Genomic DNA, 56,261 nt, shown 5'->3' with positions numbered 1-56,261 from the left:
ATCTCGACCATCCGTTTATGAATTGGGCAAGATGGCGGCGCGTTGGGGGACCAACTTGTCCTAATTCAAACGCCGCATCAGTATCTTCGCACTCCGTAATTCCGCTATTACATATATTCTACAGATAGTTACGGGAAGTTTATGTAGCGTTCACAATTGCCGTTATGATTGTCAGAAACTTTCTTAAATTGATTGCAAATCGTCAAATCATGGCCGCAAATTCCAGTCATAGTCGGATCAACGAAATTTTGAACGGCCGAAAAGGTCGATGTTGATAAGAGGGCTATAAGAGATGAAACAGCGTTGGTTGAAATCAGTTATCAAGAACAGCAAGACTCAGGAAACCGCCTTGCCATTTCAGCGAACGATGCGCCGCGCCCGCAAGAATGCAGCGAGTGCTACAGTCGTAAAGGAATTAAAGACCGCCTGAGCAAGACGGCCTTTAACGAAGAGTTCACCAGTGCTTTTCGTACCAGTTTTCAAGGGTGGGTCGTCCCTGAAACGGGACGATCCATTTTTGACCAAACATGCCATGCCTCTGCCAACATGGTTAACGGCTCAATCGGCAGGAAACAAACTCTGGCTTGTGGCCCAATTGGTCGAAGCTGGGATACAATGTCGTCAAAAACTTGACTGAATTTAGGCAAATCTGTCATGTTTGACGTGTAACGAGTAAATGGAAACAGTCTTTCTGTGGTTGTCGGTGGGGGCCGGCGCAGTAAGGACGTTAAGAGTAAAAGGTTAATCTGTATGCCCCCCATTTCATTGCACCACCCTTTTCCGACTATTGCACGCCCGCAAGCACCACACCCAAGCCCGCAACCTTTTGCGCGCGATGACGTTAGCGCTCGCAAACCGCTGGTGATGCGGAAGTTCCAGATTTCCAGCCTGACACGTAGCGGGGCCATTTATGCCACTGACCAGATTGGCCCGGCGATCCCTGCGTTCGAATCGGCGTTTTCAGCCTTCGCGCATGGCACCCTGATCAAGACGACCGACGGGCTTGTCGCAATCGAAGATCTGCAACCCGGGGCCGAGGTCATCACGTCAGAGCACGGCCCCATGCCGCTTTTATGGATCGGATCGATGAGCCTGATACCGCGGCGTGATGAACTGGCACATACCGAAACCCGACTGACGCGCTTCATGGCAGACAGTTATGGCCTTGCCCGTCCCGCCGGTGATTTGATGACCGGCCCCGGCGCGCGCATCCTGACACCCAGAACAGATCTGCACGATGTTGTGGGCAGCGATCAGATCCTGACACCAGCACGGAACTTGGTGGATGGGGTCAACATCATCGAAATCACACCGCCCCGCCCGGTACGCGTGTATCATCTTTGCCTGCATCGCCATACAACTATTAACGCAGCGGGGCTTGATGTCGAAACCTTCCACCCCGGATTGAACTTCGAGCGTAACATGGGTCAGAATATGCTGTCTTTGTTCCTGTCTTTCTTCCCGCATATTCACGTGCCGTCGGATTTCGGCCCGCTGGCGCATCCACGCGAAGAATTGACCTGGCAAGGTGAACTGGCAGTGGCGTGAAGATCAGGCTGACCTGTTCAGCCGCTCTTCCAACACATCGAACGGCACGCCGGGCTCGTCCTTCGCGCCCCGGATCACAAGCGACGTCTTGACGCTGCCGACGTTATCGGCGGCGGTCAGTTCCTCGGTCAGAAAGCGCTGGAAGGTGGACAGATCAGGCGCCACGCATTTAAGGATGAAATCAACCTCACCGTTCAACATGTGACATTCGCGGACAAGCGGCCAGTTGCGGCAACGTTCCTCAAAAGCGCTGAGGTCGGCCTCGGCCTGGCTTTGCAGCCCGACCATGGCATAGACCTGCACCTCGAAACCCAGCTCGCGGGCATCCACATCAGCGTGATAGCCGCGAATATATCCTTGTTCTTCCAATGTGCGGACCCGCCGCAAACAGGGCGGGGCCGAAATACCCACGCGACTTGCCAATTCGACATTGGTCATCCGGCCATCGGCCTGCAGCTCGGCCAGAATCTTGCGGTCAATCTCGTCAAGCCGACTGGACGGCATATCTCGCACTCCTGAATTTTTGCAATTGTTATATCATTTCCGCTAGCTTGCGCAATAATATTTCGTCATCACGCAAGATCGTTAAAGACTCTCAATTGAATTCGACGTGACAGCAAAGCTGATCAGCAGGGGTTTCATGCCCGTTGCTGCGTCGCTATATCAGGTAAATAAACCTCCGCAAGCCAGTCCGAAAGGTGCCCCATCAATGGCCGAAAACCGTCACACCAAAACGCTGATCATAGGCTCCGGCCCCGCCGGTTATACCGCCGGTGTCTATGCCAGCAGGGCAATGCTGTCACCGATTCTGGTGCAGGGTATTGAACCGGGTGGGCAGCTCACAACAACCACCGAGGTCGAGAACTGGCCTGGCGATACCGAGGTTCAGGGCCCGGATCTGATGGTCCGGATGGAGGCACATGCCAAGGCCATGGGATGCGAGATCATCGGCGACATCATCACCGACCTGGACATCTCCAAACGCCCCTTCACCGCCAAGGGTGACAGCGGCGCGACTTACACCGCCGATGCAGTCATTCTGGCCACCGGCGCGCGGGCAAAATGGCTGGGGCTGGAGAGCGAAGAGGCCTTCAAGGGCTTTGGCGTAAGTGCCTGCGCCACCTGTGACGGGTTTTTCTATCGTGGCGAGGAAATCGTAGTGGTCGGCGGCGGCAATACTGCGGTTGAAGAAGCACTCTTTCTCACCAACTTCGCCTCCAAGGTCACGCTGATTCACCGCCGTGACGAGTTACGCGCCGAAAAGATCCTGCAGGACCGCCTGCTTAAGCACCCCAAGATCAAACCGCTCTGGTTCCATGAGCTTGAAGAAGTCATCGGCGACGACAATCCCAAGGGTGTCACCGGCGTGCGCGTGCTCAATAATCAATCCGGTGAGGTTGTAACGATTCCCTGCAAAGGTGTCTTCATCGCCATCGGCCACGCGCCCGCAACAGAACTGGTGAAGGACACGCTTGAGCTGCACAATGGCGGCTATGTCAAGGTCGAGCCTGGCAGCACCCGCACCTCGGTGCCAGGCGTTTTCGCGGCGGGCGATCTGACCGATCACATCTACCGCCAAGCCGTGACCAGCGCTGGCATGGGCTGCATGGCAGCATTGGACGCCGAAAAATTCCTGGCCGAGCACGACGGTTGATGGGAACGGAACTATACAGGTTTCCGGCAAGCGCGGTTACATGACCTCCATCAAGGTCTGGTTGGTGTTGACCGTACCTTAAACGCGCAGGCGCCCAGCCCGTGATAAGCGGCCATTGCATGCTTTGGTGATGGCCCTTTAAACGCCCTAACGCCACCTTTGGAGGGCGCCGCAAGGAGCCGCTTCTCGCATGTTCAAACCTTGCACAGCAAACGGGAAACCTAAAGTCGGTTGGGATCGAAGTGGTCGAAGGATCTACCTATTTCGCCGAGTGAACCATCCATTTCACAGCTGACGGCGCGCCTGATGGAACACCATAAATCAATAACTGTCCTCATAGGCGGCACACTTTTCCGCGATCTCCATATTGGCGACATGTGCCATCTCCGACGCTTTGTGCGCCCGGTAGACCGAAGCAAAGGACGCAGGGAACCAACCTTTGGCTGTCTCGCAGGCGTCAAACCTATCAAGGGCTGCGTCGAGCGAGGTTGGCAAACGAACAAAACCGCGCGCGGCAAGATCCTCGGGTGATAGAAGTGATAGGTCTTCTTCTGTAGGCGGCGGTGGGGTTAAACCGTCCTCGATACCCTGTACCCCGGCATGGATTATGGCAGCCAGCGCAAGATGCGGGCAGGCCGCAGCATCGGCGGCGCGATATTCGATGTTGAACTGGCGGGAGATGGCGGCGGGATCCTTGGCAGTCACCGGGCAGACGCGCAGCGAGGCCTCACGGTCACGGAAGCCCAGATTGTTATAAGCCGCCGACCAGCGATGCGGCGTGAGCCGCTCATAGGAAATCACCGAGGGCGCGGTCAGGGCGATGATGTTTTCAAGGTACTTGAGCACACCGGCAGAGAAGGCGGCGGTCAGATTGGACATGCCGCAGGGGCCGTTTTCATCATAGGTGGCGGGCTGGCCGCCCTCATCGACAAAACTCATGTGGATATGCACGCCATTGCCCACGCTCGACACGTCGCGAATGGGGGTGAAAGTCGCCGCTTCGCCCAGATGGCGAGCGGTGGAGCGGGTCAGTTCGCGCAAGATCACGGCGGCATCGGCGGCACGAACGCCCTGATCGGGACCGACCACAACCTCGTATTGGTTGGGGCCGTATTCCTTCATGATACTGTCGGGTTCCATGCCCGCCTGTTTCAGCGCACCCATCAACGTTTCACACAGGCGGCGCTGAACCTCGAACGCCTCCCGCCCATAGCCCTGATTACGAATCGCCGGCTCCCCCCTGAGTTGGAATTCGTGTTCGAATGCCGCGATCAGACGCACGCCCGCCACCCTGTGCAGCCGGTCGAGCGCCGATTGCAAAAGCGACCGGGTACAGAACTCCCACGGGGTTCCATCGAGCGCGGTGATATTGCCCAGCATGAAATGTTCACGTGTGTCGGCATCGAAACCGACATTCACCTCGGTCGCCGGGTCGGGGATCAGCAGCAGATCGCCCAGGGCGCCAAACGGGCTGTCGCCGATCCCGTCGAAACAGTTGATCTGAACATTGGTGGGTGTCCAACCGACACCGCGTAACAGGCGTTTTTCCAGCTGATCGGCGGGAAATGCCTTGCCGCGGGCCTTGCCGGCAAGGTCACAGGTGGCTACGAAAATAAGAGGCATGGGCGTCATGACGGAACATCCTGATCAGTAAGGCGGAGCGCGTCCCAGGCTTTTATCCGGGCGCGTGTCTGGTCGAAATTGTCTTCTGCAATCTTGGTCACCAGCGCTTCGATCACCGCTAGCGCCGGGGCGTAGGTGTCCCAAAGTGTGCCGCTTTCGATTGGCACGGGCAACACTTCGGCCGCGTATTTCGCAATCGGTGACAGCCACTTGTCGGTCATCAGGATGATCTTAGCCCCCTTGTCGTGGGCAGTCTGGCACAGGCCAAGCAGGTTCGGCTGATAGCGGCGAAAATCCACGACGAAGAGCAGATCGCCCTGTTTCATGCGCAACAGGTACTCCGGCCAGGCCTCGTTATTGGCAGGTAAATGATAGACACCCTGGCGCATCTGCCGCAGGTGAAACGAAAGCAGGAAGGCGATTGAATCGCTGACCCGACCGCCGATCACATGGACCTCGCTTTTTGGCGTGGCCAGCAGCGTGCAGATGCGGGCGAACTGATCTTCGGTGATCGCCGCCGACGACACCGCCATCTGCCGTGTGGTGCGCTGAATGAAATCGCTGAGAAACCCGCCTTCGATCGGGCGGTTTTCCATGTGCAGATCGACCGGCGACCGCTGCCCTTCCTTCAGTTCCGCAATTAGATCACGCTGAAACTCCTGATAACCCGCCAGTCCGATCTTGGTGACAAAGCGTGAAATAGAAGGCGGCGACACCTCGGCGTGTTTTGCCAGATCCTGGATAGAAACAAGGCCGGCATAGGGATAATCCGACAAGATCGCCGCGGCGAGTTTACGTTCGCTCGGGGTAAGGATTCCGGCGGCATCTTTGATACGATCTTTGATCAGCATGTGGCCCGGCAGCTTGTTTGGCTGGATCAAAGCATGATTGGAAATAATTTTTCAGTCAATACAAAATATATTGACTTTGAAAATATTCATTCGAATACTCACGCGAGATTCACAAGGATTCCCGATGGAGCTTACCGCACCACGATCGCAACTTGCTGCCGCCGTTCTGGCGGTGCCTGGCTTCGTCGTGCTGCTGGCCCTGGCAGGCGACGCGATCGGCACCTCGGTCGAGAGGACGATCATCGTGTTCCTGATCTCGCTTACCGCAATTGCCGCGATGGGGCTTTATTCCGGCAATTCGGGCATCCTGAGCTTCGGACATCTGTCCTTCATGGGGATCGGAGCCTATGCCGCGGCACTACTTACGCTTCCGGCCCAGATCAAGGGCGCGACCCTGCCCGCTCTGCCGGAATGGCTGGCCGTGATAGAGCTGGGATTGTTACCGGCCACGCTGACAGCGGTGATCCTGACCATGACGGTTGCGGGTTTGGTCGGCCTCGCGATCTGGCGGCTGGACGGGTCCGCCGCAACAATTTCGACCCTGGCGCTTTTGATCATCACTCACGGAATACTGATCGGTTGGCGCGACGTAACGCGCGGGGCGCAGACATTTTTCGGCGTACCGCGCGACACGACAATCTGGGTCGCGGCGGCCGGGTGCGTCATCTCCCTTGTCGTGGCTCGGCTTTATCGCGACTCCGCCTGCGGGCTGCGTCTGCGGGCGGGCCGCGAAAACGCGATTGCGGCGGCGGCAATCGGCATCAGCGTGCCGCGCGAAAGGTTCATCGCCTTCGTACTTAGTGCCGGTCTGATGGCGCTGTCCGGGGCGCTGATCGCACATTTCCTTGGCGCGTTCAGCCCTAAGAAGTTCTATTTTACCGACACGTTCTTCCTGCTGGCGATGCTGATCGTAGGCGGCATGACCACCGTGACGGGCGCGGTTCTGGGCGCGGTTGTGGTCACCCTGCTGACCGAGCTTTTGCGCCGCCTCGAAGGCGGGCTTGATCTTGGTTTTGTGGAAATCCCTCAGGTCTTTGGCACCACGCAGATCGGAATCGGTATGCTGATCCTGCTTGCACTGATGCGCCGCCCTGAAGGCCTGGCGGGGCTCAGGGAATGGGAGGAATGGCTGATCCCGCCGCGCCGCACCGCGGTTGACCCTAAACCGCTTTCCCCTGCGGAAAGCGATCCGCTGGACGCCATAAGCCTGACCAAGCGTTTCGGTGGCGTTGTCGCGACCGAGGAGGTAAGCGTGACGGTGACACCCGGCGAAATCGTCGGACTGATCGGCCCGAACGGATCAGGAAAGACGACGCTTCTCAACCAACTTTCAGGCGTTTTGCGTCCAAGTGAAGGCGCAATCACCAAAGGCGGCAAAGATCTTGTGCACCTGCCGCCGCACAAGTTCGTCGACGCCGGAATTGCGCGCACTTTCCAGAACATCCGCCTGTTTCCGACACTGTCGGTCTATCAGAACGTACAGGCCGCAGCCCTCGCGACTAAGGGCGGACGCGATGCCGGAGCGCGCGTGGCGGCGGCGCTGGAACGGCTGGGCCTGAGCGGCGTGACGGAGACCATGGCGGGCAACCTGTCCTATGGCGATCAACGCCGGGTCGAGATTGCGCGTGCGCTGGTCTGTCAGCCCTCGCTCATATTCCTCGACGAACCAGCGGCGGGCATGAACCGCGAGGAAACCGACGCGCTGATGGAAATTCTGCGCAAACTGAACAGCGACCTGGGAATTGGCATCCTTCTGGTCGATCACGACCTTGGGCTGATCAATGCCCTGTGTCACCGCATCATCGTTCTGAACGAAGGCAAGCTTATTGCCGAAGGCAGCCCGGAAGAGGTGCGCCGGAACCCCGCGGTGATCGAGGCCTATTTGGGCACATCCAAGAAAGAAACCCGATAAACAACAAGGGAGATCCTTATGAAACATATTCTGATTGCAACAACGGCCCTGAGTATCGCGGCGCTCGACGCCCAGGCTGATGAGCTGAAACTCGGCCTTGCCACCGCGCAAACCGGCGGGCTGGCCCCCTATGACGCCCCCGTGGTTGAAGGCATACGTATTGCTGTCGACGAGATAAACGCCGCGGGCGGTATCGGCGGCAAGATTATGATCGAAATGACCGAGAAGGACGTGCGCTCGGACACGGCCCAAACCTCGATCTCGGTGCAGGAGTTGGTGGATGCAGGGTCCGAAGCCATCGTTCTGCCCTGCGATGCCGATCCTTCAATTGCGGCAGCGGCGATCGTCGCCTCCGCGCAGATTCCGGCGATTTCCACCTGTGCCTCCTCGCCAACCTTGCCGCTTATTGGCGGTGACTACGTCTTTGCCAACTTCCCGGGCGACAATGTGCAGGCTACGGTATCGGCCTCCTGGGCGTTCGAGCAGGGAATGAAGACGGTCTTTATCCTCTATTCGCCGGACAGCCAGTATACCACCATGCCGCTTTACTTTGCCGACGTGATGAAATCGCTGGGCGGAGAGGTTCTGGGCGAGGCGACGTATAACATTGGCCAGCCTGATTTCTCGGCTATCGCCACGCAGATCGCGGCGCTTGATCCGGCACCCGATGTGGTAATGACATCCGCGTACGAACCTGATTTCCCAACCTTCATCAAGGCTTTGCGCGCGGCGGGATATGAGGGTCAGGTGATCGGTTCGGACGGCATCGACAGCCCCACGACCTTTGGTCTGGGCGATGCGGCCGAGGGCGTGGTCTTTTCCACGGCAGGTCATGCCACCGAAGGCAGCCCGCTGGAAGGCTTCAACACGCTTTACGAAGAGACCACCGGCAGCAAATCCGAGACCGTGTTCAACGCGGTGGGCTATGACCTTGTGAAAGTGCTGGAAGCCGCAGTTGTGGCCGCCGGTTCCACCGAACCACAGGCGATCCGTGACGCAATGGCGAATCTGGAAGACGTTCAGGGCGCCACCAGCCTGATCACCTACAAGGGCACCACGGGCATGCCGGTCCGGCAGGTCTCGCTGGTCCGCGTCAAGAGTGGCGAGCGTGAACTTGTCGGGCAGCCCTCGCCCAGAGCCGACCTGATTCCTGCGCCGCGGATGCAGTAGGGGAAAGGGTCGCGCATGTCCCCGCTTCTGAAGCTGGAAGGGTTCAAGCTGCGCTACGGCGCGGTGGAGGCCGTGCGCGGTATCGACCTTGAAATCGGGACGGGCGAGATTGTCGCCCTTCTCGGCGCCAACGGGGCAGGTAAATCCTCTACCATGAACGGCATCGCCGGGCTGGCGCCAGTGACCGAGGGGAAGGTCTATTTCGATGGCAACGACATCACCGAGCTACCCTCCGAAGAAATCCCGATTTCGGGCCTGACGCTGGCGCCCGAGGGGCGGCGGGTCTTTGGCACGCTGACCGTCGATGACAATCTGCGGATGGGCGCCTACGCGGTGCGCGACAACACGTCGATCGACGCATCGCGCCAGCATGTGTTTGATCTTTTTCCCATCCTTGCCGAGAGACACAACCAATATGCCGGCACGCTTTCGGGGGGGCAGCAGCAGATGCTGGCCATCGGGCGTGCGCTGATGTGCAACCCGCGGCTCTTGCTGCTTGACGAGCCATCGCTCGGCCTTGCCCCGCGCATTGTCGAGCAGGTGTTTGACCTGATCTCGACCCTGCGTGATCAGGGTGTCACCATATTCCTTGTGGAACAGAACGTGGCAGGTGCGCTTGAGATTGCCGACCGGGCCTACATGATGGCCTCGGGCCAGATCATCCGCGAGGGCAGCGCCGCCGCGATGCGTGCATCGGATGACATGAGCGCCGCCTATCTGGGAGAGCACTGAGCATGGATCTGATCCTCCAGCAGACCGTCAATGCCCTGGCCCTGGGCGGCACCTATGCGCTTCTGGCGCTGGGGCTGGCGGTGGTGTTTTCGATCATGGGCCTGATCAATTTTGCCCATGGCGAGCTGATGACCATCGCCGGGTATGTGCTGATGTATTGCGGCCTTGCCGGTATCCCCTTCGCGGTCAGCGTGCCGCTGGCGGTGCTGGCCCCGATGCTGGCGGCGATGGCGATGGAGCGGGTGGCGTTCCGGCCCGTCCGCAACGCCTCAGGCGCCACAATGTTGGTCACCAGTTTCGCGGTGGCGATGATCCTGCAGGTGTTGTTTCAGAACCTGATTTCGGCCCGCTCGCAGCCGGTGATCCTTCCCGATGCCCTGAGCCAGAGCGTCACCATCGGTGGGCTGATCATCGGGGTGAACAAGCTTTTTGCCATTCTGGCCACGATCGTGATGCTGATCGCGCTCGAACTGTTCATGAAAAAACAGAAACACGGTATCGCCATGCGCGCAGCCGCCGAGGATTTCGCCATTGCCCGCCTCATGGGCATTCGCGCCAACACCGTGATCTCGGCCGCCTTTGCCCTGTCGGGCCTGCTGGCCGGGGTCGCGGCGGTGCTCTGGGTCTCGCAGCGTGCCTCGGTTGATCCGCTGATGGGGTTCACGCCGGTGCTCAAGGCCTTCATCGCGGCCATTCTGGGCGGGCTCGGATCGCTCAGGGGGGCGGTGGCAGGCGGTTTTGTGCTTGGCTTCATCGAGGTCTTTCTCGCCGCTTTCCTGCCCTCTGCCTGGCAGGAATTCCGCGAGCCCATCGGGCTGAGCCTTGTCGTGCTGATTCTGATCCTCAGGCCCAACGGGCTGATCCCGGCGGCAACATTACAGGCGCAGAAAGTATGAGTACCTCCGTCCGCGCCACCGGCCTGCTGTGCCAAAGCGATCCTGAGCCCGTCGAATGGGTCAACCCGGGCAGCACGTCACCGGTCCTTTTGGTATGTGAACATGCCGGTCAGGCGGTGCCCCGGGCGTTGGGCGATTTGGGATTGCCCGACGGGGCCATCGACACCCATATCGGCTGGGACATCGGCGCCGAGGCGTTGGCGCGGGGCATTGCCGCACGGCTTGACGCCCCCCTGATCCTTCAGCGCTACAGCCGGTTGGTCATCGACTGCAACCGCCCACCCGATTCAGACAGCGCCATTCCTGCGGTCAGCGATACGCAGCCCGTCCCTGGCAATACCGGCCTTGGTGCCGACGCCCGCACCGCCCGTATTCACGGGGTGTTCGATCCTCTGGATGCCGCCGTGACGGCCGGTTTCGAACGTCACCCCCGCCGCGCGGCATTTGCCATCCATTCCTTTACACCGGCCTTGGCAGGCGGCCCGCACCGGCCATGGCACGCGGGGTTCCTGACGCGCCGCGACATGGCAACTGCAGAAGCCCTGATTGCCCATATCGGACGGACAGAACCTACATTTGAACTGATCGCGAACCAGCCCTACCAGATCGACGATGACACCGACTGGTTCATCCCCACGCATGCCGAACCGCGAGGAATGCGGCACGCGCTTGTCGAGATCCGCAATGACCAACTGCGGAATGCCGCCGGGGTCGAAGTCTGGGCCGATCTGCTTTCAAATGCCATCAGCGCCCTTCTGGAGACCGCCCCATGACCTTGACCCGCAATGTCCCGCTTGATCCGGCGCATTCCGCGCTTCTTTTCATCGACGTGCAGAATTTCGCCGCCCATCGCGACGGCGGAGAATTCAAGGATATACCCGAGGCCGAGTTCGACGCGAAATACGGCTGGTTCTTCTCAGAGCTTGAGACCCGGGTGATCCCCAACATGCAGGCCATCCAGGCGGCATGCAGGGGCATGGGCGTCGAGCTTATGTATACCACGATCGAGAGCCTTACGCTGGATGGCCGCGACCGGTCGCTCGACTACAAGATCACCGGCTTTCACGTGCCCAAAGGCTCGTGGGACGGCAAGGTCATCGACCAGATCGCCCCTGTGGGCGATGAGATTATTCTGCCCAAAACCTCGTCCTCAGTCTTTGTCTCGACCCATATCGATTACATCCTGCGCAACCTCGGGGTCCGGCAGCTTGTGCTTTCGGGACTGATCACCGACCAATGCGTCGAAAGCGCCATCCGTGATGCCTGCGATCTGGGTTACCTTGTTACTCAGGTGACCGACGCCTGCCTCACCTACAGCCAGGAGCGCCACGATCACAGCCTTCAGACCATCAAAGGGTATTGCCGCCAACTTACAACCCGCGAACTGGTGGCGGAGCTGAGCGCGGGCAAATAGAAAACGCAGCCGTCTTGGTGGCGCGTTACCCGGCACAGACCGGATGCCTTATCAGCGGTCACAAGTGGCGACGCTTGCCGAAAGTCGATCAGGTTTAGCCGGAACCACAACGGGTCAGGATTGACCTCGAGCCGCCACGCATCTTTAGGGCCACAATCATCCTCGTTGCTTTCGTCAAACACCGAATGCCTCTATCCGTGACCTACCGGCCACACTGCCGAAACAGTCTGTTGCCTATCCGATTTGGGGTTTTTCATTTTTGCGGAATGTGGCATGTGTTCACCCGTGAACATACTTTTTTGAGTCGCGACGATGAATTCGATCGACCCCAAACCCAACTTGCCGGAAGACGATCAGCTCTTTCGCCTCCTACGCCAGCTGGATCTGGCGCCGGACGCGTCTCAGCGTGCGATCGCCAAGGCGCTTGGGGTTTCGTTGGGCGGCCTGAATGCGCAGCTGCGAGCGGCAGCCGATGCGGGATTGATCCGGATCAGCGATCGCAAAGGTGACGACCGTCGACAGCGCTATGCCTACGCGCTGACAGCGCGCGGCGCCGCAAGAAAAGTGCAGCTCACAGATCAATTTCTCGCGCGGAAACTTGCAGAATACGACGCCCTGCATGCCGAGTTGACCGGCACCGCCAGTAATCTTGTTCCCCTAAAACACAGGACCAGTCTCGTGCAAAACAATCTTGCCCCTATCCCCGAACTCTACGTTTCTTATGAAAGCGCCCAGAAACTGAAGGTCGAAGCTGCCGATCTGATCAGCTGGGACCTTACACCGCGCCAGATCTGCGATCTGGAGCTTCTGATGAATGGCGGGTTCAACCCGCTCAAGGGCTTCATGTCTGAAGATGACTACAATGGCGTTGTCGACAACATGCGCCTGGCCGACGGTACACTCTGGCCGATGCCAATCACGCTGGACGTGTCGGAAAAGTTCGCCGAGGGGCTGGAAGAAGGCCAGGACATCGCGCTGCGCGATCAGGAAGGTGTGATCCTGGCGACGATGACCATCACCGACAACTGGACCCCGAACAAGGCACATGAGGCCGAGAAAGTATTCGGCGCCGATGACAGTGCCCACCCGGCGGTGAACTACCTGCACAACACCGCAGGCAAGGTCTATCTGGGTGGCCCGGTCGTAGGCATCCAGCAGCCGGTACATTACGATTTCCGCGGCCGCCGTGACACGCCGAACGAGCTGCGCGCCTATTTCCGCAAGCTGGGCTGGCGCAAGGTTGTCGCCTTTCAGACCCGCAACCCGCTGCACCGCGCGCATCAGGAACTAACTTTCCGCGCCGCGAAAGAGGCGCAGGCCAACCTGCTCATTCATCCAGTCGTCGGCATGACCAAGCCGGGCGATGTTGATCACTTCACCCGCGTGCGCTGCTACGAGGCCGTGCTGGATAAATACCCGGGATCGACCACAACCATGTCGCTACTGAACCTGGCGATGCGCATGGCTGGCCCGCGCGAGGCCGTCTGGCACGGGCTGATCCGGAAGAACCACGGCTGCACCCATTTCATCGTCGGCCGCGATCACGCAGGCCCCGGTAGCAATTCGGCCGGTGAGGATTTCTACGGCCCCTATGACGCGCAGGATCTGTTCCGCACCCATCAGGAAGAAATGGGCATCGAAATGGTCGATTTCAAACACATGGTCTATGTTCAGGAACGCGCCCAGTACGAACCCATGGACGAAATCAAGGACAAAGACAAAGTGACCGTCCTGAACATTTCGGGCACGGAGCTGCGCCGCCGTCTGGCCGAAGGTCTGGAAATTCCGGAATGGTTCAGCTTTCCGGAGGTGGTGAAGGAATTGCGTCGCACCCGTCCACCACGGTCAAAACAGGGCTTTACCGTCTTCTTCACCGGCTTTTCAGGCTCGGGCAAGTCGACCATCGCCAACGCGCTGATGGTCAAGCTGATGGAAATGGGCGGACGTCCGGTCACGCTTCTGGATGGCGATATCGTACGGAAAAACCTCAGCTCGGAACTGGGCTTCTCGAAAGAACACCGTGACCTGAACATTCGCCGCATCGGCTATGTCGCCTCGGAAATCACCAAGAATGGAGGGATTGCCATCTGTGCGCCTATTGCGCCCTATGCAACGACCCGCCGCGCCGTGCGCGAAGACATTGAATCGTTTGGCGCCTTTGTCGAAGTGCATGTCGCCACCTCGATCGAAGAATGCGAACGCCGCGACCGCAAGGGCCTTTACAAGCTGGCGCGTGAGGGTAAGATCAAGGAATTTACCGGTATTTCAGATCCTTATGACGTCCCAGAAAGCCCTGAGCTGAGCGTTGAGACCGAAAATGTCGATGTCGACAACTGCGCGCATCAGGTCATCCTCAAGTTGGAACAGATGGGCCTGATCGCCGGTTAAGCGGCGTCACCGCTGAGGCATTCAAACGGGCCGCCCTTTGCCGGGTGGCCCGTTTCTCTATATGCAAGGCTGATGTACGCGATTTCGCTGACCTCGATCCCGCCCCGCTTCGACCGCCTTCGCCCGATATTGGAGCGCTTGCTGAGGCAAGAGCCTGCACCAAGTCAGGTACTTCTCTGCTTGCCGCGGCACTATCGCCGATTTCCAGAACCGTTCATCGCGCCGGATCTGCCCAAGGGCGTGCGTGTGATCTGGTCTGAGAGTGATCTGGGCCCTGCAACCAAGGTGCTGCCGGCGGCCCGGGTTCTTACAGGCTCGGGCAAGCACCTGATCTATTGCGACGATGATTGGCTGATGCCACCCCATTGGGCAAAGAGTTTGCTATCAGTGCAGCGGCCTGGGGAAGCGGTTGCAGGATCGGGTTACAGCGTGTCCCGGTTGGGACGTGTGTCTGGATGCCCTGCCGGGATGGTCGATATCGCGCAAGGGTTCTCCGGAGTGTTGATTGACCCGGCGTGGCTATCTGGCACCGCGTTTGAACCGCCCGAACCTGCTTGGCCAGTGGATGATATCTGGCTGTCCGGGCTATTGTCGCGTCAGGGCATTCGCGTTCGGATTGCACCTGAAGCCCGCACCGGTCTGAGCCTGCATCTCGAGGACACGCACGGTTTGCAGGATGCTATGATCGCCGGGCAAGACCGGGACAGCGCCAACCGTGCCTGCGTTGATTATCTCTATGAAAAATACGGGATCTGGCCACCAATCAGCTGACAGGTTTCAGGATCATCCCTTCTGGCGTTCACTCAATTGCCGGGCACCACGTTCAGCCAACGGTCCGGTGCCATCTTTCCACCGTCGGTGAATCCAGAACCATTGCTCCATCCGTTCGCGCACCTGACGTTCAAGCCGGTCGTTGACCTCTTGCGTCATGACCACCGGGTCCGACGGCTCCACCGGTTCTTCGACCAGAATGTTGAAATCCAATCCATTTTCGGCCCGAATACCCCAGACAGGCACCAGTGGCGCATCGAATTTCAACGCCAGTTCGGCGGTGGCCAGCGGCGACATGGCCGGTTTGCCAAAGAAGTTCAGCGGCACGCCGTCATGAGCGTTGAGGTCCGTCAGGATGGCCAGAACCCCACCGCCGCGCAGATGTTTGACCATCTGCATCATGCCGCGTCTGCCCTGTTCGAACATCGGCTGGGATAGGGCGCCCATGGCTGCGGTGTAACGCTCGTTGAACCAGCTATTATGCATCGGGCGGTAGAACACGCCCATCTCGAAACCCTGCTCGATCATCGCGACACGCGCGGCGTTGAAACTACCGAAATGGCCGGTGACGAAAATGATCGGACGGCCATCGGCCTGCGCCTCTTTTATCGTTTCCATACCTGGGCCGAACACGTTGGAATGGCGCGTGCGCTCGGAAAATTCACGGTGCGAGAAAAGCTCGATCATATTGCGCCCGGCATTGTCAGGCACGGCGCGCATCAGCCGACGAACCTCGGTCTCGGGCAGGTCGGGCAGCACATGGGCAAGGTTTTCGCGCACCCGCTTGTCATAGCCCGCGATCGGCGCCACCAGACGCGAGGTCAGCCACCCTACAAACGGAAGACGCAGCCGGTAGGGAAGCATCCGTGCGCATGCAATGGGCGCATACATCGCGAAGCCGATCAACGTGTCGCGCATGCGGCTAGCAAAAGGGGTGGATTTATCGCTCATCGGCTGGCAATCATGTACAAGGGTCGCAGCAGACATAAGCCCGCCACCGTTCAATCACAAGGAATATCCGGGGACGACGGCAGGCGAGGCTTTACAATCGCACCTCGCCCGACATCAGCACCCAACCCTGCCCGGCGACCTTCACACCGGTGATGGCATCTGGCGTGCCAAGGACCGTCACCGATGCCTCGCCCGGACGACCCAACCAATGGCCTTGTTCCGCGACATATGACGGATTTGCTATCAAGCCATTTGCCCACAGAAACGCCGCAGCTGCGCCGGTGGCAGAACCCGTGAACGGATCTTCCGCCGGGCTGGGCGGCGCCATGAGCAGCCGCCCAAAGGTATCCCCGGCTTCACTGACACCGCCAAGCGTAATCCAGTAAGGCTCCATCATGTCAGTGCCATCATACCCCAGATGTGCGGCCATCCGGGTGAAGGCATCGACGTTCAGACGCGCACGGCGCAGCGTATCCTTGTCGCGCAACACCGTGATACAGAAGGGCAATCCGGTTGAGACAACCTGAGGCTGCGCGATGATGTCATCCGGCGCCAGGCCACCGACGGCGGCCACCAATTCAGCCCGCACTTCCGGGCCGAACTCGGGCGCGACCTGGGTCATGGTGATCCGGGCTGGGCCGGCACCCCCACGATCAATCTCGATCGAAACAACGCCGGCCAGCGTTTCCAGCGTTAGGCTGTCGCCCCTGGCCAGCCCACGATCAACAAGTGAGGCGACGGTTGCGATCGTCGGATGGCCCGCAAAGGGGATTTCACGGCTGGCCAAAAAATAACGCACTTTGATGTCCGCCACCTCAGACGGCTCCAGAAAAGTACATTCAACCAGCGATGTTTCTTGCACGAAACGACAGCAGTTCTCCGCGCTCAGAGAACCCGCGTCATGCACAACGGCGCAGCCATTGCCGCCAAAGGGCCGATCCGTAAAGGCATCCACCCAGTCAAATGTGTACTTCATCGTTTCCACCCTCCCTAGCCCGCTTACATCAACAATATCCGGCGCTTCCTGCAATTCTGCTAGAGCCAGTCGCTCGCGTCTTGCCGGACCAGATAGTCAGTCCTGCAGCGCAGTCAGTCAGGTGCGTGGCGGTAGGTTTTCCGGCCTGTATTCATCCCGCGCGGCAAGACGAGTGAGGACACTTGGGTGTATCGCGGCGTCCGGGTCGATGCGACGCGGCTCGGAACGGGGGACGAAAAACCCGAAAAAGGAACGTCGGTCGAGCCACTCTTTGTGGTGTGCGCGTTTCGGCAGGTATTCGAGTATCCGCCACGCCCAAGTCATGGAATTGTGCAATTCCGCTGTGGCGTCGGGAGCGGCGTATTCAAAGGTATTTTCCTTCGGATTTTCGCCCATTACCAGCATGTCCGGTAGCTTTTCGCGGAACCTCAGCCCCTGTTCGGCTGCTTCATCCATCATCCATTTCAGAACGATTTTCGCAACGCCGCTTTCATCCTCGGGATACCCGCCACCAATATCCGAATGCACCCCCACAAACCAGACCTGCTTGACGTCCTGATCTGGCAGATCGGTGCTTTTTTCAAACGGATTTGATTTGAATTTCTGCCGCTCTTTCCACGGTTTGAGGCGAAACATCCGGCGCCGTTCATCTATCGCCATCGCATGGCGGAAACACTGCACGCCGGGATTTGATATTGTGTAGGGCAGGGTTTGCAGCGAGGGGATGTAAAACCGGTCCCGACGCGGGGTGATCACCGAACCGACCGTATCCCAGCACCCCATGAAACGAATCGGGACATAGGTTGTCTGAAGCACGCGATGAAAACGCCAGGCGATCTTGAAATCGTCTTTCTCGCTGGCGCGTTTATACGCAGTCAGAGCATAGCCGCACAGGTTTTCCTGTTCCTTTGGCAGCAGACCGACAAGGCGCATGAATCCCGCCAGAACGCGCACCGTGTAAGCGCCCCGGCTGAAGCCCAGCAGGTAGATCTGATCGCCTTCCTGATAGGTGTTGAGGATGAACCGGTAGGCTTCAAGCACGTTCTCATCCAGCCCGTATCCGGTCAGCAAGCCAAGCACACCCTTGGTTCTGGATTTGAATTCCGACCAGGTGCCGCTATCGCTGATCGTGCCGACGCCGGGATCGTAGTAGACGACCTGCCCGGCGTCTTTTTTCAGGATACGGAAGAACTTGAGGACATTGGATTGATGTTCTTTGATCTCGTTGCCGGTTCCGTCACAGCATATCACAATTGATTTTGACATTCTTTTTGACCCTTTCAGACCTGAATGCCAAACATGCTAGTAGGAGAGTTAACGCAACTCAAACGGGGCGGTTGCCCGCCCGCCGCAGATCACACTTTGAATGTCGGATTGGTGCCTCAGTGAACCGTAACCGGCTCCATGTCGTTTTGCCGGGCCAACACAAAAGCAAGCGCCCGGTCGCGCACCAGCGCAAGGCGTTCACCCTCGGCCGAATGGACCGCATAGAGCGTGTCATGGCCCATTGCCTGCTCACGCAGTTCTTCCGGCAGATCGGCAACATTTACCGCACGTACGTAGACGATCGGTTGATCCGCCTCGGCACCAAAATCGTATTTTACATCCATTCTGCTTACCCCTTCTTGATCTTTATTGTCTGCACCACGGTTTCCGGCTGCGCGCGCGTCAGGTCGACATGCAACAGGCCGTTTTCTATCAGCGCCTCGCCCACTTCGACCCCATCAGCCAGGACGAAGGACCGTTGAAACTGTCGCCCTGCGATGCCGCGATGCAGAAATACGCGATGTTCGCTGTCGTCATTCTGACGGCCCCGGATCACCAGTTGCCGGTCTTCGACCGTGATCGACAGGTCATCCTCGCCAAATCCGGCAACGGCGAGAGTGATGCGATAAGAACCTTGCGAGGTTTGCTCGATATTGAAAGGCGGATAGCCTTCGTTGCCGGATTTGGCGCTGCGTTCCAACAGGCGCTCAAGCTGCTCAAATCCCAGCATATAAGGGTGCGACCCCAGTGTAAGCTTTGTCATCGACACGTCCTTGGCGTTAAGCGACAGTCCAGTGGAGGGTCCCGTTTCGGCAACCCTGCCCCATAAATATGGGTGTACGACCTCTCCGGCGCAAGGGCTTTGCGAGGAACTGGTTAAGCATTATGCTATAGTCAGCAGGCTCCCCGAGGAATCGCCCAGAATGAACGCCTATCGTGATCTTTCGATGAAATCCGAAGAAGTGCTGCGCGTGGAACTGGAAGAGTTTCGCCGCCAACACCGCGATCTCGACGAAGCGATCTGCGCCTTGGAAGAGAAAGGCGCACGCGATCCGCTGACTATCAAACGGCTGAAACAGCAGAAACTGCGCCTGAAGGATGTCATCGCCAGGATCGAAGACCGGCTGATCCCTGACATCATTGCCTGAACCGCAAATCATGCACCTTTACGCGTCACAACCCAGGAGTTCATCCTCTGAGATGGCGCCTTTCAGGAATGCTGATAAGGCGAATCTTAGTTGTAGAACTCTGCGTTAGGATCAGTATAGTGCGCGCTTCATTGCTAAAGGGCGTGACATGGCAGAGCTTAAGGTTGGCATCATCATGGGCAGTCAATCCGACTGGGCAACGATGCGGGAGGCTGCGGAAATTCTTGATCAGCTGGGCGTGGCCTATGAGACAAAGATCGTCTCGGCCCATCGCACGCCAGACCGGCTGTGGGACTACGGTAAAACCGCCGCCGAACGCGGCCTCAAAGTTATCGTTGCCGGTGCCGGCGGCGCTGCGCATTTGCCAGGCATGATGGCCTCGAAAACCCGGCTACCGGTCATCGGCGTACCGGTGCAGACCAAAGCGCTCTCGGGTGTCGACAGCCTCTATTCGATTGTTCAGATGCCCAAGGGTTTCCCGGTCGCAACCATGGCCATCGGGGCCGCCGGGGCCGCCAACGCCGGGCTGATGGCGGCGGCAATTCTTGCCACGTCGGATGATGCGCTTGGTCAACGACTTGACAACTGGCGCAATGCCCTTTCCGCCTCGATCCCGGATGCCCCGCAAGATGACTGACCCACTGACCACTGGGGCCACGATCGGCATCCTCGGCGGCGGTCAACTGGGCCGTATGCTGTCGGTTGCGGCTTCGCGCCTCGGCTTCAGGACCTGCATTTTTGAACCCGGTGCGGACTGCCCCGCCAGCCATGTCGCAAATCGCCACATCCAGGCACCTTATGAGGACGAAAGAGCGTTGCGCGATTTTGCCGCGAGCGTTGATGTCATCACCTACGAGTTTGAAAATATCCCCACCTCCGCACTCGACATCCTTGAGGCGCTGAAACCTGTACATCCCGACCGCATCGCCCTGCGCGTCAGTCAGGACCGGATGGTCGAAAAGGCGTTCCTAAACGATCTTGGGTTGCAAACAGCGCCTTTTGCTGCTGTGGACGATCCCGCTGACCTAGCGCGCGCGATGTCGGAAATCGGCCTGCCCGCGATCCTTAAGACCCGCCGTTTTGGCTATGACGGCAAAGGCCAGGCCCGGATCATAAACCCGGAGGACACTGATCAGGCGCTGATGGACATGGCGGGCGCGCCTGCTATCCTCGAAGGCTTTGTTGATTTCACCCACGAGGTTTCGGTCATCGGTGCGCGCAACACCGCGGGCGATGTATCCTGTTTCGATCCGGGCGAGAATGTCCATGAAGGTGGCATTCTGCGCACCACTACAATCCCTGCCCGCCTTAGCGCCGCGCAACGGACCGATGCGGTGCTGCTGGCTGGCAAGATCCTCAACAAGCTCGATTATGTCGGCGTCATGGGGGTTGAACTTTTCGTCACAACAGACGGCCTTATCGTCAATGAAATCGCGCCCCGTGTGCACAATTCCGGCCACTGGACGCAGCAGGGATGCTCGGTCGACCAGTTCGAGCAGCATATTCGCGCGGTCGCCGGCTGGCCGTTGGGCGATGGTAGCCGACACACGGACGTGGTGATGGAAAACCTCATCGGTGACGATATGGACCGCGTTCCCGATCTTGCCAGGGACCCCGCCGTCTCTTTGCATCTCTATGGCAAGGCTGAGGTCAAAGAGGGCCGCAAAATGGGCCATGCGAACCGCGTCATCACCAAACCCTGACCCCGTCAGCCAAGCAACGCAACGCCAGTTAAGCATGTCACGTCAGCCACGGACGCTGAGGACGACGGCGCCAGTCGGAGGACGAGGGGAAACAGCGCGCGTGCAACGCGCTCCTTTTAATCACCCGACGAAACGCGCCGCCACGTCGCCAGCCATATAACTGATCCGCCCGCCCGAGATCGTTGCCGCCACGCGGCGCGTTGCAGCCTCCAAAATCACCAGATCAGCGCGTTTTCCGGGGGTAAGCGTACCCCGGTCGGACAATCCCAGCACGCGCGCCGGCCCGCCCGAGATCAACGCCCAAGCTCCGGCCAGATCGACGACGCCACTATCGGCCAGCAGGAACGCAGCGCGACGCAGTGACGGGTAGTGATAATCCGAGGCAAGGGCATCCACCAATCCCATCATCACCATCTCAATCGCGCTGACATTGCCGTTATGCGACCCGCCGCGCACCACATTGGGCGCCCCCATGATGATCGCATCCCCGCCCGCCCGCGCGACCTCGGCCGCCTCCAGCGTTTCAGGAAATTCCGCGATACCGACCCCGCGCGCACGCCAATCACCGCGTTCGGCAGCGCTGCGGTCATCATGGCTGCCCATAAGAACGCCCCGCCGTGCCAGATCGGCGCAAAGACGGTCCACGGCGGGGCCAACCTCGGCGCGGCGGGCGTGCATGGCTTGCATCATCTCAAGATGCTTTTCCGGATTGCGTCCAATACGCAGCGCCTGACCGGTCAGGCGTGGCGGGCGTTTGCCCTTTTCCAGTGCCTCATGCGGCAGATGATCGTTGAAAACCACATAGCCAATTCCGTGCTCGGCAATCAATTGGGCAACGGCGTCGTAATCCTCCAGCATCGGTGTCTCAAAGCGTAGCTGCACCTGCATATCGGTCTCAACCTGACCCCTTATCTTGGCCAAACCGTCCAGCACCCGCCCGGCAAATTCCGGCCCGCGCATGCCGCCTTCCCAACTATAGAACTGCGCCAGAGTCGCCGTGGTGATCCCGTTTGCGGCCAGTTCCGCCTCGGCGGCAATCAGCCCCTGATCAAGGTTTTTCATCGCGCCGCGCCGTGGGGCGAGGTGACGCTCGAACCCGTCGCCATGGGCATCAACGATTCCCGGCAGGATTATATACCCGGTCAGATCGACCTCGCGCACCAGGGTCTCGTCCACCACCAAACCCTCGGCTAAAGACACCGGTTGCGTCATCAACCCATCCGGCATCAACACCTGTGCGCCCGCCAGGCACATCTCAAGCGTTTTCATTCGCTGCCACCCCAGAAAAGCTCTCCAATGCCGAGATCATGATCAAACATCCCGTTTTCCAGAAACGCCTGTACCTGCGCCATTACAATGGGGTTGTTCATCATGAACGTATGCGTCACCGGCAGTTCGATATGATCGACCATCCCCTCGACCCGCGTCGAGGCGACCGAGACCTTACCGTCATCGGGCCCCTCCAGCAGGGTCGAGAAATAGGGGTTCAGTGACCGGGTCCCGGCGATCACGCCCAGCTCGAAATCGACCGGTGGCAGGCGCTCCGGCAACCCTTCCGGCCCGGTTTCCAACTGCATGGAAGCTGGTCCGTTGATCCACTCAAAAAGCTCCAGCGTGCCCAGCTCGTCCACCACTTCCGAACCGTGGTTGGGGGGTGCCAGCATCACCACGCGACCGAGGTTTTCGGGGCGATGATCCCTGAACCAGGCGCGCAACAGGATGCCACCCATCGAATGGGTCACGAAATGTACCCGTTCGTCACCACATTCCCGCACCGCCTTTGGCAGGGTATCATCGGCCAGCGTCGCTATACGCTTTTCGGTCGATGGATAGCCGGGTGCGACGGTTTTGTATCCCTCAAACTCCAGAACTTCCTGCAACACCAGAAAAGACACCTCGGTGCGCGCCAGCCCATGTAGCAGCACAACACAATCCGCCCGCGCCGACAGGGGCAGTAAAAACAGCAGAGGGAGCAGAAATCGCATCATCTCCTTGAGATACGCGCAATTCCCCCGTTACAAAAGGGTCTGTCACGCAACGGAAGAAGCCTTTATGCCCATTCGCCTTGCCACCCGCGCGATCATCTTGCAGGAAAACCGCCTGTTGTTGGTCAATGCGTTTCCCGATGGCGAAAGCGATCTCTGGTGCGCGCCCGGTGGCGGGGCGGAAATGGGGTCATCGCTTCCCGATAACCTGATCCGTGAAGTCCACGAGGAAACCGGCCTGATAGTTGCGGTTGGGGCGCCGTGCTTAATCAATGAATTCCACAACCCTGAAGACGAGTTCCACCAGGTCGATATCTTCTTTCGCTGTCAGGTCACCGCCGGACAACTTCGCGACGACTGGTGCGATCCGGAGGCGGTTGTTTCACAGCGCCGGTTCGTGACACGCGATGAAATGGCCGGCCTTCGTTTTAAGCCGGACAGCCTTGCTGACATCGCCTTTTCCGACGGCTTCAGATATGATCCTCTTGAGCGGCTGATCTGGTAGGAACTGCAATGAACAAGGCCTTTACCAAGGAGGAAGACGGCAGCACGCCTGAGCGCCTGCCCGATCTGCCAATTTCCGAGCACCCCAACCACGTCACCCCACGCGGGCTTGCGCAATTGCGCGAGCGGCAGTCCGTTCTTGAAGCCGAGGTTGCCCGGCTGCGCAACAATCGCGAGTTTCTTGACGACCTCTACCCCCTTGCCGTGGCCGAACGGGATCTGCGCTACATCGAGGCACGGCTCTCCAGCGCCATCCTTGTCACCCCGCCCGATAGTGCCAGCCAGGTCAGTTTCGGCACGACAGTGACCGTCGAAGATGAGAATGGTAAACGCGCGCGCTATACAATAGTCGGCGAAGACGAAGCAGCGCCTGAAAACGGCCTGATTGCCGCGTTCTCGCCACTGGCCCGCGCGCTGATGGAGGCCGTGATTGGCGATATTGTCGAATGGCCAAAGCCTGCCGGGACTGTCGAGCTGGAAATCCTAAAGATCGAGGTCTGAGCGCCGGGTCTTCCGTGCATAATGCCTCACCGCCGTTTCGGCCACCGGATGACGGACAAGGCCACGCCGCCCAGCACCAGCAACGAGGCCAGCGCGAATTGCAGCGTGAGCACCTCACCCAGAAAGATCATGCCACCCGCCATCGCGATCACAGGCACGGTCAGTTGCGCCACCGCCGCCACCGACGACGCCAGCGAAGGCAGGACGGAATACCAAAGCGCATAGCCCATGCCCGAGGTGACCGCGCCACAGACGATCGCCAGTACCACGCCCTGCGTAGTCAACACCGTCGGCTCTACCGCGGGCAAGACGTAACCCACCAATGCGCCGATGGGCGCAGCAAGGATGAAATTGGCGGCGGTACCCTGCAGCGCGTCGCGGCTAAGCTTGCCAGCCAGCGAATAAACACCCCAGCCAACACCGGCCAGCGCCATCAGAAGACCGTGCACGAGGCTGACAGAGGTACTCCCGCCGGGCCAGAGAAGCCACGCCAGCCCGCTGAATGCCAAAGCGGCACCAAACCATCGTCGAGCGGGCATCGGTTCTGCCTGAACCAAACCCCATGTAAACATGGTGATCTGCACGACACCAAAGAGGATGAGTGCGCCAAGGCCCGCATCCAGCCCCCGGTAAGCCGTTGAAAACCCGTAAAGATAGACCAGCAGCGCGATGACGCCTGCAATCCGGCCAGCGCCGCCAAGCCGCAAGCCGCCACGCAGAACCATGCAGAGCAGCGCAAGCACTGCCGCGCCGGACAAAAGGCGGATCAGACCAAAGCTGACCGCATCAATGCCACCACCCGCCAGCGCCATTCGGTTCAGAACCGAATTGGCGGCAAAGGCGATCATCGTGAGGCTGGTAAGCAGAAAGAGACGCATCAGAGGTTTTCGAACGCTTTGGGATAGATCAATGTCTCTTCTGGCACATCATCACCCGGTCCCACCAGCAACGTGTGCGTGATCGGATAGGGTGAGGTCAGCCGCGCCGCGCGCGCATTGCTGAAACCGCATCTTGAATAGAACTCAGGCTGCCCCAGCACCACCACATAGGTCCCGGTGATCCTTGCCCATGCGGTCAGCAACCCCAACATGCGCTGCCTATTATGCTGGCGTTGCAGCTTCGGGTGAATCGCCACTGGCGCCAGGCAGAGCCATCCTTTCGGCTCAACGAAGGTGGACAGGGCATAATAACCGACAATCTCCCCATCGCTGGGCAAGACCATTTCACCGGCAATCTCGCGGTTTTTGCGCAATGCGTGCACCAGCCGCACCTCGTCATCGCCTTCAAAAGCCAGGCGCAACAGTGCATCCACTGCCGCCTCTTCGCCGCGCCGCATCTCGCGGCTGAAATCCGGACCTCTAACCATGTCGGGGCCGGAGGCGCATCAGGTGAAACTGCCGAAGGGGATGAATTTCACCATATCGCCGGGCGCGATTTCCTGCGCCCCGTCGCCCAGCTCAACCAGCCCTTCGGCCCAGCTCAGCCCGCTGATCCGGCCGGAGCCTTCGGATTGGAATACCTCGGCACGTCCGTCTCGCATGCGTGCGCGCAGATATTCTCGTCGACCGGGTTTCTTGTTTTTTGCAAAACCGGCGGGCACCTGAAACGATTGCGGGTCGTGCCACCCGGCCCCGGCCAGCACGCTCATGGCGGGGCGGGCAAAAATCAACGTGCAGACCAGTGCCGCCACCGGATTACCCGGCAACCCAAAAACCGGCGTGCCTTGCCACATGCCCAGCGCCAAAGGCCGCCCGGGTTTAAGCGCAATCCGCCATTCGGTCATGGCGCCCGCCTCGTTCAGCAGGGCCGAGACATGGTCTTCGTCCCCCGAAGACGCACCGCCGGAGGTCAGGATCACATCGACCTCAGTCGCCGCCTTGTCAAAAGCACGACGGAGTGCCTTGCGATCATCGGGGATACGGCCCAGATCAACGGGCTCATAGCCAAAATTTCGCACCAACGCCGCCAGCATGGGCCGATTGGCGTCGTATATCTGACCTGAAGCGGCCGCTGCGCCGGGTTCGACCAATTCATCGCCGGTCGAGATTACCGCAACCTTGAGCCGCCGATAGACCGGCAGACGCGAAACGCCAACTGCGGCTGCCAGCGCAAGATCAGCGGGGGTCAGTACACGGCTCGCTGTAAGTGCGATCTCACCCTCGCGAATATCCTCTCCGGCCTTCCGGGTATTGGCCCGGGGCTTTATCCCGGCACGAAAGGCAATCTGGTTGTCACGAGCGGTAACATCCTCCTGCAACACCACCGTATCCACGCCTTGCGGTAGCGCCGCGCCGGTGAGAATGCGGATTGCATGACCCGCAGGCACCGTGCCTTCAAAGGCCAGACCAGCTGCCGCACGGCCCTCGACCAGCGGTAAAACCGGATCACCGTCGCCAAGGCTGGCATGGGCAAACCCATACCCGTCGACCGCCGTATTGGACCGCGGCGGGTTCGAACGCAGCGCTTCGACCGGCGCCGCGAGAACCCGGCCCAAGGCGTGGGCAAGCGCGCTATCCTCTCGCGCCACCACCGGGCACAATCGTTCCTGCAACATCGCCAGCGCCCGATCCACCGGTGTCCAGTCCACCCCGGCAGGCAGGGCAAAACAATCATCGCGCAGGGGCGGCGGCTTGAGCGTCACAACCCGACCTCCGCCAGAATGAAATCAGCGATGCCGCCAGTGTCATCCAAATCAAAAACCGGGCAATCAAGCTCCAGCGCCGTATCACTTGCCACCGCCCGGATGGTTTCATCTTCAGGCGCGATCAGAGAATTGGCCGTCACGGCGCGAAAAGCTTCTATCTTGGGGTGATCGTCGCGCTTGTACCCTTCGACCAGCACCAGGTCGACCGGTTCCAGCTTGGTCAGAAGGTCAGCCAGCGGTGGCTCCTCGTGATCATGCAATTCGTGCATCAACGCCCAGCGGTTACGCGACGCCAGCAGCACCTCGCGCGCACCTGCATCCCTGTGGCGATAGCTGTCCTTACCGGGGTGGTCGACGTCGAAACTATGATGGGCATGTTTGATCGTCGAAACGCTGAAGCCGCGCGCGGTAATTTCGGACACAAGCCTTTCCATCAGGCCGGTTTTGCCCGCATTTTTCCAGCCCACGACACCATAGATATTCATGCCTGTGCCCCGTATATTTTGCGTGCCTTCTCAAGATCTTCCGGCGTGTTCACATTGAAAAACGGATCGCCTGCGCCGTCAAACACCGCCTCACGCCCGCCCTGACCATCCGTCCATTGCACGACCTTGCGCAACCCACCACCCAACGCCGCCCGCAGATCGTCACGCAGGGTCACAGGCCAGAGTCCGAAGGTCGGATGCCGCCCGTCCGGCGTTGCCGCCAAAACCAATGGCACGTCTTGCCCTTCGGCGGTCCGCATTAGATGCTCGACCAGATTATCCGGAAAAAACGGCGTGTCGGCGGCCACTGTCACGATTGCCCCAGCGCCCTGCCCCGCCGCCCAATCGAGCCCCGCCAGCACGCCCGCAAGCGGGCCGACAAAGCCATCAATACTGTCAGGTAAGACCGGCAGGTTAAAGCGCGCAAACCGCGCCGCATCGCCGTTGGCATTCAGCGCCAGATCGGTCACTTGTGGCTGCAAACGCTCGATCACCTGATCCAGAAGCGTGACGCCCCCCCCAAGATCGAGCAGAGCCTTGTCTCCACCGCCCATCCGCGTGGCCAACCCGCCAGCAAGGATCACTCCGAGAGGCACCTTCATGCCTGCGCCCCCTTGCGCCTGGATTTGCGCGGTTCGTCCGTAATCTGATCAGGGTCGGCGTCGCGATCAAGCCGATGCTCGCCGCTGAGGCAGACAAATCGCTTGCCGCGCATCCGGCCGATCAGGGTCAGACCGACCTCTTGCGCGATCTCGACGCCCCAGGCGGTGAAACCCGAGCGTGACGCCAGCACCGGGATGCCCATCAAGGCGGTTTTGATCACCATTTCCGAAGTCAGACGCCCTGTCGTATAAAGCAGCTTGTCGGCGGCATTCACGCCTTCGGACAGCATCCACCCGGCTATTTTGTCGACGGCATTGTGGCGCCCGACATCCTCCATATAGACCAGTGGCCGTGATCCCAGACACAAGACCGTGCCGTGGATCGCTCCGGCTTCTAGATAAAGCGACGGCGTACGGTTGATCTTGGCCGCCAGCGTATAAAGATCAGACGTTCTGACCTGCAAGTCGGGCAGAGAGACGTCCTCGAGCCCTTCCATCATGTCGCCGAAAACAGTGCCCACGGCGCAACCGCTGGTGCGGGTCTTTTTCTTCAGTTTTTCCTCGTATGTTGTCTGCCCGTCTGTGCGGACAACAACCGTCTCCAGATCGTCATCGTAATCGACCCGCTCGACGGTCTCGCCATCGCGCAACATGCCCTGATTGCGCAGAAAGCCAAGCGCCAGATACTCGGGATAGTCACCGATCGTCATGGCGGTCACGATCTCTTGCCCGTTTAGAAAGATCGTCAGGGGGCGTTCCTCGACCACGGAAATTCGCGTAATCTGCCCGTCGTGATCCACGCCTTCGACCGCGCGGGTCAGGCGCGCGGCTCCGGGATCGGGCGCAATCAGATAATCACTCAGCTCGTCGGTTTTTGCCACGGGGCGCGGGTCCTGGATGCTACGTGTTCACGGGCAATCTAGGGGCAAGAGCGGGTGACGGAAACCTTCAATCGTCACCGGCCGCGCAATCATTCAGTTTTGCAGGATCGCGCCACGGGCCACAGCATCGGGATTCCACTGGCGCAGAACCTTGCTGTTGTCGTCGCTGTCATACTCGTAAAGTTCCTGTTCTCGCACGCCAGGAATCTTGCCGAACTGATCGGCCAGCTTGACCGGGTACCAGGTGGTTTGAATGTTCTCAAAACCCGGCAGGCTTGCCAGCACCGCCGAGGTACCACGCGCGCACATCGCCGAAGCCACCGGTCCGTTCGACATCACCGCCCGAATTGCCGCCTCGGCAACGGCGGGGGATACATCAAGTTCCTGCACCTTCACATGATAGGTCTTGCGCGCATGATAGCGGGTATAGACATCAGCCACCGGTGGGGTGATGCCGTATACAACATCATTTCGCTCGGGCAGGGTTTCATGTTTGAAAGAGCCTGCCGGGTCAAAAATCACCCGTTGCGAGCCGTTGATCATCAGCGACGTATGCGCGCCCGCGCCGGTGCGATTGTTGATCATGGTGTAAAGCGTCAAGCGTGGCGGGCCATCATGGCGATACGCGGCCCGGGCGACCGCCTCATCCGGCGCCCAGACTCTCTGGCCCGTACAACCGACCAGCATCAAGGCCGAACAAAAGGCCAGCACCAAATTTTGCATTGTGTTCACCTGGGAAAGCGACAGACGCGCCCGCGCCTAGCCGTTTACGAGCGCAAGAAAAACCAGGAAAACGCAGATGAGCACACAGGACCAGCCAACCGTCTTGACGAACCCTTCAAAAGTTTTTTCCTGCACGTCGATATTCATCTCACCGTGTTTATGATCGGCCATCTTTTATCCCTCAAAAGGCGAATTCGGACATTTCCTGCCTCGAATACTTGATTTTGCGTGGGCTGTCACCACCCCAAGCATCAGGTTTCTCAGCCTTTCTCAAGATCCTCGGCCAATCGGAAACCGATGCGGTTCGGCGCAGCCTCGTCAACCTGCTTGGGCAACGCCCGCAGCATCACGTTAAGCTGGCTGACATGCTGCACCAACTGGGTTTTACCACCCGTCGGATCGCTCCCGTAGAAGGTGACGATATCTGGGTCGAAATACCCCATCCCCTCAATTCGAAGCACGCCTGCGTCGCCACCGGTAAACCCCATCGCGACCTCGTGTTCGGCATCCAGTGTCTTTTCAAAGTTCTGGATGTAGAGAATCAGCCGCTCATAAGCCCATTGTGCCGGGCTTTTCTTTTCCACCGATTGCAGCTTGACTCCGGCGGTCACATCGTCGCCGCCCTTGCAGCGTTCCGGGTCCGAATGCACCTCATGACAGCGCGGTATCGCATCCGCCTCAAGCGCTTCAGCCGACGTTTCGATCTTGTCATCCATTATGGGTTCATTCCTTCATCTGCCAAAGCCACGCCCCATCTTCACGAGTGGTGCGGATCACGTCTCCAGCCTGATGCAGATGATTGAGATGCGCAACCGCTTCGACAAGAGCCAACCCATAGGTGCCATGATCAATTTTGCGTTTGAAAAGCGGCGCAAAGCATTCACCAGCGGTGCGTGGGGTGCGCAAATGGTCGCGCAGACGCAAGAGTGCGCCATGATGGTTTTCGGCCAGTTGCCGCATCCGCATGGGCAGGCCGGTGAAGGGTAGCTTGTGCCCGCCCAACACCAGATGATCCTCACGTGCAAGCGTCGCGAAATACGTGCATGACGCCAGCCAGTCACTCAGCGGATCGGCCTCAGGCTCGGTCGGATAGACGCCGATATTGGGGCTGATCGAGGGCAGTATCTGATCCCCCGCCAGCACTAGATTGTCGTCACGGCTCCACAATGTCAGATGTTCGGGCGCATGGCCGTTGCCGGTACGCACGTCCCAGTCACGCCCTGCGGCGCGCAGCACATCGCCATCTTTGACACGGGTATAACCCACCGGCAGCGGGTGGCAGGTATCAGCGAAATTGAAGGGGCGGGCGTTCTTGCGTTCATCGTAAATCGCCTCGTCCATCCCCGCCGCGCGCCAAAGCTTCAACGCCTGCGCGGTTGGCCGTTCTTCTTCGTCAAGGATCAGCATGCGCGCCATCAGCCAGCTTGTTCGCGTCGCGGTCAGCCCGGCGCCGAACCGGTCCATCAGCCATCCGGCCATGCCAATGTGATCAGGATGATGGTGGGTCAGGATCACCCGGCCCACCGGCTTACTTGCCAGTGGCCCGCTCAGAACGCTTTCCCACAACGCCACCGACCGACGTGAATGAATGCCGGTATCAACGATGGTCCAGCTATCACCCTCGTCCAGTGCATAGATATTCACATGATCGAGCGCCATCGGCAGGGGCAGACGAATCCACAGCACGCCCTTGGCCACTTGGGTCGCCTGACCGTGTTCGGGCGGCTCCTCCCACGGATAGCGTATGGTACAGCCCGCTCCGTCCATCATGCGCCCAGATCTTCGACGCTGAGTGCATAGAGATCTTCGGCACCCGCCGTGGCGTGCGCCAGAAGACCCATGTGCTCCGGCAAGAGGCGTTCGATGTAGAATCGCGCCAATTTGCTGTGCGGGCCGCTGCCCTTTTCAGCAATCGCGGCGGACAGGTGAAAATGCCCGCCCAGGACACGGGCAAACGCCTTGAGGAACGGCACCGATCCGGCAAAACGCTGGTTCATATCCGATTGTTCCAGCATCCATTCCACCGCTTCGCGCAGGGTCTCGGACGCCTGCCAGACCGGCTCGGCCAGCTCAGGAAAATCATGGCGCGCTGTTTCGGCCTGAGCTTCGATTTCATCCAGCAGCGCGTTTGCCGCCTCGCCCCCATCCATCAGCTTGCGCGCCACAAGGTCCATAGACTGAATGCCATTGGTCCCCTCATAGATCGCGGTGACACGTACATCGCGGTTATATTGCGCGGCACCGGTTTCTTCGATGAACCCCATGCCGCCATGCACCTGAATGCCCATGTTGCTGACCTCGATCCCGGTCTCGGTGCCAAACGCCTTGGCAATCGGTGTCAAAAAAGCTGCCCGCGCCGCCCAGTCATCGCCGCCGGTCGCATTCTGCATGTCGATGGCCACGGCGCAGGCCAGCGCGATTGACCGGGCCGCGAATATGTCGGCCTTCATGGTGGTCAGCATCCGCCGCACATCGGCGTGGTCAGCGATGGTGCCAGTGCCGCCCTCAACCGGACCGCGGCCCTGTTTGCGCTCCAGCGCATAGGCCAGTGCGTGCTGATAGGCGCCCTCCGCCGCACCGATCCCCTGCCCGCCCACGCCAAGGCGGGCATTGTTCATCATCGTGAACATCGCTCGCATCCCGTCATGTTCATGGCCAATCAGCCAACCGGTTGCGCCATCGAACTGCATCACCGCTGTCGGGCTGCCATGCAAGCCCAGCTTGTGTTCAAGGCTGACCACATTCAGGCTGTTGGCCACGCCTGGGTTGCCCTCGGTATCGGGAATGTATTTCGGCACCAGAAAAAGGCTGATCCCCTTGGTCCCCTCCACCCCGTCCGGCAGCCGCGCCAGAACCAGGTGACAGACGTTCCCGGTAAAATCGTTGTCGCCCCAGCTTATATAGATTTTCTGACCAGTCACGGCATAGGTGCCATCGCCATTAGGTTCCGCCTTACTCCGCAAGGCACCGACATCGCTGCCCGCCTGTGCCTCTGTCAGGTTCATCGTGCCCGACCATTCGCCACTTACCAGTTTGGGCAGATACAGCGCCTTGATCTCATCGCTGGCGTGATGTTCCAGCGCTTCGATCTGGCCCTGGGTCATCAGCGGGTTCAGCTGCAGGCTAAGGCATGCCGCCGCCATCATCTCATTGACCGCAGTCGTGACGGCCATCGGCAGACCCATGCCGCCATGTTCGGGGTCGGCACTGATCGACACCCAGCCGCCATCGGCAATGGCCCTGTACCCGTCGGTAAAACCCGGACTGGTCCGAACAACGCCGTTTTCCAGCCTGGCGGGATGCAGATCACCGTTACGCTGCAATGGATAGAGCACCTCTTCACACATACGCCCGGCCTCAGACAGGATCGCACTGGTCATATCCGGGGTCGCCTCGGCAAAGCGGTCGGTACCGCTGACCTGATCCATCCGGACCACGTGATCGAACAAAAACCTGTATTCCTCAACCGGCGCGCGATACGGCATGAGTAACTCCTGATCTGACATGCGGGGCGGCTTGGCATCGCCCGTCGCAGCCTATATGCATTCCATCCGCGATCTAGCCTATCCGATCGCCCGGGACCATCAACCAAAACGCCGCGTCAGAAAATGGGGCCTGACATGCAAACCAGAGTATTTTCGCCAGATGCAGACGGATATGACGCCGCCGCATCGGCTCTGCGCGACGGCGGGCTTGTCGCCTTCCCGACCGAGACAGTTTACGGGCTTGGGGGCGACGCACGTAACGATATGGCAGTGGCACGTATCTTTGAAGCCAAGGCGCGACCGCGATTCAACCCATTGATTGTACATGTAAATTCAATCTCTGCCGCGCGCGAATTTGTCGAATGGCCGGATCAGGCGGATATCCTTGCGCAAGCGTTCTGGCCGGGCCCGATGACACTGGTGTTGCCGCTGAAACCCGGCACTGGCCTGTCACCACTGGTCACCGCCGATCTGCCCACCCTGGCAATTCGTGTACCGGCGCACCCGGTGGCACAAAATCTGCTGGCCACGTTTGGTGGCCCGGTGGCTGCGCCATCTGCTAACCCGTCAGGCCGGATCAGCCCCACGACGGCAGATCATGTGTTAGCCGGGCTTAACGGCAAGATCGCCGCCGTGCTGGATGGCGGCGCCTGCGAGGTTGGGGTTGAGTCCACCATTCTTGGCCTCGCAGGCACGCCAACGCTGCTGCGCCCAGGCGGCCTGCCCGTTGAAGCGATCGAGGCCGCTTTGCATGACACTTTAGACACGCGTGGCAATTGCGACCCGCTAACAGCACCGGGTCAGCTTGCCTCTCATTACGCGCCCAATGCACAGGTCCGACTGGAAGCCACGGAAAAGCGCACCGGCGAGGTTTTGCTGGGGTTCGGGCCTGTCGATGCCGACCTGAACCTGTCACCCGCCGGCGACCTGACCGAAGCGACCGCAAACCTGTTTCGACACTTACATTCTCTGGATGCGATGGGAGCCGAAACCATCGCCGTATCACCCATTCCCAATCACGGGTTAGGAAGGGCAATCAACGACCGTCTGCGCCGCGCTGCAAGCCCACGATCTTAGGATCGCGCGACTCACCCCTGATCCGCTAGTCAAAAGCGCAATATCGCAATCCGTGCGCGACGAAGATAACAAAACGCTCAAGGGATTAGCTACGGTCATTGATCGTATCTCGTCACACGTCTGAGCCGTTACTGGGCTGCCAAAGAAAAAGCCCCGTTGGTTCCAACGGGGCTTGATCAAGTTGGCTAAAGCGCGAGGCTATTCTTCGCGGCTTTCCTCGGGCGTTTCCACCAGGTTTTCGAACTCGTCGCCTTCCATGATGTCATCCGGGATCGGTGCAGCAAGAGCTGCCGCGGCCTCGGCTTCTTCCCGGCGCGCTTCAATGACGACATTGTCACGCTGTTGCGCGATATGGCGCATTTGCTGCGTCGCACCACCGGTACCGGCAGGGATCAGGCGCCCCACGATCACGTTCTCTTTCAGGCCAACCAGCTTGTCACGTTTGCCCTGCACCGAAGCCTCGGTCAGAACCCGTGTGGTCTCCTGGAACGAAGCCGCCGAGATAAAGCTACGTGTTTGCAGCGACGCCTTGGTGATGCCCAGCAGGATCGGCTCGCCTTTGGCTTCGCGGCCACCTTTGGAAACCGCCTTGGCGTTGGCTTCGTCGAATTCCTGCTTATCCACGTTTTCACCTTTAAGCAGCGTGGTGTCGCCACTGTCCAGGATCTCCCATTTCTGCAGCATCTGACGCACGATGACCTCGATGTGCTTGTCGTTGATCTTCACACCCTGAAGACGATAGACCTCCTGCACCTCGTCGATCATGTAATCTGCCAGCGCCTCGACACCCATGATACTCAGGATGTCATGCGGGGCCGGGTTACCGTCCATGATGTAGTCGCCCTTCTGGACGTAGTCACCTTCCTGCACCGGAATGTGCTTGCCCTTGGGCACCATGTATTCGACGGGCTCCATTGACTCGTCGGCGGGCTCGATGCTGATACGGCGCTTGTTCTTGTAGTCGCGGCCGTAACGAACGTACCCGTCGATCTCGGCGATGATGGCGTGATCCTTGGGGCGGCGCGCCTCGAAAAGCTCGGCCACACGCGGCAGACCACCGGTGATGTCCTTGGTTTTCGCACCTTCACGCGGAATACGCGCGACCACGTCACCGGCCTCAATCTCCTGACCGTCCTCAATCGAGAGAATGGCGTCGACCGACATCGGGTAGGTCACCGGGTTGCCCGCATCGTTGCGCACGGGCTCGCCATCGGCGCCGACCACCAGAACCTCCGGCTTCAGCTCGTTGCCCTTGGGGGCCGCGCGCCAGTCGGTCACGATCTTCTGGGTCATGCCTGTAGCATCGTCGGTCACGTCGCGCACGGCAACGCCGCTGACGAGGTCAACGAATTTCGCTGTACCGGCTTTTTCGGCAATGATCGGCAGGGTGTAGGGGTCCCATTCGAACAATTTGTCACCACGGGAAACCTTGTCGCCTTCCTTGACGTGAAGACGCGTGCCGTAGCCCACTTTATGGCTGGCCAGTTCAACGCCGTTTTCTCCCATGATGCGCAACTTCATGTTGCGGCCCATCACAAGCGTCGCGCCGATGGAGCTTTCCAGTGTCTGAGCGTTCTCGAACTCGATCACACCCTCCTGGCTGGCCTCGAGGAACGATTGCTGGCCACCTTGGGCAACACCGCCGATGTGGAAGGTCCGCATCGTCAGCTGTGTGCCAGGCTCGCCGATGGACTGCGCCGCGATGATGCCGACGGCCTCACCGTTATTGACCATTGTACCGCGTGCAAGGTCACGACCATAGCACATGGCACAAACGCCGTCTTCAGCCTCGCAGGTCAGAGGCGAGCGGATACGGGCGGTCTGCACCGCCGCGTCTTCCACAGCGTCTGCCATGCGCTCGTCGATAAGCGTCCCATTGGCAATCACCACCTCATCGGTGGCCGGGCTCAGGATATCCTCGGCCGCAACACGGCCCAGAATGCGCTCGCCCAGGGTTGCCACAACCTCACCGTCATTGACGGCGGCCTCGGCGGTGATCGCACGGTCGGTGCCACAATCATGCTCGCGAATGATGCAATCCTGCGCCACGTCCACCAGACGACGGGTCAGATAACCCGAGTTCGCGGTCTTGAGCGCCGTATCCGACAGACCTTTCCGCGCCCCGTGGGTCGAGTTGAAGTATTCAAGAACGGTCAGACCTTCCTTGAAGTTCGAGATGATCGGTGTCTCGATGATGTCGCCGTTCGGCTTGGCCATCAGGCCGCGCATGCCGCCCAGCTGTTTCATCTGCGTGACCGAGCCACGCGCACCCGAGTGGGCCATCATATAAACCGAGTTCGGTTCGGCTTCGACACCCTCCTCATCCTTTTGCAGGGCCGAGATGGTGCCCATCATGGCCTCAGTGACCTGATCGTTACATTTCGACCAGGCATCGACCACCTTGTTGTACTTCTCGCCCTGCGTGATCAGGCCATCCATATACTGCTGTTCAAAGCCTTTGACCTGATCGCGGGTCTCTTCAACGATGCCCCATTTGCTGTCGGGGATCACCATGTCGTCCTTACCGAAGGAAATACCGGCCTTGAACGCTTCGCGGAAGCCCATGGTCATGATCTGGTCGCAGAAAATAACCGATTCCTTCTGACCACAATAGCGGTAGACGGTGTCGATCACCTGTTGCACTTCTTTCTTACGCAGAAGCTTGTTGACCAGGCTGAACGGTGCCTTGACGTTCTTCGGCAGAAGCGCGCCCAGACGGACACGGCCCGGAGTGGATTCCACACGGATCATCACCTCGTTGCCTTCTTCGTCGATCTGCGGAACCCGCGCGGTGATCTTGGCGTGCAGATGCACCTCGCCCGCGTCCAGCGCATGCTGAACCTCTTCGATGGACGAGAACGCCATGCCTTCGCCCTTCATGCCTTCGCGTTGAAGCGAGACATAGTAAAGACCCAGAACCATGTCCTGCGACGGAACGATGATCGGCGCGCCGTTGGCAGGGCTGAGAACGTTGTTCGTCGACATCATCAGCACCCGCGCTTCCAGCTGGGCCTCAAGGCTCAGCGGCACGTGCACAGCCATCTGGTCACCGTCAAAGTCGGCGTTGAAGGCCGAACAGACGAGTGGATGCAGCTGAATGGCCTTGCCTTCGATCAACACCGGTTCGAACGCCTGGATGCCCAGGCGGTGCAGCGTCGGCGCACGGTTCAGCATGACGGGGTGTTCGCGGATCACCTCGTCGAGAATGTCCCATACCTCCGGGCGCTCTTTCTCCACCAACTTCTTGGCCTGTTTCACAGTCGAAGACATGCCTTTGGCTTCCAGCCGCGAGTAGATGAACGGCTTGAACAGCTCCAGCGCCATCTTCTTGGGCAGGCCGCATTGATGCAGCTTTAGCTCCGGCCCGGTCACGATCACCGAACGACCCGAGAAGTCGACGCGTTTCCCCAGAAGGTTCTGACGGAAACGGCCCTGCTTGCCTTTCAGCATGTCGGAAAGCGATTTCAGCGGGCGCTTGTTGGCGCCAGTGATCACGCGGCCGCGGCGGCCGTTATCAAAGAGCGCATCAACGGATTCCTGCAGCATCCGCTTTTCGTTGCGCACGATGATATCGGGCGCGCGCAGCTCAATCAGGCGTTTCAGGCGGTTGTTGCGGTTGATCACGCGGCGGTAGAGGTCGTTGAGGTCCGAGGTGGCAAAGCGGCCCCCGTCTAGCGGCACCAGCGGGCGCAGCTCGGGCGGAATGACCGGAATGACGGTCATGACCATCCATTCCGGACGGTTGCCGGACTCGAGGAAAGATTCAACGACTTTCAGACGTTTGATGATCTTTTTGGGCTTCAGCTCACCGGTGGCTTCGGCCAGATCGGCGCGCAGTTGCTCGGCTTCGGCCTCAAGGTCGATGTTTTGCAGCATCTCGCGGATGGCTTCAGCGCCAATATTGGCGGTGAAGGCGTCCATACCATAGGCGTCCTGCGCGTCCATGAACTCTTCTTCGCTGAGCATCTGGCCATAGGTAAGGTCAGTGAGGCCCGGCTCGATCACCACGTAGTTCTCGAAATAGAGCACCCGTTCCAGATCGCGCAAGGTCATATCCAGCATCAGGCCGATGCGGCTTGGCAGCGACTTCAGAAACCAGATATGGGCGCAGGGCGCGGCCAGTTCGATGTGGCCCATGCGCTCGCGGCGGACCTTTTGCAGCGTGACTTCCACACCACATTTCTCGCAGACAACGCCGCGATATTTCATCCGCTTATATTTGCCGCAGAGACATTCGTAATCCTTGATCGGGCCAAAGATCCGCGCGCAGAAAAGGCCATCACGCTCGGGCTTGAAGGTCCGGTAGTTGATGGTCTCGGGCTTTTTGATCTCACCGAACGACCACGACAAGATGCGCTCGGGACTTGCCAGAGACACCTTGATTTCGTCAAACACCTTGACGGGTGCTACGGGGTTGAACGGGTTATTTGTCAGTTCCTGGTTCATTTTCAAATCCTTGAATTCGGGCGTTGGAAGGGAGGTGGGGCTAGCCCCACCGTTATTCCGCATCCTCCGCGTCCAGGAGTTCCATGTTCAGGCCGAGGCCACGGACCTCTTTGACCAGAACGTTGAACGATTCAGGCACACCGGCTTCGAAATTGTCCTCGCCCTTGACGATGCTTTCGTAGACTTTCGTCCGTCCGGCAACGTCGTCCGACTTGACCGTCAGCATCTCCTGCAGGGTGTAGGCGGCGCCGTAAGCTTCCAGAGCCCAGACCTCCATTTCCCCGAAGCGCTGACCACCGAACTGCGCCTTACCACCCAGCGGCTGCTGCGTGACGAGCGAGTACGGACCGGTCGACCGGGCGTGGATCTTGTCGTCGACGAGGTGGTGCAGCTTCAGCAGGTATTTGACGCCTACTGTCACCGGACGGGCAAACTGCTCGCCGGTACGACCGTCAAACAGAACCGACTGACCGCTTTCGTCAAAGCCCGCGCGGCGAAGCGCATCGTTGACGTCGGCTTCTTTCGCACCGTCAAAGACCGGCGTTGCGATCGGCACACCACCGGTGACGTTACCCGCAGCTTCGATCAGCTGATCCTCATCCATGCCGGCGATGCCTTCGTCGTAGACATCATCGCCATAGGCAATTTTCATCGCTTCACGCACCGGGGTCATGTCGCCCGAACGACGGTATTCCTGCAGCGCTTCGTCGATCTTGACACCAAGGCCGCGCGCGGCCCAACCCATATGGGTTTCAAGGATCTGACCGACGTTCATCCGGCTGGGCACGCCCAGCGGGTTGAGGCAGAAATCAACCGGCGTCCCATCGGCAAGGAACGGCATGTCTTCCATCGGCACAACCTTGGAAATCACACCCTTGTTGCCGTGACGGCCAGCCATCTTGTCACCCGGCTGCAGCTTGCGCTTCACCGCGATGAACACCTTGACCATTTTCATCACGCCCGGGGGCAGATCGTCGCCGCGACGCACCTTCTCGACCTTGTCCTCGAAACGCGCGTCCAGAGTACGCTTCTGCGCCTCATATTGCTCGTTCAGGGCTTCAACGATCTGAGCGTCTTTCTCGTCCTTGAGCGCCAGTTGCCACCATTGGCCCTTGGTCAGCATCTCAAGCAACTCTTCGGTGATTTCAGAGTTGGATTTGACACCTTTGGGGCCCTTGACGGCGACCTTGCCCATGATCAGCGATTTCAGACGGGCGTAGATGTTGCGGTCAAGAATGGCCAACTCGTCGTCACGGTCACGCGCCAGGCGCTCGACCTCTTCGCGTTCGATCTGCAAGGCACGTTCGTCTTTTTCCACACCGTGGCGGTTAAAGACACGGACCTCAACAACCGTGCCGAAATCACCCGGTTTCACGCGCAGCGAGGTGTCGCGCACGTCCGAGGCTTTTTCACCGAAGATGGCGCGCAGAAGTTTTTCTTCCGGCGTCATCGGCGATTCACCTTTCGGGGTGATCTTGCCGACCAGAATATCGCCCGGCTCTACATCCGCACCGATATATACGATACCCGCCTCGTCGAGGTTGCGCAGGGCTTCCTCGCCGACGTTCGGGATGTCGCGGGTGATTTCTTCCGGACCCAGCTTGGTGTCGCGGGCGGCCACCTCGAATTCCTCGATATGAACGGAGGTGAACACGTCATCACGCGCCACCCGTTCGGAAATCAGGATCGAGTCCTCGAAGTTATAGCCATTCCACGGCATGAAGGCCGTGACCACGTTTTTACCCAAAGCCAGTTCGCCCAGATCGGTCGAGGGGCCATCGGCAATCACTTCGCCCTTCATCACCGTGTCACCCACTTTCACCAGCGGCTGCTGGTTGATGCAGGTATTCTGGTTCGACCGCTGGAATTTGCGCATGCGGTAGATGTCCACACCCGCATCGCCCAGTTCCAGGTCTTCGGTCGCACGGACAACGATCCGTGTCGCGTCAACCTGGTCGATGATACCCGCACGTTTCGCGAGGATCGAAGCACCCGAGTCGCGCGCCACAACACCTTCGATGCCGGTGCCCACAAGCGGGGCCTCGGAACGCAGGGTTGGGACCGCCTGCCGTTGCATGTTCGATCCCATCAGGGCGCGGTTGGCGTCGTCGTTTTCCAGGAACGGAATGAGCGAGGCCGCGACCGAGACCAACTGCTTGGGCGACACGTCGATCAGGTCCACATTCTCGCGCGGGGCGAGCATGTACTCACCCGATTGGCGGGTCGAGACCAGATCGTTGATGAAGTTGCCCTTGTCATCCAGCGTCGCGTTGGCCTGAGCCACGGTGTGACGCATTTCCTCGGTGGCAGACATGTATTGCACTTCGTCGGTCACATGGCCGTCTTCGACCTTGCGATAAGGCGTTTCGATGAAGCCATATTTGTTCACGCGGGCAAAAGTGGCCAGCGAGTTGATGAGGCCAATGTTCGGCCCTTCCGGCGTTTCAATCGGACACATCCGGCCATAGTGGGTCGGGTGCACGTCGCGCACCTCGAAACCGGCACGTTCGCGGGTCAGACCGCCCGGTCCAAGCGCCGAGAGACGGCGTTTATGGGTCACTTCAGAAAGTGGATTGGTCTGGTCCATAAACTGCGAAAGCTGCGAGGAACCGAAGAATTCACGCACAGCAGCAGCGGCAGGCTTGGCGTTGATCAGGTCCTGCGGCATCACCGTGTCGATCTCGACCGACGACATACGTTCCTTGATCGCACGTTCCATCCGCAGAAGGCCGACGCGATACTGGTTCTCCATCAGCTCCCCGACCGAGCGGACCCGGCGGTTACCCAAATGGTCGATATCGTCGATATCGCCCTTACCGTCGCGCAGCTCGACCAGCGCTTTGATGCAGGCCACGATGTCTTCGCGATCCAGCGTGCGTTGCGTGTCTTCTTTATCAAGATCAAGACGCATGTTCATCTTGACCCGGCCAACGGCAGAAAGATCATAACGTTCGCTGTCGAAGAAGAGCGTGTCAAACAGGGCCGACGCAGCCTCTTCAGTGGGCGGTTCACCCGGACGCATGACGCGGTAAATATCCATAAGCGCGCTGACGCGGCCCATGTTCTTGTCCACCGCCATGGTGTTGCGCATGTACGGGCCGACATTGACGTTGTCGATGTCCAGAACCGGGATGTCGGTGATGCCCGCATCCAGAAGTTCCTGCAGCGACCCGCCGTTGATCTCGCCTTCCTTGTCGTATTCCAGCGTCAATTCATCCCCGGCCTCGACATAAATCGCACCGGTTTCTTCATTGATGATGTCCTTGGCGACGAATTTGCCGACGATCTGCTCGAACGGAACCAGCAGATCGGTCACTTTGCCTTCGTCGATCAGTTTCTTGACCGCGCGCGGCGTGACTTTCTTACTAGCTTCGGCAATCACCTCACCGGTCTTGGCATCCACCAGATCATAGGTCGGGCGAGTGCCGCGCACACGCTCGGGGAAGAACTTGGTGACCCAGCCCTTTTTCTTTTTCAGCTTGTAATCGACAGTGTCGTAATAGGCATCCATGATGCCTTCCTGATCCAGACCAAGCGCATAGAGAAGCGTTGTCACCGGCAGTTTGCGTCGGCGGTCAATGCGCGCGTGCACGATGTCCTTCGCGTCGAATTCAAAGTCCAGCCAGCTGCCGCGATAGGGGATAATGCGGCAGGCAAAAAGCAGTTTGCCCGAGCTGTGGGTCTTGCCCTTGTCATGATCAAAGAACACACCAGGTGAGCGATGCATCTGGCTGACGATCACGCGCTCGGTGCCGTTCACGACAAAGGTACCGTTCGGCGTCATTAGGGGCATGTCGCCCATGAACACGTCTTGCTCTTTGATGTCCTTGACCGATTTCGCACCGGTATCGTCATCGACATCAAACACGATCAGACGCAGAGTAACCTTCAGCGGGGCTGAGTAGGTCATGTCGCGCTGCATGCATTCTTCGACATCGTATTTTGGCTTTTCCAGATCGTAGTTCACGAATTCCAGCACGCTGGTCTCGTTGAAATCCTTGATCGGGAATACCGACTGAAAGACGCCTTTCAGGCCTTCACCATCCTGCGGCTCGGGCTGGTCGCCGGAATCCAGGAAAAGATCATAAGAAGATTTCTGAACCTCGATGAGGTTTGGCATGTCCAGCACTTCGCGGATCTTGCCGAAATATTTGCGTAAACGTTTCTGGCCGAGGTAGGTCTGAGCCATGGTCGATGTCACCTTTCATTTCTCACCGGTCGCGCATGCAGTCGGGCTCCTGCACCGCGTCCTTTCGAGACGATGGGTTACGGTCAATTCCCGGCTCATGTCCCACCACAAGCCTCCCGATCGCGAACCACATCTTAGAAAAGACTCTGGGCGATGCTTACCGCAAAGCCCTTTCTAAGACAGGTTCGGCTGGGCCCGGAAGTTGCCGGACCCAGCCAAATTTTCATCCGGGTTGCCCCGGCAAGACTTACTTCAGTTCGACTTCGGCACCTGCTGCTTCCAGCTTGCCTTTGATCTCTTCTGCTTCGTCTTTCGAGATCTGCTCTTTGACAGCTTTGCCGCCAGCTTCGACCAGGTCTTTTGCTTCTTTCAGGCCCAGGCCGGTGATGGCGCGAACCTCTTTGATGACGTTGATTTTCGACGCACCGGCCGATTTCAGGATAACGTCAAATTCGGTTTGCTCAGCAGCAGCTTCGCCACCAGCATCTGCAGGACCAGCCATCATCACTGCGCCGCCAGCTGCGGGCTCGATGCCGTACTCGTCTTTCAGAATAGTTTTCAGTTCTTGTGCTTCGAGAAGCGTCAGACCAACGATCTCTTCTGCCAGTTTTTTCAGATCAGCCATTTTAGACTCTTTCCGTTTAGATGTGTTCCAACGTCGGGAAATCAACCCTACGCGAATGTTACAAGTTGCTTCAGGCGGCTTCCGCCCGTTCTTCGATCGTCGAAAGGATGCTCGCGATGTTAGAAGCAGGTGCACCAATGGCCCCCGCGATGTTCGAAGCAGGTGCCCCGATCATGCCGGCGATGGTCGCGATCAGTTCGTCGCGCGACGGCAGTTTCGAGGTGGCTTCAACACCGGCACGGTCCAGAGCGGTCTCACCCATTGCCCCGCCAAGGATCTCAAACTTCTTGTTATCCTTGGCAAAGCCCTCGGCGACCTTGGCAGCTGCCACAGGATCTTCCGAGAAGGTCAGAACGGTCATACCCGTCAGATAGTCGGCGATGCTTGCGCATGGCTTTCCGTCAAGGGCGATTTTGGCGAGCCTGTTCTTAGCGACGCGAACGGAGGCTTCGGCGTCGCGGGCGCGAGCACGAAGATCCTGCATCTCTGCAACTGTAAGACCCGTGTAGTGGGCAACCACTACGACGCCAGAGCTTTCGAAGATCTGGCCGAGTTCCTCGACCACTTTCTCTTTCTGGGCTCTATCCACAGTTTCACTCCAGTATTGGAAGGCTTGCGCCCCCCGGCTCAGATTTACCGAAACCAAAGTTCCGGCGTTTAAGTCCGAATTACGGGGCAGCACCAAATCACCCGAGGTCATCCCACGGCCAATTATGTTTCTTTCCCGTCTCAGGCAGGAGATTAAGAGGCGAACCCCACCCACCGTCTTGGACGAATCAACAGATCGCCACGCGAACGCGACGATCCATCGGGGGTGCCAATAGGCCGAAATGAACCGGATGTGAAGGGCAAAATCACGAAACGTCCAATTTTCCCGGGCAAATCCACGCTCATTGCCGGATTGAAACGTTGACTGGCTCGAATTGGTCAGCGTGGCCCGTCTGCGCTCATGTCTGAAATGCGGACTTAGCCGCCTTTTGCCCGCGCAGCTATTACTAACGCAAAAACTGTTCACGCCCGCCGCGGCGGAATTTCGGCAATGCAGCGGATTTCCCGTTTGCGGGCATTCGAAAGGGCAGAACCGGTGAAATCCAACCCGCCCTTTCGCTGCGGCCAGGACTAACCATCGAGGCGCGTACAAACCAGACTTGTAGACCGCGACTAGTGCTTATGCAGAAAACTGTCGGGCTTGCAGCGACATAGTTGCGGCAACGAAGCGATGTCCTCGCAGCGCTCGTTCAACTCTATCCCGATCAGAGGGGTGCATGCTACCGGTTCGTTGCGGTCTGTTTCAAAAAAACTCGACGCGGCCGCTGCAAGACATTTCCTACAGTAGGGGCTTTTTTTTACCGGCCACTCGTCTGAAGAGCTGACCTGGAGCAAAGCGGCCGCCTGACGTTCGGCTAGGGTATGGTATGGAATTGTATCTTATATTTCTGATTCTGGGCGCACTCTTCTTGTTGGGACTGTTTGCAGATCAGTTCGGGCGTCGCACGCGGTTGCCCCGTGTCACGCTTTTGCTTTTCTGCGGCGTCGCGGTTGGTGGTTCTGGCCTGGACCTGCTGCCAATGGAGACGGCTTATTGGTACGAGTTCCTGACCATCGCCGCCCTGACCATGGTCGCTTTCCTGCTTGGTAATTCGCTATCGCTGAAGAACTTGCGCAAGCATGGGGTGACGATCATGGCGATTTCACTGTCGGTGGTGATTGTGACGATTGCGGTCGTTGGTGTCGGGCTCTGGGCTATTGGGGTCGATCTAGGACTTGCCCTTCTTCTGGGTGCTGTTGCCACGGCGACCGATCCCGCGGCGACGCAGGATGTGATCCGTCAAACCAAAGCCAAAGGAGCCTTCCCTAAAACGCTGACAGGTATTGTTGCAATCGACGACGCCTGGGGTGTACTGGCATTTTCTATGGTTCTGATAGTCGTCGGGATGCTGAACGGTGAGGCGTCGAACGGGGCGGTGTTCGACGCCGCGTGGGAGATCGGCGGCGCACTGGCACTTGGCGTGGCGCTTGGCTGGCCCGGTGCCTACCTGACCGGTCGATTGGCAAAGGGTGAGCCGCTTCAAACCGAAGCACTCGGAGTTGTGTTCATGTGTGCTGGCCTGGCATTGTGGCTGGACGTCTCTTTCCTGATCGCTGGCATGACTGCAGGCGCAGTGATCGTGAACTTTGCGCGGCATCACTCCCGTGCCCCTCACGAGATTGAACATATTCAATGGCCGTTCATGATGCTGTTCTTCATCCTTGCCGGCGCATCGCTTGACGTTAGCGCGCTTGGCGAAGTCGGGTTGCTTGGACTGGGCTATGTCGTTCTGCGAACAGTCTCGCGTATCGTCGGAGGATGGGTTGGGGCCATCATCGGCGGGGCGCCACCTGAGCATCGCCCCTGGTTTGGTGTCGCCTTGCTGCCTCAGGCGGGCGTTGCAGTGGGCATCGCCCTTATTGCGGCTGAGAAATTTCCGAGCTATGCCGAGACCATACTAGCGGTCACCATCGGCACCACCGTGGTTTTCGAATTGCTTGGCCCTTCTGGTACGCTGCTTGCTTTGCGAAAAACAGCATCCGCGAAGAAGCAATAAACCAAGCCTTATTCAAGGTGGGCGCACAACCAAAGCCGGTTTCTAACCAAATAGATTGGAGCCAGAAGGTACCAATGTGTCTGTTAGCAGGCGTCCGGATCGTGCACCCAATTCAGCTTATCCGTGCGATTTGCGACATAAAATCGCAATGCAATGATGCGTATCAACGCAAGCCGGTTCTGCTTCCTCTAAAATTGCAGGTTCGTGGGCGCGGTCGGGTATCGCGCTCTTTTTCTGCGGGAGGGGAAGATGCAATTAAAGGAGTACAATACCGTTGAACGCGCGGCAGGTATCAGCCGTGACGAAGTCGGTAGGCTTGGTACAGCGATACTCTTTATCGTAGCGGTTATCATTTTTACCGGAACACAATTTGCGCATTTGGAGCAATCCTACATGCTGATATCGGCCGCCGTCATCGGGGCCTATATGGCGATGAATATCGGCGCAAACGATGTTGCCAACAATGTTGGCCCGGCAGTTGGATCGCTTGCCATGACCTTGACCATGGCCATCCTGATCGCTGCAGTATTTGAGGCCGCAGGGGCCATTATCGCGGGTGGCGACGTGGTTTCGACCGTCAAGAAAGGCATTATCGACCCGGCCGATATCAACAACCCGGATGTATTTGTCTGGGTTATGATGGGCGCGCTTTTGGGAGCGGCCATCTGGCTGAATCTGGCGACATGGCTTGGCGCGCCGGTTTCTACGACCCACGCCATCGTTGGTGGTGTGATGGGCGCTGGCATTGCTGCCCGGGGCTGGGACATCGTCAACTGGGATGCGATGGCCAAGATCGCATCATCCTGGGTGGTGTCCCCCGTCGTAGGCGGAATGATCGCAGCTCTTTTTCTCTATGCACTCAAGAAATCGGTTTTTTTCAAACCTAATCCGATCGAATGCGCCAAGAAGGTCGTGCCCATTATGATCGGTGTGATGGGTTGGGCCTTTACGACCTACATTGCCTTGAAAGGCATCAAGCATCTTATGAAGATTTCCTTTCCGGTGGCGCTGCTACTTGGATTGATCGCGGGTCTCATCGTCTATTTTCTGGTCAAACCGGTGATCGCGAAAAAGGCGCCGCTTCTGACGCCCGACCGTGATGGGGTGAACCGCCTATTCACAATCCCTCTGATTTTTTCCGCTGCACTTCTCAGCTTTGCCCATGGTGCCAACGATGTCGCCAACGCGGTCGGGCCACTGGCGGGGATTGTCGATGTTCTGACGGAAGGCAGCGGCGGGGCCAAGGTTTCCATCCCGCTCTGGGTCATGGCAATCGGTGCCATCGGGATATCGATCGGCCTTGCGCTGTTCGGACCCAAGCTGATCCGCACGGTCGGGTCCGAAATAACCGAGCTGGACCGATCCCGTGCGTTCTGTATTGCTTTGGCGGCGGCCATCACCGTCATCATTGCCAGCCAGTTAGGGTTACCGATCAGCTCTACCCACGTTGCATTGGGCGGTGTGTTCGGTGTTGGTTTCCTACGAGAGTTCCTTGAGCAACGTCTCGGACGTGTCGTTGAAAACGTCATTCAAAGTCACCAGGGAGAAGCCGATTTCAACAAGGTCGAAATGGAACTGCGAAACTTTCAGAATGCCCCACCAGAGGACAAGAAGCGCATTTTGAACCGGTTGAAAAAGATGGGCCCGGAGGCGACGATTTCCGCGGCTCAGCGCAAGGAATTGCAGCAGGCGTTGAAGCGGCAACTGGTCAAACGGTCCTCGCTTCTCAAGATCGTGTCGGCATGGATCATCACCGTGCCGGTGTCGGCAGTACTTGCCAGCATTTTCTACTTTGCCCTGCGCGGCATGATGTTGCCCTGACATGAAAAGCATATTCAAAAGAACACTGCTGCCGGTCATCCTGGGCATTCTGGTCTTTGGCTTCTGGATCAGCCCGGATTTTCAGGAAATCGCTGCCGGGGTCGCGATTTTCCTATTCGGGATGTTGATGCTCGAAGACGGGTTCAATCAGTTCAGCGGCGGCTTTCTCGAAAAGCTGCTCGAACGCGCCACAGGGTCGACTTTCAAATCCCTCAGCTTCGGAGTGCTGAGCACGACAATCATGCAGTCTTCGTCACTTGTGTCGGTCATAGCCATTTCGTTCCTCAGTGCCGGTCTGATCTCTCTGGCCGCAGGTGTCGGGATCATATTCGGTGCCAACATCGGCACCACCACCGGTGCCTGGCTGGTTGCCGGATTTGGCCTCAAGGTCAAAATATCGGCCTATGCGTTGCCGATGCTAGCCATCAGCATCATCCTGGTGTTTCAGAAATCCAAATACCTGAGGGGTATCGGGTATGTCCTTGCCGGGTTGGGTTTTTTGTTTCTGGGAATCCACCACATGAAAGAAGGGTTCGAGGCGTTCAAGGATCAGTTTGATCTGACACGCTTTGCCATGACCGGCATTCTGGGGCTGATGGTCTATACACTGGTCGGGGCAGCAGCGACAGTCGTCATGCAATCCAGTCATGCCACCATGGTGTTGATCATCACAGCTTTGGCAGTCGGGCAGATTTCCTATGAAAATGCGCTGGCCCTGGCCATCGGTGCGAATATCGGCACAACGATCACCGCCATCATCGGAGCCATGACTGCGAATTTTCAGGGCAAGCGGCTAGCGCTGGCGCATCTGATCTTCAACATGGTCACCGCGGGCGTCGCATTGACCCTAATCTCGCCTTTGCGCGATGCGGTTGATTTCATCAGCGACGGTGTTGGAATACGCCCCGATGACTACGCGCTCAAACTCGCGGTCTTCCACACCATCTTCAACCTGCTGGGCGTGGTCCTGATGGTGCCGATGATGCAAAAGCTGATCGCCTTCCTGATCCGAACCATTCCCGACGCCACGCCTGATGTTTCCAAACCGCATTACATCAGCGAAGCGGTGGCCGGCTTTCCCGCCACGATCGAACTGGCGCTTCGAAAAGAAATCGCGCATCTACAAAGCAACGCCATCGAACTGATCCTGCACGCGCTTAATCTGCGCCAGCACGAGCTTTATGCTGCGCAGGACATCGAAGCCTATGTCACTGCGTCCCGCAAGCCCTATGAGATCGATGTCGAAGCCAGCTATGAACAGCGGATCAAGGCGCTCTACTCCGAGATACTGGAGTTTATTACCACATCGCTTGCCGGTGATCTTGAGGAGACATCGGTGCAGTCATTGCACCAGTTGCGCAGGTCCGCCGAGGAAATGGTCCGCGCAGTCAAAGAGGTCAAACATCTGCGCGCCAACATGTCTCGCTTTACCAAAACAGATCAGGGTGAGATCACCCGGCTTTACAACCGTGTTCGGACGGAATTGGCGCGCATGATCGTCGAGGCTAAAAAAATGGCGGATGCGGACCCCGAGATGCGCAGCAGCCTCTGGCTGGAGGAAGAACGCCTGCGCGCCAAGAAGGTGAAGGCCGAACTTGGTGACTATGTCGAGAAGCTGATGATCAAGGGGGCGCTGACCGGGCCACAGGCCACGTCGTTTCTCAATGACGCCGCCTACGGCTATCGCGCGATGAAGGACATCATTGATGCAACCCGCTTTCTTTACTCTGAGCAGCAAGGACCAATGGCCGAGATCGAACATATCTTGGCCGCTGATGAAGACGATATCGAAACAGTTGAGACGACGTCATGATGCCGTTGCAAGGCGGTATTAAACTTCTCGGCGCGCATAAAGAGGTGACAGATGGGCTTTAAAGACATTGTCGAACGCTTGGACAAATATCAAAGACGCTTGGTCGGAGGTAAGGCGGCAAAAATCAAGTCGCACCACATTGAGAAGGCAATAGAAAAGCTCACCACCAAAGAAGCGCAACTCAAAGAAGAACTGCGCGAAACCACCAAACCCGAAAAGCGCAGGCGCCTGGAAGAAAAAATCTCAACGATCCGTACGCAAATTGAAAAGGCCGAATGGTTGTCGAAAGAAATCTGAAGCGCAGATTTCCGGCAGGCGATTTTACCATACCAGATCGGATTGTGCGTTGAGTTGTGTCAACCCTAGCAAGCGCGGTTTGCGTTAGAATTTCAGACTCGCAGCGGGGTCATAACTATTCACAACAGGGATCATGATTTTACATGAAAGGCGCGATTTACTTCATCAGCAAATATGGCAGCACGGCCCAATACGCCAATTGGATTGGCAATGCTTCGGGGTTGCCTGTGCGCTGCGTCAACAACTCGAATGTCGACCCGATGGCGTATGATTTCCTAGTCATTGCCAGCCCTGTTGTTTTCGGCAAACTCTTGATTGGTGAATGGGTAAAAGACAATCTCGCTGCAATCGATGGGAAGCCGGTGATAATGGTCACTGTCTCAGGCCCGCAGCTTGACCCCGATCTTGACACATGGTTAGGCGATAGCCTGCCTCCGGAACTGGTTTCTAGAATGAAACACATCGCACTTCGCGGCCGCCGAGTCTTTCGAAATTTAACCTGGTACGACCGGTTGATGTTGCGTGTTGAGGCGATGAGAGCCAGAGATCAAAGTGCACGAAAAGAAAAGCTCGAAGACTTTGACTTTGTGGATAAATCCTGCATCTATCCAGTCGAAAATTTAGCGCGTGAAATGCAACTTTCTAAAGCGGCACATCCTCATATTTTATCTTAACTTTGTGATCTTCTGAAAGTGAAAGCCAATTGAGTAAAAAGTCACTCTTGAAGCAACGGGGTTTCTAGACTGACGGGCTAAAACTATCGAAACCATCCGCTATTTATAGTGTCTCGATCTTCTCGTGATAGTCGATCACAACCCCGATCTTTTGACTCAGATCAAGGCCTTCAGATGTCGAATAGAATACCTAATTTGTTGCAACGCGAACGGGATGAAAAATGAACAATTGTAACTCAAAGAAAGATGGTTACGCTGGTGACCTTTCGTTGAATGAAACTGGCAAGATTGTACTTCCTAAGGAAGCCAAAGACAGAGCGAGAGGTTTCGACACCGGCGTATATGCCTACGAGACCAGGCTGGGCCGAAAGGAATATGAGGTTCAAAAATCTGCGCTTCAGGTCGAGCTTCTGAAGCTCCAGCATTGGGTGCAGGAAACGGGTCAGAAGTTTGTGTTGCTGATCGAAGGGCGGGACGCGGCTGGCAAAGGCGGCACGATCAAAAGATTCACCGAACACCTCACCCCCCGGTCCGCACGGGTCACTGCACCCGAAATCCCGCGGCTGAACCGATAAACAAAACCAGGAGCCATACATGTCCCACGTACCGCACGAACTCGCTGAAGAGTTTCCTGAATATTCCACAAAGATGCATGAACTGAAGATGTCGGACCCGCACTTCGCGCATCGATTCGACGAGTATCATAACGTCAATCGGCAAGTGCATCGAAGCGAAACCAATGTCGAACCTGTCAGTGACGATGTCATGGTAGATTTGCGCAAACGCCGCATGACACTCAAGGACGAGATCTATGCGATCCTGAGGGATGCGTAGCAACAACCTAGAGTCACGGACAGTCGAACAAAAGATCAATGCATGCCATAGTGAATGTTCACCGCTGCCTTGATCGGAATGGCGCCTTTCCCATAATCAGCAGTCATTGGAGATTCCGCAGCAAAAGCCGTTCTATCCGCGCTGCGTGAATTTACCGTCGTAGAATTCTGCAAGCCGCCCAAATGACCGGTCTTCCCGCTGCCCTGCGGCGCGGCAATTTTTGCGCCTGCGGCGATTTTCGTGCTGCAAGCGCGCGCAGCGAAGAATTTGAACTTCTGCAAGGGCTCAAATGAGACATTTGCGAAAAGAAAACACCCGGCCCTTCGTCAGGGCCGGGTCTCAATCAGTCAAGTATCTAGGCTCTAGTTGCCTGCGGCGTTATCTACCGAAACGCTCACACCCGGGCCCATGGTTGAGCTCAATGAGATTTTCTTGAGGTAGGCGCCCTTGGCACCGGCGGGTTTGGCCTTGGCCACCGCATCCACGAAGGCGCGGATGTTTTCGACCAGCTTGGCTTCGTCAAATGACGCTTTGCCAACACCGGCGTGCACGATGCCGCCCTTGACGGCCTTGAACTGTACTTCGCCGCCTTTGGCGGCTTTGACAGCGTCAGCCACATCCATCGTGACAGTACCCACTTTGGGGTTCGGCATCAGGTTGCGCGGACCCAGAACCTTACCCAGACGGCCGACGATCGGCATCATGTCCGGCGTGGCAATGCAGCGATCAAAGTCGATCTTGCCGCCCTGCACGGTTTCCATCAGGTCCTCTGCGCCAACAACATCGGCGCCAGCCGCAGTTGCTTCGTCCGCCTTGGGGCCACGAGCGAAGACGGCAACGCGCACGTCCTTACCAGTACCGTTAGGCAGACCGACAACGCCGCGCACCATCTGGTCTGCGTGACGTACGTCAACGCCCAGGTTCATGGCAATCTCGACGGTCTCGTCGAACTTGACGTTCGAATTACCTTTGATCAGCGCGACGGCCTCTTCGACGGTCACGTTCTCTTTGCCTGCAAATGCTTCGCGGGCGGCGCGGGTACGTTTTCCTAGTTTTGCCATCTTACTTCACCTCGATGCCCATGGAACGCGCAGAGCCGAGGATGATTTTCATCGCCGCTTCGACATCGTTTGCGTTCAGGTCTTTCCATTTCGCCTCGGCGATTTCTTTGACCTGCTTGGTGGTCACGTGGCCGACGGTCTCACGACCGGGAAGTTTGGCTGCCGATTTCAGCTTGGCCGCTTTCTTCAGGTAGTAAGACGCAGGTGGCGTCTTGATGTCCATGTCAAAGGACTTGTCCTGATAATAGGTGATCACGGTCGGGCACGGCGCACCGGGCTCCATTTCCTGCGTCTTGGCGTTGAACGCCTTGCAGAATTCCATGATGTTGATGCCGCGCTGACCCAGTGCCGGACCGACCGGCGGGGATGGGTTCGCTTGACCGGCGGGCACTTGCAGCTTCATCTTGCCTGCGAGCTTCTTGGCCATAAGCCTTCTCCTTTTACAGCATCCGGACCATCGCGATGGCCGGACAGGTTTGCCCGTGGTGCCGGTGCCGTCACGCGTGACGGCCGCCTCCCACGAATTGAACACGTCAGGCCTGTTTGGTGACCTGCGTGTATTCCAGTTCGACCGGGGTTTCCCGGCCAAAGATCGACACCGTCACCTTCAGGCGCTGGTTGTCGTCATCCACTTCCTCGACCATGCCGTCGAAATCCTCGAACGGGCCGTCATTGACCTTGACCTTCTCACCCACCTCGAAATGGATGAGCGTGCGCGGCGCTTCTTCGCCTTCCTGCACGCGATTCAGGATCGCATTCACCTCGGCATCGCGCATCGGCATCGGGCGGCCCTGCGGACCTAGAAATCCGGTGACGCGGTTGATCGAGTTGATCAGGTGATAGCCCTGATCCGACATTTCCATCCGCACCAGCACATAACCGGGCATAAAGCGGCGCTCGGCGGTCACCTTCTTGCCACGGCGGATTTCGATCACCTCTTCGGTAGGAACAAGCACCTCTTCGATCTCATCCTCGAGACCGTTTTCAACGACGGATGTTCTGATCTGCTCGGCGATCTTCTTCTCGAAATTCGAGAGAACACTAACCGAGTACCACCGCTTTGCCATTCCGCACCTTGTCCTCGTTATTGCGGGTCGATCGACCTGCGTTTGTTGATCTTTCAGGTATTTGCAACCTGAGCTTCCGAAACAAAAAATCGGCGCGCAACTCGAATCGCGGCGCGCCATGTCTCTAAGATAGCGGTGCACTACCCCCGTTCGCCCTTGATTTCAAGGGTAGGTCAATGATTTTCTGATGCCTTATCCGAACAGGCCAAGCACGCCCTGCAGCCCGCTGCGGATCAACAGATCAACCAGCGCAAAGAACACAGCGGTCAGCGTCGCCATGATGAAGACCATGACCGTGGTCAGCAGCACCTCGCGCCGTGTCGGCCAGACGACCTTAGAAACCTCGGCCCGAACTTGCTGAATGAACTGAAGCGGGTTTGTGCGTGCCATATGCGCTGACTTCTCTCAGAAAACTTCTCAAGCGCGACATACGTGGGCCTTGGCATAAATTCAAGGGCAGATGCCCGCACCCAGGCACCTGCCCCGGAATTGTTACCAGCTGACATCGGATTTCAGCTTTGCGCCGCCTCTTTCGTCAACCGTTCAAACGGATCAGGGCGATCATCAGCAGCACCCTTGTTCGTGGAAAAGTCGGGTATCTGAATGCCGTCCCGCCACTTTTCCGGCATGCGGTCCAGAAAGCCGTCGATACGCAGTGCCGTCATTTCGGCGCGTTGCCGGATAACTTCGGCCAGTGCGGGGCGTCGCTTATGCAAGGCTTGCCAGCCCGCGACAACCAGTTCGGCAACCCGGTCGGGCCCCAGAGTAAGATAGGCGATCAGCACTACCCAGAATGTAACGAAAAGTATGATCGGGATCGCCCAGGGGCTTGCCAAGAACACCGCAGCAATCGCGGCATAGACTGTATGTTTGAGCGTGGGTCGATAGCCGCGAACGCTGGCAATAATGGCCGCTACCTGCTTCGGCGTCTGGCCCGATGACGAATCTGCCGCCACCTTGAGGGGCTGCGTAGCCTTTTTCGCAGAAAAGGCTTTTATCAAGTCAAACTTCTTTCGCGGGTGCTTGACAAACCCGTCTCTGGGGTCGGGTTGAGGAGCGTCCGGCTGATGGACCGGTTCCAACTCGGGCAACGCGGCCCGATTGATCTCGCGTTTCTCGGCGACGATCATCTTGCGGATCAGATCATCCGCACTTGGCTCAATCTGACCGGCATCCGCCGTTTCGTTAGCGGCTTGGTCCGCTTTTTTCTGCGCATCGCGCCGCGAATGTGTTGTCTCGGCAGCACCATTCATCGCTTTTGCCCAAATGACCACGCCCCCACGCGACCCGCAGGCCCGCCGCTTTGACGGGCCCGCGATTAAAGGTCACGATAAGGCTGAAATTCGGCAGAAACATGGCAAGGCGATGTCGGTAAAACGGCAAAACCGCGTGATTGCCTGATCGCAGGGCCGCGGCGAAGGAAAAAATATGCGTCTTGTCGAAAGGTTGTCAGAAAACCTAAGTAACCTGCGCCAAAATCAGTCAAGTTATCACATGAGTGTTGGCACGCTTCACGAATATTTGCTTTGCAGCCACCCGATCAAATGCAAATCGTTGGCTCATGTTACGACTGGGGCGTACAGATGCACTTGATTGCTCTCTTTCTGATCCTTCTCATCCTTCCCGCCGCGACGTTGGCCTGCGGCGGTGAAAGCCGGTGCGAGGTACGCGGTGGATACTATTTGGCTGCTGCCCCGGCGGGATGGGACGGAAAGACGCCGCTTCCTCTTGTGGTCTATTTTCATGGCTGGAACGGCTCACCGGAAGGCACATTTCGCAACCGGGGAATGGTACGCGGCGTGACGGACCGCGGCGCGCTCTTCGTGGCACCCTATGCACAGACGGGGTACTGGCGGCAAATCGGAAACGACAGGGCCGAGCGCGGACGAGATGAGGCGGTATATATTCGCGCCGTAATAGAAGATGTTCGCCATCGCTGGCCGATTGATCAGCACCAAACCCTTGCGTCCGGCTTTTCGCGCGGCGCGTCGATGGTATGGAATGTGGCCTGTTATACCGGAGACCTCTTTCGCGCCTATGCACCTATCGCCGGCGGATTTTGGCGCAGCAATCCTGAAACCTGTCCAACCGGCCCGGTCAACCTGCGCCATATCCACGGATTGTCCGACCGTGTGGTCGCATTCGATAAGGTGGGAATCTACAATTCCATGCCGATCCCCGAGGGTTTTGATATTCTTGCGCGGCTAAACGGTGTGTCCGGCGAAAGTCACGCCGTCGAAAGCGGTGATCAGCGCCTTACCTGCAAGCGATGGGACCAAAGCGAAAGCGGGCGTGTTCTGGAATTGTGTTTGCACGAGCGAGGCCATTCCATCCCCGCCGAATGGGTTGGTCAAGGGCTGGATTGGCTGATGAACTTGCCCGAAGGGTCTTAGACCGATTGACCTTCACTTCTTGCATGATCAACGACAAACCTGCGCATGCTTAAGTAAACCCAAACTGACCAGATGCGGACAAATCGGGCATTCGTTGCGTTGACTCCGATGGCTGCTTTCAAAACATCGCGACACAATTCGATGACATCATTTTGACCGAAAACGGAACTTCCCGAAATTAAGAACCGACTATTTGTGAGCTTTCTTTTGATTGCGGCAAATTTGAAAACGCGCTGGCTACCTGCGCTTGTCATACTGCATTTGGTGAGGGCTCGAATTGATTTCCTTATTCAAATTTTGAAGATATGCGTCCCTGCAATCGTGCAAGTACTTCATAAAGGATCCGATGATCGAAGACGTCGGCCGATGAAGCGGTCTCCATAACCTGACTGTAAGCTTGCCCGCACCCGAGATCGGGCGAACGCCGATCTGGCGGGTCTTATGGAAACTCATTGCAGTTGTCCGTCATCAGAGGTTTTGGGCTTTAGGGCGGTCTGAGCCGGTAGAGCATCTGACCCATCTGGTTGGTTTGATTATGCGGCGGACTTGCTGTGAAGCAAGCGCCG

General features: G+C 58.3%; 57 protein-coding genes and 1 pseudogene (1 of these 58 running past the window's edge). 27 read left to right on the top strand and 31 right to left on the bottom strand.

Annotated elements, in window-relative coordinates; genetic code table 11:
* The 3 genes from pgeF to LC334_RS17225 all read left to right on the top strand — a co-directional run.
* Positions 1-21: the 3' end of a peptidoglycan editing factor PgeF gene (gene pgeF / locus LC334_RS17235; RefSeq protein WP_085801566.1), read on the top strand. 735 nt of this gene lie to the left of the window's left edge; 21 of the gene's 756 nt are visible here — the last part of the coding sequence; its start codon lies beyond the left edge, outside the window; it ends in the stop codon at positions 19-21.
* A 282-nt stretch (positions 22-303) separates the two neighbouring features.
* The gene (locus LC334_RS17230; protein WP_176237733.1) at positions 304-633 is read left to right on the top strand and encodes a hypothetical protein; all 330 of its coding nucleotides are present in this window, start codon (positions 304-306) and stop codon (positions 631-633) included.
* Positions 634-864: 231 nt separating this feature from the next.
* The gene (locus LC334_RS17225; protein WP_223413048.1) at positions 865-1,548 is read left to right on the top strand and encodes a Hint domain-containing protein; all 684 of its coding nucleotides are present in this window, start codon (positions 865-867) and stop codon (positions 1,546-1,548) included.
* A gap of 3 nt (positions 1,549-1,551) precedes the next feature.
* On the opposite strand, the gene LC334_RS17220 is transcribed toward LC334_RS17225, so the two are convergent.
* A complete protein-coding gene (locus tag LC334_RS17220) occupies positions 1,552-2,052 on the bottom strand; it encodes an Lrp/AsnC family transcriptional regulator (protein WP_085801568.1) in 501 nt (166 codons plus the stop codon).
* A 205-nt stretch (positions 2,053-2,257) separates the two neighbouring features.
* Between LC334_RS17220 and trxB the strand changes: the two genes are divergently transcribed.
* A complete protein-coding gene (gene trxB, locus LC334_RS17215) occupies positions 2,258-3,202 on the top strand; it encodes a thioredoxin-disulfide reductase (RefSeq protein ID WP_085801569.1) in 945 nt (314 codons plus the stop codon).
* A 321-nt stretch (positions 3,203-3,523) separates the two neighbouring features.
* On the opposite strand, the gene LC334_RS17210 is transcribed toward trxB, so the two are convergent.
* A complete protein-coding gene (locus LC334_RS17210; RefSeq protein WP_085801570.1) occupies positions 3,524-4,834 on the bottom strand; it encodes a glutamine synthetase family protein in 1,311 nt (436 codons plus the stop codon).
* Complete coding sequence (locus LC334_RS17205) at positions 4,831-5,676, bottom strand: MurR/RpiR family transcriptional regulator (protein WP_085801625.1); 846 nt, start codon at positions 5,674-5,676, stop codon at positions 4,831-4,833. The genes LC334_RS17210 and LC334_RS17205 overlap by 4 nt, the downstream gene beginning before the upstream one ends.
* 124 nt (positions 5,677-5,800) lie before the next feature.
* Between LC334_RS17205 and LC334_RS17200 the strand changes: the two genes are divergently transcribed.
* The 8 genes from LC334_RS17200 (at position 5,801) to LC334_RS17165 (ending at position 14,959) form a co-directional block, all read left to right on the top strand.
* Entirely contained in the window at positions 5,801-7,588 is a 1,788-nt protein-coding gene (locus LC334_RS17200) for a branched-chain amino acid ABC transporter ATP-binding protein/permease (protein WP_085801571.1), read from the top strand.
* Between the two features lie 18 nt (positions 7,589-7,606).
* A complete protein-coding gene (locus LC334_RS17195) occupies positions 7,607-8,758 on the top strand; it encodes an ABC transporter substrate-binding protein (protein WP_085801572.1) in 1,152 nt (383 codons plus the stop codon).
* 15 nt (positions 8,759-8,773) lie between these two features.
* Entirely contained in the window at positions 8,774-9,490 is a 717-nt protein-coding gene (locus LC334_RS17190) for an ABC transporter ATP-binding protein (protein WP_085801573.1), read from the top strand.
* Positions 9,491-9,492: 2 nt separating this feature from the next.
* Complete coding sequence (locus tag LC334_RS17185) at positions 9,493-10,386, top strand: branched-chain amino acid ABC transporter permease (protein ID WP_085801574.1); 894 nt, start codon at positions 9,493-9,495, stop codon at positions 10,384-10,386.
* Positions 10,383-11,159: an N-formylglutamate amidohydrolase gene (locus LC334_RS17180; RefSeq protein ID WP_085801575.1), complete on the top strand. Its 777-nt coding sequence runs from the start codon at positions 10,383-10,385 to the stop codon at positions 11,157-11,159. The genes LC334_RS17185 and LC334_RS17180 overlap by 4 nt, the downstream gene beginning before the upstream one ends.
* Entirely contained in the window at positions 11,156-11,800 is a 645-nt protein-coding gene (locus tag LC334_RS17175) for an isochorismatase family cysteine hydrolase (protein ID WP_085801576.1), read from the top strand. Before LC334_RS17180 ends, LC334_RS17175 begins: the two co-directional genes overlap by 4 nt.
* A gap of 312 nt (positions 11,801-12,112) precedes the next feature.
* The gene (locus LC334_RS17170; RefSeq protein WP_085801577.1) at positions 12,113-14,188 is read left to right on the top strand and encodes a bifunctional sulfate adenylyltransferase/adenylylsulfate kinase; all 2,076 of its coding nucleotides are present in this window, start codon (positions 12,113-12,115) and stop codon (positions 14,186-14,188) included.
* A gap of 72 nt (positions 14,189-14,260) precedes the next feature.
* The gene (locus tag LC334_RS17165) at positions 14,261-14,959 is read left to right on the top strand and encodes a hypothetical protein (protein WP_085801578.1); all 699 of its coding nucleotides are present in this window, start codon (positions 14,261-14,263) and stop codon (positions 14,957-14,959) included.
* Between the two features lie 12 nt (positions 14,960-14,971).
* Here the strand turns inward: LC334_RS17165 and LC334_RS17160 are convergent, their stop codons facing one another.
* From LC334_RS17160 to LC334_RS17140, 5 genes are all read right to left on the bottom strand, one after another.
* Positions 14,972-15,946, bottom strand: a complete 975-nt coding sequence (locus LC334_RS17160) for a lysophospholipid acyltransferase family protein (RefSeq protein ID WP_223413047.1) — start codon at positions 15,944-15,946, stop codon at positions 14,972-14,974.
* Positions 15,947-16,001: 55 nt separating this feature from the next.
* On the bottom strand, positions 16,002-16,886 hold the full coding sequence (locus LC334_RS17155; protein ID WP_085801580.1) for a PhzF family phenazine biosynthesis protein: 885 nt from the start codon (positions 16,884-16,886) through the stop codon (positions 16,002-16,004).
* Positions 16,887-17,003: 117 nt separating this feature from the next.
* Positions 17,004-18,152, bottom strand: coding sequence for a DUF2235 domain-containing protein (locus tag LC334_RS17150; RefSeq protein WP_085801581.1), 1,149 nt, complete (start codon positions 18,150-18,152; stop codon positions 17,004-17,006).
* A 116-nt stretch (positions 18,153-18,268) separates the two neighbouring features.
* Entirely contained in the window at positions 18,269-18,496 is a 228-nt protein-coding gene (locus LC334_RS17145) for a DUF1150 family protein (protein WP_085801582.1), read from the bottom strand.
* A 5-nt stretch (positions 18,497-18,501) separates the two neighbouring features.
* Positions 18,502-18,915 carry an Hsp20 family protein gene (locus tag LC334_RS17140; protein ID WP_085801583.1) on the bottom strand — a complete coding sequence of 138 codons (414 nt, stop codon included), beginning with the start codon at positions 18,913-18,915 and terminating at the stop codon, positions 18,502-18,504.
* A 160-nt stretch (positions 18,916-19,075) separates the two neighbouring features.
* Here LC334_RS17140 and LC334_RS17135 point away from each other — a divergent pair, with 160 nt between their 5' ends.
* The 3 genes from LC334_RS17135 (at position 19,076) to LC334_RS17125 (ending at position 21,003) form a co-directional block, all read left to right on the top strand.
* On the top strand, positions 19,076-19,300 hold the full coding sequence (locus LC334_RS17135) for a YdcH family protein (protein WP_085801584.1): 225 nt from the start codon (positions 19,076-19,078) through the stop codon (positions 19,298-19,300).
* A 148-nt stretch (positions 19,301-19,448) separates the two neighbouring features.
* Positions 19,449-19,937, top strand: coding sequence for a 5-(carboxyamino)imidazole ribonucleotide mutase (gene purE / locus LC334_RS17130; protein WP_085801585.1), 489 nt, complete (start codon positions 19,449-19,451; stop codon positions 19,935-19,937).
* On the top strand, positions 19,930-21,003 hold the full coding sequence (locus LC334_RS17125; RefSeq protein WP_085801626.1) for a 5-(carboxyamino)imidazole ribonucleotide synthase: 1,074 nt from the start codon (positions 19,930-19,932) through the stop codon (positions 21,001-21,003). The genes purE and LC334_RS17125 overlap by 8 nt, the downstream gene beginning before the upstream one ends.
* Before the next feature lie 120 nt (positions 21,004-21,123).
* Here the strand turns inward: LC334_RS17125 and LC334_RS17120 are convergent, their stop codons facing one another.
* Positions 21,124-22,272, bottom strand: a complete 1,149-nt coding sequence (locus LC334_RS17120; protein ID WP_085801586.1) for an alpha-D-ribose 1-methylphosphonate 5-triphosphate diphosphatase — start codon at positions 22,270-22,272, stop codon at positions 21,124-21,126.
* Positions 22,269-22,988 carry an esterase/lipase family protein gene (locus LC334_RS17115; protein WP_085801627.1) on the bottom strand — a complete coding sequence of 240 codons (720 nt, stop codon included), beginning with the start codon at positions 22,986-22,988 and terminating at the stop codon, positions 22,269-22,271. Before LC334_RS17115 ends, LC334_RS17120 begins: the two co-directional genes overlap by 4 nt.
* Positions 22,989-23,055: 67 nt before the next feature.
* On the opposite strand from LC334_RS17115, the gene LC334_RS17110 reads away from it, so the two are divergent.
* Together LC334_RS17110 and LC334_RS17105 are read left to right on the top strand one after the other, a co-directional pair.
* Entirely contained in the window at positions 23,056-23,493 is a 438-nt protein-coding gene (locus tag LC334_RS17110; RefSeq protein ID WP_085801587.1) for an NUDIX domain-containing protein, read from the top strand.
* An 8-nt stretch (positions 23,494-23,501) separates the two neighbouring features.
* Positions 23,502-23,993 carry a GreA/GreB family elongation factor gene (locus tag LC334_RS17105; RefSeq protein ID WP_085801588.1) on the top strand — a complete coding sequence of 164 codons (492 nt, stop codon included), beginning with the start codon at positions 23,502-23,504 and terminating at the stop codon, positions 23,991-23,993.
* 26 nt (positions 23,994-24,019) lie between these two features.
* Here LC334_RS17105 and LC334_RS17100 read toward each other — a convergent pair whose 3' ends face one another.
* The 11 genes from LC334_RS17100 to LC334_RS17050 form a co-directional block, all read right to left on the bottom strand.
* The gene (locus LC334_RS17100) at positions 24,020-24,871 is read right to left on the bottom strand and encodes a DMT family transporter (RefSeq protein ID WP_085801589.1); all 852 of its coding nucleotides are present in this window, start codon (positions 24,869-24,871) and stop codon (positions 24,020-24,022) included.
* Complete coding sequence (locus LC334_RS17095) at positions 24,871-25,359, bottom strand: GNAT family N-acetyltransferase (RefSeq protein WP_085801590.1); 489 nt, start codon at positions 25,357-25,359, stop codon at positions 24,871-24,873. Before LC334_RS17095 ends, LC334_RS17100 begins: the two co-directional genes overlap by 1 nt.
* An 18-nt stretch (positions 25,360-25,377) precedes the next feature.
* Positions 25,378-26,634 (bottom strand): molybdopterin-binding protein, encoded by a 1,257-nt coding sequence (locus tag LC334_RS17090; protein ID WP_085801591.1) that lies wholly within the window; start codon positions 26,632-26,634, stop codon positions 25,378-25,380.
* Complete coding sequence (mobB, locus tag LC334_RS17085; protein WP_085801592.1) at positions 26,631-27,122, bottom strand: molybdopterin-guanine dinucleotide biosynthesis protein B; 492 nt, start codon at positions 27,120-27,122, stop codon at positions 26,631-26,633. The genes LC334_RS17090 and mobB overlap by 4 nt, the downstream gene beginning before the upstream one ends.
* Positions 27,119-27,724, bottom strand: coding sequence for a molybdenum cofactor guanylyltransferase MobA (gene mobA / locus LC334_RS17080; RefSeq protein WP_085801593.1), 606 nt, complete (start codon positions 27,722-27,724; stop codon positions 27,119-27,121). The genes mobB and mobA overlap by 4 nt, the downstream gene beginning before the upstream one ends.
* The gene (gene fdhD / locus LC334_RS17075) at positions 27,721-28,605 is read right to left on the bottom strand and encodes a formate dehydrogenase accessory sulfurtransferase FdhD (RefSeq protein WP_085801594.1); all 885 of its coding nucleotides are present in this window, start codon (positions 28,603-28,605) and stop codon (positions 27,721-27,723) included. The genes mobA and fdhD overlap by 4 nt, the downstream gene beginning before the upstream one ends.
* A gap of 93 nt (positions 28,606-28,698) precedes the next feature.
* Positions 28,699-29,328 carry a hypothetical protein gene (locus LC334_RS17070; protein ID WP_139836462.1) on the bottom strand — a complete coding sequence of 210 codons (630 nt, stop codon included), beginning with the start codon at positions 29,326-29,328 and terminating at the stop codon, positions 28,699-28,701.
* Positions 29,329-29,364: 36 nt separating this feature from the next.
* Complete coding sequence (locus LC334_RS17065; protein ID WP_085801595.1) at positions 29,365-29,499, bottom strand: aa3-type cytochrome c oxidase subunit IV; 135 nt, start codon at positions 29,497-29,499, stop codon at positions 29,365-29,367.
* Positions 29,500-29,588: 89 nt separating this feature from the next.
* Entirely contained in the window at positions 29,589-30,044 is a 456-nt protein-coding gene (locus LC334_RS17060; RefSeq protein WP_085801596.1) for a DUF6173 family protein, read from the bottom strand.
* A 7-nt stretch (positions 30,045-30,051) separates the two neighbouring features.
* Entirely contained in the window at positions 30,052-31,095 is a 1,044-nt protein-coding gene (locus LC334_RS17055; RefSeq protein WP_139836465.1) for an MBL fold metallo-hydrolase, read from the bottom strand.
* Complete coding sequence (locus LC334_RS17050) at positions 31,095-32,813, bottom strand: acyl-CoA dehydrogenase (protein ID WP_085801598.1); 1,719 nt, start codon at positions 32,811-32,813, stop codon at positions 31,095-31,097. The genes LC334_RS17055 and LC334_RS17050 overlap by 1 nt, the downstream gene beginning before the upstream one ends.
* Positions 32,814-32,948: 135 nt before the next feature.
* Between LC334_RS17050 and LC334_RS17045 the strand changes: the two genes are divergently transcribed.
* Positions 32,949-33,890, top strand: a complete 942-nt coding sequence (locus tag LC334_RS17045; RefSeq protein ID WP_139836463.1) for an L-threonylcarbamoyladenylate synthase — start codon at positions 32,949-32,951, stop codon at positions 33,888-33,890.
* Between the two features lie 198 nt (positions 33,891-34,088).
* Here LC334_RS17045 and rpoC read toward each other — a convergent pair whose 3' ends face one another.
* The 4 genes from rpoC to rplJ form a co-directional block, all read right to left on the bottom strand.
* Positions 34,089-38,336 carry a DNA-directed RNA polymerase subunit beta' gene (gene rpoC, locus LC334_RS17040; protein ID WP_085801600.1) on the bottom strand — a complete coding sequence of 1,416 codons (4,248 nt, stop codon included), beginning with the start codon at positions 38,334-38,336 and terminating at the stop codon, positions 34,089-34,091.
* Positions 38,337-38,388: 52 nt separating this feature from the next.
* On the bottom strand, positions 38,389-42,525 hold the full coding sequence (gene rpoB, locus LC334_RS17035; RefSeq protein WP_085801601.1) for a DNA-directed RNA polymerase subunit beta: 4,137 nt from the start codon (positions 42,523-42,525) through the stop codon (positions 38,389-38,391).
* A gap of 247 nt (positions 42,526-42,772) precedes the next feature.
* Positions 42,773-43,150: a 50S ribosomal protein L7/L12 gene (gene rplL, locus LC334_RS17030; protein ID WP_085801602.1), complete on the bottom strand. Its 378-nt coding sequence runs from the start codon at positions 43,148-43,150 to the stop codon at positions 42,773-42,775.
* Positions 43,151-43,220: 70 nt separating this feature from the next.
* Positions 43,221-43,739 carry a 50S ribosomal protein L10 gene (rplJ, locus tag LC334_RS17025; RefSeq protein WP_085801629.1) on the bottom strand — a complete coding sequence of 173 codons (519 nt, stop codon included), beginning with the start codon at positions 43,737-43,739 and terminating at the stop codon, positions 43,221-43,223.
* 826 nt (positions 43,740-44,565) lie between these two features.
* Here rplJ and LC334_RS17020 point away from each other — a divergent pair.
* The 7 genes and pseudogenes from LC334_RS17020 to LC334_RS16990 all read left to right on the top strand — a co-directional run bounded on the left by LC334_RS17020 (position 44,566) and on the right by LC334_RS16990 (position 51,174).
* Positions 44,566-45,735, top strand: coding sequence for a cation:proton antiporter (locus tag LC334_RS17020; protein ID WP_085801603.1), 1,170 nt, complete (start codon positions 44,566-44,568; stop codon positions 45,733-45,735).
* 249 nt (positions 45,736-45,984) lie between these two features.
* Positions 45,985-47,556 carry an inorganic phosphate transporter gene (locus tag LC334_RS17015; RefSeq protein WP_085801630.1) on the top strand — a complete coding sequence of 524 codons (1,572 nt, stop codon included), beginning with the start codon at positions 45,985-45,987 and terminating at the stop codon, positions 47,554-47,556.
* 1 nt (position 47,557) lies between these two features.
* Positions 47,558-49,369: a Na/Pi cotransporter family protein gene (locus LC334_RS17010; protein ID WP_085801604.1), complete on the top strand. Its 1,812-nt coding sequence runs from the start codon at positions 47,558-47,560 to the stop codon at positions 49,367-49,369.
* A 51-nt stretch (positions 49,370-49,420) separates the two neighbouring features.
* The gene (locus tag LC334_RS17005) at positions 49,421-49,666 is read left to right on the top strand and encodes a hypothetical protein (RefSeq protein WP_085801605.1); all 246 of its coding nucleotides are present in this window, start codon (positions 49,421-49,423) and stop codon (positions 49,664-49,666) included.
* Positions 49,667-49,809: 143 nt separating this feature from the next.
* A complete protein-coding gene (locus LC334_RS17000) occupies positions 49,810-50,340 on the top strand; it encodes a flavodoxin domain-containing protein (protein ID WP_085801606.1) in 531 nt (176 codons plus the stop codon).
* A 221-nt stretch (positions 50,341-50,561) separates the two neighbouring features.
* Positions 50,562-50,900, top strand: a pseudogene (locus LC334_RS16995) (hypothetical protein); the annotation flags it as partial.
* Between the two features lie 34 nt (positions 50,901-50,934).
* Complete coding sequence (locus LC334_RS16990; protein ID WP_085801608.1) at positions 50,935-51,174, top strand: YdcH family protein; 240 nt, start codon at positions 50,935-50,937, stop codon at positions 51,172-51,174.
* Between the two features lie 35 nt (positions 51,175-51,209).
* Here the strand turns inward: LC334_RS16990 and LC334_RS16985 are convergent, their stop codons facing one another.
* From LC334_RS16985 to LC334_RS16960, 6 genes are all read right to left on the bottom strand, one after another.
* Positions 51,210-51,455 carry a hypothetical protein gene (locus LC334_RS16985; RefSeq protein WP_139836464.1) on the bottom strand — a complete coding sequence of 82 codons (246 nt, stop codon included), beginning with the start codon at positions 51,453-51,455 and terminating at the stop codon, positions 51,210-51,212.
* Positions 51,456-51,536: 81 nt separating this feature from the next.
* On the bottom strand, positions 51,537-52,235 hold the full coding sequence (gene rplA / locus LC334_RS16980) for a 50S ribosomal protein L1 (RefSeq protein ID WP_085801609.1): 699 nt from the start codon (positions 52,233-52,235) through the stop codon (positions 51,537-51,539).
* A gap of 1 nt (position 52,236) precedes the next feature.
* Positions 52,237-52,662 carry a 50S ribosomal protein L11 gene (gene rplK / locus LC334_RS16975; RefSeq protein WP_085801610.1) on the bottom strand — a complete coding sequence of 142 codons (426 nt, stop codon included), beginning with the start codon at positions 52,660-52,662 and terminating at the stop codon, positions 52,237-52,239.
* Positions 52,663-52,768: 106 nt separating this feature from the next.
* Complete coding sequence (gene nusG, locus LC334_RS16970; RefSeq protein ID WP_085801611.1) at positions 52,769-53,302, bottom strand: transcription termination/antitermination protein NusG; 534 nt, start codon at positions 53,300-53,302, stop codon at positions 52,769-52,771.
* A gap of 192 nt (positions 53,303-53,494) precedes the next feature.
* On the bottom strand, positions 53,495-53,692 hold the full coding sequence (secE, locus tag LC334_RS16965; RefSeq protein ID WP_085801612.1) for a preprotein translocase subunit SecE: 198 nt from the start codon (positions 53,690-53,692) through the stop codon (positions 53,495-53,497).
* A 122-nt stretch (positions 53,693-53,814) separates the two neighbouring features.
* Positions 53,815-54,555: a hypothetical protein gene (locus tag LC334_RS16960; protein WP_085801613.1), complete on the bottom strand. Its 741-nt coding sequence runs from the start codon at positions 54,553-54,555 to the stop codon at positions 53,815-53,817.
* A 13-nt stretch (positions 54,556-54,568) separates the two neighbouring features.
* On the opposite strand from LC334_RS16960, the gene LC334_RS23095 reads away from it, so the two are divergent.
* Positions 54,569-54,703, top strand: a complete 135-nt coding sequence (locus LC334_RS23095; RefSeq protein WP_263286547.1) for a hypothetical protein — start codon at positions 54,569-54,571, stop codon at positions 54,701-54,703.
* Between the two features lie 182 nt (positions 54,704-54,885).
* Positions 54,886-55,695, top strand: a complete 810-nt coding sequence (locus LC334_RS16955) for an alpha/beta hydrolase family esterase (protein ID WP_085801614.1) — start codon at positions 54,886-54,888, stop codon at positions 55,693-55,695.
* The last annotated feature ends 566 nt before the right edge of the window (positions 55,696-56,261 follow it).

The organism is Roseovarius aestuarii, assembly GCF_019966515.1.
Lineage (GTDB): Bacteria > Pseudomonadota > Alphaproteobacteria > Rhodobacterales > Rhodobacteraceae > Roseovarius > Roseovarius aestuarii.
Note: the sequence above shows the minus strand (reverse complement) of the source record. Positions and strands in the feature narration are given on the sequence as shown.

What these genes read in the sequence shown, in the direction of transcription:
- LC334_RS16960 (WP_085801613.1), bottom strand. Translation starts at nt 54,555, where the DNA reads ATGAATGGTGCTGCCGAGACAACACATTCGCGGCGCGATGCGCAGAAA.
- LC334_RS17010 (WP_085801604.1), top strand. Translation starts at nt 47,558, where the DNA reads ATGAAAAGCATATTCAAAAGAACACTGCTGCCGGTCATCCTGGGCATT.
- LC334_RS17185 (WP_085801574.1), top strand. Translation starts at nt 9,493, where the DNA reads ATGGATCTGATCCTCCAGCAGACCGTCAATGCCCTGGCCCTGGGCGGC.
- LC334_RS17015 (WP_085801630.1), top strand. Translation starts at nt 45,985, where the DNA reads ATGCAATTAAAGGAGTACAATACCGTTGAACGCGCGGCAGGTATCAGC.
- LC334_RS17055 (WP_139836465.1), bottom strand. Translation starts at nt 31,095, where the DNA reads ATGGACGGAGCGGGCTGTACCATACGCTATCCGTGGGAGGAGCCGCCC.
- mobA (WP_085801593.1), bottom strand. Translation starts at nt 27,724, where the DNA reads ATGAAGGTGCCTCTCGGAGTGATCCTTGCTGGCGGGTTGGCCACGCGG.
- LC334_RS17170 (WP_085801577.1), top strand. Translation starts at nt 12,113, where the DNA reads ATGAATTCGATCGACCCCAAACCCAACTTGCCGGAAGACGATCAGCTC.
- LC334_RS17150 (WP_085801581.1), bottom strand. Translation starts at nt 18,152, where the DNA reads ATGTCAAAATCAATTGTGATATGCTGTGACGGAACCGGCAACGAGATC.
- LC334_RS17200 (WP_085801571.1), top strand. Translation starts at nt 5,801, where the DNA reads ATGGAGCTTACCGCACCACGATCGCAACTTGCTGCCGCCGTTCTGGCG.
- LC334_RS17065 (WP_085801595.1), bottom strand. Translation starts at nt 29,499, where the DNA reads ATGGCCGATCATAAACACGGTGAGATGAATATCGACGTGCAGGAAAAA.
- LC334_RS17105 (WP_085801588.1), top strand. Translation starts at nt 23,502, where the DNA reads ATGAACAAGGCCTTTACCAAGGAGGAAGACGGCAGCACGCCTGAGCGC.
- LC334_RS17175 (WP_085801576.1), top strand. Translation starts at nt 11,156, where the DNA reads ATGACCTTGACCCGCAATGTCCCGCTTGATCCGGCGCATTCCGCGCTT.
- LC334_RS16990 (WP_085801608.1), top strand. Translation starts at nt 50,935, where the DNA reads ATGTCCCACGTACCGCACGAACTCGCTGAAGAGTTTCCTGAATATTCC.
- LC334_RS17125 (WP_085801626.1), top strand. Translation starts at nt 19,930, where the DNA reads ATGACTGACCCACTGACCACTGGGGCCACGATCGGCATCCTCGGCGGC.
- rplK (WP_085801610.1), bottom strand. Translation starts at nt 52,662, where the DNA reads ATGGCCAAGAAGCTCGCAGGCAAGATGAAGCTGCAAGTGCCCGCCGGT.
- LC334_RS17195 (WP_085801572.1), top strand. Translation starts at nt 7,607, where the DNA reads ATGAAACATATTCTGATTGCAACAACGGCCCTGAGTATCGCGGCGCTC.
- purE (WP_085801585.1), top strand. Translation starts at nt 19,449, where the DNA reads ATGGCAGAGCTTAAGGTTGGCATCATCATGGGCAGTCAATCCGACTGG.
- LC334_RS17115 (WP_085801627.1), bottom strand. Translation starts at nt 22,988, where the DNA reads ATGCGATTTCTGCTCCCTCTGCTGTTTTTACTGCCCCTGTCGGCGCGG.
- LC334_RS17020 (WP_085801603.1), top strand. Translation starts at nt 44,566, where the DNA reads ATGGAATTGTATCTTATATTTCTGATTCTGGGCGCACTCTTCTTGTTG.
- LC334_RS17180 (WP_085801575.1), top strand. Translation starts at nt 10,383, where the DNA reads ATGAGTACCTCCGTCCGCGCCACCGGCCTGCTGTGCCAAAGCGATCCT.
- LC334_RS17140 (WP_085801583.1), bottom strand. Translation starts at nt 18,915, where the DNA reads ATGACAAAGCTTACACTGGGGTCGCACCCTTATATGCTGGGATTTGAG.
- LC334_RS17060 (WP_085801596.1), bottom strand. Translation starts at nt 30,044, where the DNA reads ATGGATGACAAGATCGAAACGTCGGCTGAAGCGCTTGAGGCGGATGCG.
- rpoC (WP_085801600.1), bottom strand. Translation starts at nt 38,336, where the DNA reads ATGAACCAGGAACTGACAAATAACCCGTTCAACCCCGTAGCACCCGTC.
- LC334_RS17000 (WP_085801606.1), top strand. Translation starts at nt 49,810, where the DNA reads ATGAAAGGCGCGATTTACTTCATCAGCAAATATGGCAGCACGGCCCAA.
- LC334_RS17155 (WP_085801580.1), bottom strand. Translation starts at nt 16,886, where the DNA reads ATGAAGTACACATTTGACTGGGTGGATGCCTTTACGGATCGGCCCTTT.
- LC334_RS17220 (WP_085801568.1), bottom strand. Translation starts at nt 2,052, where the DNA reads ATGCCGTCCAGTCGGCTTGACGAGATTGACCGCAAGATTCTGGCCGAG.
- mobB (WP_085801592.1), bottom strand. Translation starts at nt 27,122, where the DNA reads ATGAATATCTATGGTGTCGTGGGCTGGAAAAATGCGGGCAAAACCGGC.
- LC334_RS17120 (WP_085801586.1), bottom strand. Translation starts at nt 22,272, where the DNA reads ATGAAAACGCTTGAGATGTGCCTGGCGGGCGCACAGGTGTTGATGCCG.
- rplA (WP_085801609.1), bottom strand. Translation starts at nt 52,235, where the DNA reads ATGGCAAAACTAGGAAAACGTACCCGCGCCGCCCGCGAAGCATTTGCA.
- LC334_RS17225 (WP_223413048.1), top strand. Translation starts at nt 865, where the DNA reads ATGCGGAAGTTCCAGATTTCCAGCCTGACACGTAGCGGGGCCATTTAT.
- LC334_RS17205 (WP_085801625.1), bottom strand. Translation starts at nt 5,676, where the DNA reads ATGCTGATCAAAGATCGTATCAAAGATGCCGCCGGAATCCTTACCCCG.
- LC334_RS17210 (WP_085801570.1), bottom strand. Translation starts at nt 4,834, where the DNA reads ATGACGCCCATGCCTCTTATTTTCGTAGCCACCTGTGACCTTGCCGGC.
- LC334_RS17160 (WP_223413047.1), bottom strand. Translation starts at nt 15,946, where the DNA reads ATGTCTGCTGCGACCCTTGTACATGATTGCCAGCCGATGAGCGATAAA.
- nusG (WP_085801611.1), bottom strand. Translation starts at nt 53,302, where the DNA reads ATGGCAAAGCGGTGGTACTCGGTTAGTGTTCTCTCGAATTTCGAGAAG.
- LC334_RS17110 (WP_085801587.1), top strand. Translation starts at nt 23,056, where the DNA reads ATGCCCATTCGCCTTGCCACCCGCGCGATCATCTTGCAGGAAAACCGC.
- LC334_RS17135 (WP_085801584.1), top strand. Translation starts at nt 19,076, where the DNA reads ATGAACGCCTATCGTGATCTTTCGATGAAATCCGAAGAAGTGCTGCGC.
- LC334_RS23095 (WP_263286547.1), top strand. Translation starts at nt 54,569, where the DNA reads ATGACCACGCCCCCACGCGACCCGCAGGCCCGCCGCTTTGACGGGCCC.
- LC334_RS17190 (WP_085801573.1), top strand. Translation starts at nt 8,774, where the DNA reads ATGTCCCCGCTTCTGAAGCTGGAAGGGTTCAAGCTGCGCTACGGCGCG.
- LC334_RS17165 (WP_085801578.1), top strand. Translation starts at nt 14,261, where the DNA reads ATGTACGCGATTTCGCTGACCTCGATCCCGCCCCGCTTCGACCGCCTT.
- LC334_RS17050 (WP_085801598.1), bottom strand. Translation starts at nt 32,813, where the DNA reads ATGCCGTATCGCGCGCCGGTTGAGGAATACAGGTTTTTGTTCGATCAC.
- LC334_RS17145 (WP_085801582.1), bottom strand. Translation starts at nt 18,496, where the DNA reads ATGGATGTAAAATACGATTTTGGTGCCGAGGCGGATCAACCGATCGTC.
- LC334_RS17100 (WP_085801589.1), bottom strand. Translation starts at nt 24,871, where the DNA reads ATGCGTCTCTTTCTGCTTACCAGCCTCACGATGATCGCCTTTGCCGCC.
- LC334_RS17095 (WP_085801590.1), bottom strand. Translation starts at nt 25,359, where the DNA reads ATGGTTAGAGGTCCGGATTTCAGCCGCGAGATGCGGCGCGGCGAAGAG.
- rpoB (WP_085801601.1), bottom strand. Translation starts at nt 42,525, where the DNA reads ATGGCTCAGACCTACCTCGGCCAGAAACGTTTACGCAAATATTTCGGC.
- LC334_RS16955 (WP_085801614.1), top strand. Translation starts at nt 54,886, where the DNA reads ATGCACTTGATTGCTCTCTTTCTGATCCTTCTCATCCTTCCCGCCGCG.
- trxB (WP_085801569.1), top strand. Translation starts at nt 2,258, where the DNA reads ATGGCCGAAAACCGTCACACCAAAACGCTGATCATAGGCTCCGGCCCC.
- secE (WP_085801612.1), bottom strand. Translation starts at nt 53,692, where the DNA reads ATGGCACGCACAAACCCGCTTCAGTTCATTCAGCAAGTTCGGGCCGAG.
- LC334_RS17005 (WP_085801605.1), top strand. Translation starts at nt 49,421, where the DNA reads ATGGGCTTTAAAGACATTGTCGAACGCTTGGACAAATATCAAAGACGC.
- rplL (WP_085801602.1), bottom strand. Translation starts at nt 43,150, where the DNA reads ATGGCTGATCTGAAAAAACTGGCAGAAGAGATCGTTGGTCTGACGCTT.
- LC334_RS17045 (WP_139836463.1), top strand. Translation starts at nt 32,949, where the DNA reads ATGCAAACCAGAGTATTTTCGCCAGATGCAGACGGATATGACGCCGCC.
- LC334_RS17070 (WP_139836462.1), bottom strand. Translation starts at nt 29,328, where the DNA reads ATGCAAAATTTGGTGCTGGCCTTTTGTTCGGCCTTGATGCTGGTCGGT.